Source organism: Thermoactinospora rubra (assembly GCF_002093975.1).
In the GTDB taxonomy this organism is placed as follows: domain Bacteria; phylum Actinomycetota; class Actinomycetes; order Streptosporangiales; family Streptosporangiaceae; genus Nonomuraea; species Nonomuraea rubra_A.
This window is the reverse complement of the sequence record NZ_MSZZ01000042.1, coordinates 54,620-111,519: the sequence shown is the minus strand read 5'-3', so window position 1 is coordinate 111,519 and position 56,900 is coordinate 54,620. Positions and strand designations below refer to the sequence as shown.

Below are 56,900 nucleotides of genomic sequence, written 5' to 3'. Positions count from 1 at the left end.
ACGGCCTGCCGCCCACGGCTCCCGTGGTGCCGCCGCACACGCTGGCCTTCGGCACCGTCAAGGCCGACCCCGTGCCCTGGACGCGGGCGCCGCACGCCATCCGCCGCACCTACCTGCCCGTGGGGCACGAGCCGTCGTGGCCTGCCCTCTGCCGTGATTGGAGGCACCAGTGGTCGCGCCCGTCACCGTGATCGTGCCCAGCCGTGACCGCTACCGGGACCTGCGGCGCACCCTGCTCGCGCTGGCCGAGTGCGACACCACGCTGCTGCACGAGGTGATCGTCGTCGACGACGGATCCTGGCCGAGGATCACCGACGCGGCGCGGGTGCCCGGGCTGCCGGTCCGGGTGCTCCGCAACCCCGTCTCGCTCGGCGCCATGCGCTCCCGCATGCTCGCCGCCGAACAGGCCCGCTCCCCGATCCTCGGCTTCCTCGACGACGACGCGCTGCCCAGGGCCGACTGGCTCACCACGATCGTCCGCGAGCTCACCCCCGAGCGCGGCGGGATCACCGGCCGGGTGCTGCCGTTCGACTCCGGCCTGGTCTCCCAGGCCCGCCAGGCCCGCTACGACCAGCGCTACCGGGGCCTGCGCCCCGGCGCCCGGGTCGCCTTCTTCGCCGGAGGCAACAGCGCCATCTGGTGCGACGCCTTCCTGGCCGCGGGCGGCATGTCCGTCACCGGCCCGGGCGGCGACAACTCGATCGTGGACAACCTGGCCCAGCTCGACCTCGCCGTCCACTTCGTGCCCTCCCTGGTCGTCGTCCACCGCCACAGCAAGGGGTTCGGCCGCGCGGTGCGCGACGCCTTCGGCGCCGGCCGCTGCTCCCGCCCGTTGCCGCTGCCCGAGCTGCTGCGGGAGGCCGCGCGGCCCGCCCCCGGCGTACGGCCCGCCGTACGGGCCACCAACCGCTTCCTCCACCTCGTCCACCTGACCGGTCGATGCCTGCCACGTCCCGGAAAGTGAGCTGACATGAGCGACACCAGCACCCCAGCGATCATGGCCGACCGGCTGCGGCACGCCTGGCGCGAGGCGCTGGGCCGCGAGCCCGAGCCCGGCAGCGACTTCTTCGGCTCCGGCGGCGACTCCCTGCTGATCGCGCGGATGGTCTCCCGGCTGCGCCGCGAAGGCGTGGCCGTCGGGCCCAAGGACGTGCTGCTCGGCCGGACCTTCGACGGCATCCTCCAGCGGTTGCGGCCCGCGCCCGACGCGCGGGCCGGGCTGCCGCTCGCCGACGCCGGGACGGCGCCGCTGCTGCCGACGCAGGCCCGGTGGGTGGCCAACCGGTTCGCCGAGCCCGACCACTTCAACCTCGGCTGGATCTTCCAGCTCGACGAGCGGCCGGAGCCCGGCGGGATCGCCGAGGCGCTGCGCCGGCTGGCCGACCGGCACGAGGCGCTGCGCACCGCCTACGACCTGGCCTCCGCGACGGCGCGCGTGCTGCCCGAGGTGCCGGGCGAGCCGCTCACCGTGCTGGAGGTCGAAGAGGCCGAGGCGGGTTCCGCGCTTGCCGCCCAGCAGCGCGGCCACGACCTGGCCAAGGGCGTCGTCCTGTCCGCCGCCTGGGTTCCGGGGCCGCGCCTGCTGCAGGTGATCGTGCACCACCTCACCCTGGACGGCTACTCGCTGGCCGTGCTGGCCGACGACCTGGAGGAACTGCTGCTCGACGGCCGTGCAGGGGAGCCGCCCGCCGTCCAGCCCAGGCAGCACGCGGCGGCCGTCCAGCGGTGGCTGGACGGGCCGCAGGCGGCGGAGGCGGAGGCGGCGTGGGCGCGGCTGCCCTGGGATCGGGTGAGCCCGGTGCCGGTCGAGAAGACGGGCCCCGCCACGCTCCCGACCATGACCACCGTGTCCGGCACGCTGGAGGAGGCCCCGGCGGGGGCGGACGCGCTGCTCACCGCGGCCGCCGCGACCGCCGTGATGGAGCGCTTCGACCTGCCCGCGCTCAGCGTGGACGCCTACCACCACGCACGCGACGAGTTCGGCGCGGACCTCACCAGGACCATCGGCTACCTCCAGGCCACCTATCCGATCGTCTTCCGCGCCGGGGACGCGGCGACCTGGTGGGAGCGGGCGCAGGAAGACCTGCGGCGGCTGCCCGCGCAGCGGTTCTCCTTCGACGCGCTGCGCTTCACCGGCGGCCGGAAGGCGCTGGGCGACCTGCCCTCCAGCCTCGTGCGCATGAACTTCCGCGGCCAGTTCGCCAGGCTCAACGAGCGCCGCTCCAGCCGGCTGCGTCCCGCCGCCCAGCCGCCGCGGGGGATGAGGTCGCCGGCGCAGACCGAGCCCTACCGGCTCATGCTCGAAGGCGACGTCATCGACGACGCGCTGACCTTCACGATCAAGTTCAGCACCGACCACTACGCGGTCTCGACCATCGAGGGCCTGGTCCAGCGCACGCTCGAGCTGCTGTCCGGGCGGGCGCGATGATCGGGCTGGCCGCACGGCTGCTCGGCCGTCCAGAAGAGGAGCTGGCGCGCGAGGCGGCCGTCCACTCCTTCACCGCGCTCGGCGGGACCTCGCTGCTGGCCATGACGCTGGTCGCGGAGGCGGGCAGGCAGGCCGGCCGGGTTCCTGAGCTGGCCGCCCTGCTCGGCCGCAGGCCCCTGGCCGAGGTGCTGGCCGAGGCCGCCCCCCTGGTGTCCGCGGCCGGGCAGGAGCCGCCGCCCGGCGGCCGCCCGTTGCTGCCCGCGCAGGAGGGCATCCTGTTCGGCGAGTCGCTCGGCTGGTCCTCGGCCTACCACCTGCTGTTCTCCCTGCGGAGCTCCGCCCTGCTGGATGAGGGGCGGCTCGGAGGCGCCCTGCAACGGCTGGTCGACCGGCACGAGTCCTTGCGGACCGTCTTCGAGCCGTCCGACGGCGAGGCCGGGCCGCGCCGCAGGGTCCTGCCGCGCGGCCGGCCGTACGTCCTGCGCCAGGTGCTCCGGCCCGCGCCCGGCGTCGATCCGGTCGAGCAGGTGCACCGGCAGCTCGGCGCGGCCGGCGCGCGGCTGCTGCACCCCTTCGCCCGCCCGCCGGTGGTCTTCGCGCTCACCGAGGTGCGCCCGGACGGCGGCGAGCCCTGGCACCTGGTGTCCCTGCTGGTCCACCACGCGCTGGTGGACGGCTGGGCCATCGGCCTGCTGCTGCGCGAGCTCGGCCGGCAGTACCGGGAGCCGGACGACTCGCCCGGCCCCTCCCCCGAGCTCGCCGCCCGCCGCCACCAAGCACTGAGCGAGAGCGGACGGCTGGAGGAGCTCACCCGGCGCCGCGTCGAGCAGCTGGCGGGCGCGCCCACCAGCCTGAACCTGCCCACCGACCTCGGCCCGTCGCCACGGCACGACGGCACCGGCGTGCGGATCGCCGCCACCCTCTCGCCCGAGGCCGTGACCGCGTGGCGGGAGGCCGCCCGCCGCCACGGCGTCACCGGCACGGTGGTGCTCCTGGCCGCCTACGCGCTGGTTCTGGCGCGGCGCACCGGCGGGCGGGAGGTGCTGATCGGCCTGGCCGGCGCGGCCCGGCCGACGCCGGAGCTGGCCGAGGTGGTCGCCGCCTGCTCCCGGGTCGCGCCCGTGCGCTGCGTGATCGACGACAAGGGCGGCACGGGCGAGTACATCGCCTCGGTGGCCGAAGCCCTCGCCGACGCGGTGGCCGCCCAGGAGGTGCCCTTCGAGCGGTTGGTGGACCACCTGAACGCCCACGGCGGCCCGCGCTCGCCGCTCGTGCAGGCCGTCCTCGGCGTGCACGACGAGCTGCTGCCCGAACGGGTCTCCTTCGGCGAGACCGACGCCGTCGTGCACGAGGGACACTGCGGCGGCGCGCCGTTCGAGCTGTCGCTGTTTCTCCAGCGCGGCGGCGGGCGTCCCCGGCTGGTCCTGGAGTACGGCAGCGCCGTCCTCACCCCCGCCGAGGCGGCCGACCTGCTGGACTCGCTGGACGCCGCACTCGTGGAGCTGGCGGCCGGCGGGCCGCTGGGCGAGGCCCGCACCGTGTCGGCCGCCCAGCACCGACGGCTGCTGGCGGCCCGCTCCACGCCCGGTGACGTGGACGCCGACGTGTGGAGCCTGGTGGCCGGTACGGCACGCCGCCACCCGGGCGCCCCGGCCGTGCGCGACGCCGACGGGCGGACGCTCGATTACGCCCGGCTCGTCGCGGCCGCCGAGGCGCAGGCGCACGCGCTGGCCACGCGCGGCGTGCGGGCCGGGCAGCTCGTGGCCATCGCCCAGCCGCGCAGCGCCGCCGAGATCGTGGCGGTGCTGGCCGTGCTGCGGCTGGGAGCCGGCTACGTCGGCGTCGACCCCGGCCTGCCCGAGACGCGGCTGCGGGCCATGCTCGAGACCGCCCGGCCGGCCGCGGTCGTGGGGCCGGAGCCGGTCGCGGCCCGCCTCGCCGCGCTGGCGCCGGAAGGCTGTGCCGCCGTGCCGCCGCTCGACCCCTTCACCTGCGCCCCGGCGCCTTCGCCTGAGGCGGGGGCCGAGCCGTCCGACGTGGCGTACGTGGCCTTCACCTCCGGCTCCACGGGCGTGCCCAAGGGGGTGCGGGTGCCGCACCGGGCGATCGCCCGGCTGGTGGCCGGGCCGGACCCGGTGGCGCCCTGCGGGCCCGGCGAGCGCATGCTGCGGCTGGCGCCGCTCGCCTTCGACGCCTCCACGCTGGAGATCTTCGGACCGCTGGCGGGCGGCGGCTGCGTCGAGGTCTACCCGCCCGGCGTGCCCAGCCCGCCCGACCTGGCCGCCTTCCTCGCCGAGCGGGACGTCACAGTGCTCTGGCTGACCGCCGGGCTCTTCCGCATCATGGCCGACCTCGCGCCGGAGGCCTTCGGCCGCGTGCGCCAGGTCCTGACCGGCGGGGACGTCGTCCCGCCCGCCCAGGTCCGCGCGCTGCTGCGGCGCCGGCCGGGGCTGCGCGTCACCAACGGGTACGGCCCGACCGAGAACACCACCTTCACCACCGTCTACCACGCCGACAGCGAGAGCGACGTGGACGATCCGCTGCCCATCGGCACGGCCATCCCCGGCACCGGGACGATCGCGCTGGACGCGGACGGCCGGATCGTGCCGCCCGGCGGCGTCGGCGAGCTGTACGCCACGGGCAGCGGTCTCGCGCTGGGCTACCTCGGCGGCCCGGACGAGGCGTTCTCCTTGGCGGCTCCCGGCGACGGCGCGCGCACGTACCGCACCGGCGACCTGGTTCGGCTGGACGGCCAGGGACGCTGGCGCTACCTGGGCCGGCGCGACCAGCAGGTGAAGATCCGGGGCTTCCGCATCGAGCTGGAGGAGGTGGTGCGGCCGCTGCTGGAACACCCCGGGGTGCGCGACGCCGTCGTGGTGACCGTCGGCGCGGACGCCGACTCGCGGCGGTTGCTGGCCGCCGTCGTCCCCGCCGGGCCCGCCGACGCATCGGACCTCGTCCGGCAGGTGCACGCGGAGGCGGCCAGGACGCTCCCGGGGTACGCGGTGCCCAGCCTGTGGGCGGTCGTGCCGGAAATCCCGATCACCGCCAACGGGAAGGTGGACCGGGCCGGGCTGGAACGGGTGGCGCGGCCGGCCGCCTCGGCCGAGGCGCCATCCGACGCCGGGACACCGGCGACGGAATCCCAGGGGCATCCCGCCCCCGCGGAACCGGCGCAGGAGACCACCGCGGAAGGGCCGCCTGCCGGCACCCCGGAAGCGAACGCCGCGGAAGGGCCGCCTGCCGGCACTCCGGAACGGATCGCCTTCGACGGCTGGCGGGCCGCGCTGGGCCGGCCGCCCCGCCACCTCGACGCCGACTTCTTCGCCTCCGGCGGCGACTCGCTGGCCATGGCCCGCCTCGTCGGCTGGCTGAAGAAGGAGCACGGCGTGCGCATCTCCCTGGCCGAGCTGTACCGCAAGCCCACCGCCGGCCGTCTCACCGACCTCGTCCGCTCCGCCGTACAGGAGACCTCACGATGATCGTGCTGCCGGAAGACCCGCCGGCCGACCCGGACCTGCGGCTGCTCGTGGTGCCGCACGCCGGGGGAGGGGCCGCCGTCGCCAACCCCTTCCGCGACGCCGCGCCGCACACCTGGTGCGTCGGCGCCGTCCTCTTCGGCGGGCGGGAGAGCCGCTTCGTCGACGACCCGCCCGCCGGCATGGAGGAGATGATCGGCGACGTCGTGGCCGCCGCTCGCGCGATGCCGGAGGACGTGCCGCTGGTGCTCGTCGGCCAGTGCTCGGGGGCGTTCGTCGCCTTCGAGGCGGCCCGCCGCCTGGACCGGCCGCTGGCCCTGGTGGCGCTGTCGAGCCCGGCCCCGGACACCGCGGTCGCCACGCCGGATGTGAGCCTGCCCGACGAGCGGTTCACCGCCGAGGTCCTCAGGATGGGCGGCGTGCCCGCCGAGGTGGCCGACCTGCCGGACCTGGTGGAGCTGCTGCTGCCCGCGATCCGCGCCGACTTCGCCGCGGTGGCGGGCTACCGGGCGGAGAAGGATCCCCCGCTGGACCGGCGGATGCTGGTGATCTCCTCACGGGACGATCCCGGCTGCCCGCCGGAGTCGGTCAGCGGCTGGGCCCACTACGCCGCGTCGGTGGACTTCGCCGAGGTGAGCGGCGGGCACTTCCTGCTGGGGGAGCGGCCGCGGGAGGTCGTCCGGATCCTGGAGGAGTGGCTGCGCTGACCGCCCGCCCGCTCACTTGCAGGGCCGGTTGCGCAGCTCCTTGACGTAGTCGTCGGGCGCGCCGGCCTGCTCGGCCGCGTCGGCCAGGATGCCCAGGTAGCGGGCCGAGGGCAGGCCGCCCTCGTAGCCGTCGAGCACGTAGAACCAGGCCACCACGTCGCCGTCGAGGGTGTGCACGCGCAGGCGGATCTTGTGATAGAGCCCGCGCGTGGCACCCTCCCACTGGTCGAGCTCGGCCTCGTCCCACTCCGGCACGTCGTAGAGCACCACGAACACCTGCTCGCCGGGATCCTCCACGATCGTGGCCAGCGCGCCCTCCCAGCCGAGGTCCTCCCCGCCGAAGGTCAGCCGCCAGCCCGCCAGCCAGCCGGTGCCCCTGACCGGCGAGTGCGGGGCGCGCAGGGCCATCTGGGTGGGATCCATGTTGGAGCCGTAGGCGGCGTAGACCGGCATAGCCACCTAGGGTACCGCTTGGCCTGCCGCTCGGCCGATGCGGGAGAATAGGACACGTGACAAGGATCGTGATCATTGGCGGCGGACCCGGCGGCTACGAGGCGGCCCTGGTCGCCGCCCAACTGGGCGCTCAGGTCACCATGGTCGAACAGGACGGGCCGGGCGGCGCCTGCGTCCTGACCGACTGCGTGCCGTCCAAGACGCTGATCGCGACCTCGGTCCGCAAGCAGGCCCTGCTCGACGCTTCCTCGCTCGGCATCCACTACTCGGGCGGCCCCGACGGCGACGTCGGCACGGCCGAGGTCGACCTGCCGCTGGTCAACCAGCGCGTCAAGGAGCTGGCCCAGGCGCAGTCGAGCGACATCGCCACGCGCGTCGCCGCCGAGGGCGTGGAGATCGTCAAGGCTCCCGGCCGGCTCGTCGACCCGCAGGTGGTGCGGGCCGGAGACCGCACGATCCGCGCCGACGTGGTCCTGGTCGCCACCGGCGCCACGCCGCGCATCCTCAAGGGGTCCGAGCCCGACGGCGAGCGCATCCTCACCTGGCGGCAGCTGTACGACCTCAAGGAGCTGCCCGAGCACCTCATCGTGATCGGCTCGGGCGTGACCGGCGCGGAGTTCGCGGGCGCCTACCGCTCGCTCGGCTCGGAGGTCACGCTGGTGTCCAGCCGCGACCGCATGATGCCCAACGAGGACGCCGACGCGGCCGAGGTGCTCGAAGAGGTCTACCGCCGCCGCGGCATGAACTTGCTGGCCCGCTCGCGTGCCAAGTCCGTGCGGCGCACCACCGACGGCGTCGTCGTGACGCTGGAGGACGGCCGCACCGCCGAGGGGTCGCACGCGCTGATGACCGTGGGCATGGTGCCCAACACCGCCGGGCTCGGCCTGGAGGAGGCGGGCGTGCAGCTCGACGCCAACGGGTTCGTCAAGGTCGACAAGGTCTCGCGCACCTCCGCGCCCGGCGTCTACGCCGCGGGCGACTGCACGGGCGTGATGATGCTGGCCTCCGTGGCCGCCATGCAGGGCCGCATCGCGGTCTGGCACGCGCTCGGCGAGGCCGTCCAGCCGCTGCGGCTCGCCACGGTGGCGGCGAACATCTTCACCGATCCCGAGATCGCGAGCGTCGGCGTGTCGCAGCGGCAGATCGAGTCTGGCGAGATCGAGGCGAACGTGGTCAAGCTGCCGCTGGCCACGAACGCGCGGGCCAAGATGCAGGGCTTCCACGACGGCTTCGTCAAGCTGTTCTGCCGCCCGCACACGGGGATCGTGCTCGGCGGCGTCATCGTGGCGCCCCGGGCGTCGGAGCTGATCCTGGCCGTGTCGGTGGCGGTGCAGCAGCGGCTGACCGTCGACCAGCTGGCGCACACGTTCGCGGTGTACCCCTCGCTGTCGGGCTCGATCACCGAGGCCGCGCGCCGCCTCATGCAGCCGACGGCCGCCGCCATCTGACCCGCCGGCCCGCTGCCCGGCCTTCCGCCCGTGACGGGGCGGCCGCGGCCGGGAAGGATCCCGGCCGCGGCCGTGCGAACCCGGGGCCGAGGCGGCCGGAGCCGCCCGGCCGTACGGGTCAGGGTTGGGGCAGGGTGAGGCGTTCGGCTTCGTGGCCGCCGCCGCGGTTGTCGAGCGCGACGATCAGCCAGCCCAGAGCCGGGACGGCGGCGCCGCGGTCGATCGCGAGCGACGCGGTCTGCTCCGAGCCGGGCGCGAGGTCGATCGTCTGGCCCGTGGCGACCGGCGGCCGGAAGGCGTCGAACACCGCCGTGCCGGTCGTGTCCACCAGGTTGCCCGGCACCTCCGACGAGCTCGTCACCGTGTAGGAGAAGCTCGGCTTGCTCTCGGAGATCCCCAGGGTCGAGGCCAGGGCGGGCAGCAGGGCGGTGCCGCCGTTGGCCGGGGCGGTGGCCGCGTAGGCGTCCACCAGCGTGCCCGAGGCGTTGAAGACGAACGACGCGAACCGCCCGTCGAAGCTGCCCGCAGTCGTGGCGCCGTAGTCGCGGCCGACCACGTAGCCGTCGACCGTGCCGTCGCGTCCCGCGTCGACCGCGATCTCGAAGGACCCGGTGGAGGCCGACGACCAGCGCCCGGCCGTGTTGACCGCGAACACCAGCGACCGGTCCGCCTCCGAGCCGCCGAGCACGCTGCCCGGCAGCGTCTGGACGCCCGCCGCCACGATGTCGGAGGCGCCCTCGGCGCCCGGCGTGTCCTCCTCGTCGGTCAGGCCGAGCGCGTAGACGTCGGCCTTGCCGGCGTGCACGCCGCGGTTGCCCAGCCGTACCGTGGCCGCGTCGGCGGCGACCGACCGCAGCGAGGCGCGAACCTTGGCCAGCGCGTCCGGCACCAGCAGGAAGCCGACCCGCAGCGGGCCCGCGCCCGGCACGGAGGACTTCGGCGTGGCGGTGACCGCGCCCTGGATGTGGGTGAGGGCGCCGAAGTTGGACGCCTCGGCCCCGGGCAGCGCCGCCGCGGCGGCGGGGGAGATGCTCAGCGTGACCTGGACGGTCCTGCTGGAGTCGCGCGGCACGGTGACGGTCCTGGGGGAGACGCTGACCGTCGCGCCGTACGCCTCGCCGTTGAAGGCGGCGGCCAGGTTGTAGGTGACGGACCTCGTCCCCTTGTTGACGATCTCGACGGGCTGGGTGGCGCGGTAGCCGTCGGCGCCGATCGTCTGGTACTTGAACGACAGGTTGCCGCCGTCGCCGCGGGTGCCCGCGAAGACGTTGGTCTCGACGGCCGCGCGGGCGTTCACGACGCCCGAGCCGCCCACCCGGGCGTTGTACGGCGTGAGCTTGGCGACGTCGGCCGTGCTGACGATGGCGGCCTTGATGTGCCCGGGCTTCCACCGCGGGTGCGCCTCGGCGACCAGGGCCGCCACGCCCGAGGTGGTCGGCGCGGCCATGGAGGTGCCGGAGATCGTGGCCCCGCCGGTGCCCCTGCCGACGCCGACGGACAGCACGCTCACGCCGGGCGCGGACACGTCGGGCTTGAAGGCGCTGTCGACGTTGCCGGGGCCGCCGGAGCTGAAGGACGCCTGGGCGCGGTAGGCCGGGTTGGGCAGCGTGGTCGCGGCCAGCGTGCCGGTCTGGCCGTCGAGCGCGGTGGCTGCGGCGCGGTCGGCCATCTGGAAGCCGAGGAACGGGATGGTGACCGTGTACGGCTGGCCGGTGTCGGGGTCGGAGGTGATCTCGCCCTCGAACGGCGGGTAGCCGGCCGAGGTGTTGATCATGGCGACCGCGGCGGCTCCCGCCTGCTGTCCGAGGATGGCGCGCTTGACGCGGGCGCAGACGCCGCGCAGCGTCACCACGAGCTTGTCGGCGACCCCGCCCGGGTAGGCGGCGTACTCCTCGGGAGTGCAGCCCAGCGCCACGGGACCGTCGGGGTAGCTGGTGCGCAGCACCGCGATCGGCAGCGGCCCGGCGGGCAGCTTCGCGCCGTTGGCGTTGATCAGCGACAGGGCGCCCGACGGGGTCGTGAGGGTCGCGGCGGGGAAGCTCGCCTGCGCGTCGACCGCGGCGACCGAGATCGCGCTCGTCGCGACCGCCGGCGCGCCGGTGATGTAGGCATTGGGTCCGCTGTTGCCGGCCGAGGCGACCACGGTGACACCGGCCCTGGTCAGGGTCCGTACGGCCTGCGCCGACGGCTCGTCCTCCCGGCCGAACGGCGAGCCGAGCGACATGTTGACGATCTTCGCGCCGTCCTTGAGCGCCTGCTCCATGGCCGCCACGATGACGTCCTCGCTGGCCGAGCCCGAGCAGCCGAAGACGCGGTAGGCCAGGATCGAGGCGTTGGGCGCCATGCCCGGCGGGACGAGGAAGCTCTTGGTGTAGGTGGTCGTGTCGTAGGGGCCGGTGTAGGTGGCGCCCTCGGCCGTGACGCCGAACCCGGCGGCCGTGCCGGCGACGTGGCTGCCGTGCCCGTCGCAGTCGAGCGGGTCGGGGTCGGGCTTGGGCGTGTTGACGTTCGGGTCGTCGGAGCCGGCGTCGTAGGCGTCGCCCACGAGGTCGTAGCCGCCGATCACCTTGGCCGTGGGGAAGGTGCCGGGCTCGATGACCGTGCCGTTGTTGTTCTTGAAGTCCTCCGGCTTGCCGGAGCCGCCGAAGCCGGCGTGGGTGTAGTCGACGCCGCTGTCGATGATCGCGATCTTGACGCCCTTGCCGGTCTTGCCGAGGTACTGCCAGACCTGATCGGCCCCGACGTAGACGCCCGCGTTGGCGTTGTCGCGGGTGAAGACGCGCGCCGGGTGGACGGCGACGACGCCCGCCGCCTTCGCGAGCTCCGGCACCTTGGCGGCCGGCATGACGGCCGCGAAGCCGTTGAAGGCCTAACTCGGCCGTGACCTTGCCGCCGAGCGCCTGGGCCGCCTTCTTGCCGCTTTCGTGGCTCTGGCGGAGCTTCGCGCGGTGGTCCGGCCGGTCGAGGCTCGCCCCCTGCTCGGCGGCGGTGGCCGCGGCCTCGCCGGTCGGCGCGCCCTCGGTCTGCACGAGGACCTTGACGGCGGCGTCGGCCCGTAACGCCCCGGGGACGAACCCCGTGTAGGCGTGGGCGTCGGCGAGCTTCTCGAACTGCTTGACCGGGTCGGCGGCCGCGGCGGGGAGGTTCGCCCCCAGCACCGCCATCGCCGTGATCGTTCCAGCCACTGCGCTGTGGAGCAGCCGTTTACTCACAATCACCTCACTAGTGAAATCGAGACGATCGCGATGCTCCACGACCTCTGTAGTGGCTCAGAGTCTCTTTCATAACGGTATGGACAACCTCTCCCGCCGGCCCCGGGAAACGAACGGGCGCGCCCCCGCCAGGGAGCGCGCCCGCCTCGTGCCGGTCAGGCTCTACCAGTCGCCGCCGCCGAAGTCACCGCCGCCGAAGTCGCCTCCGCCGAAGCCGCCGAAGTCGCCTCCGCCACCGAAGTCACCTCCGCCGAAGTCGCCGCCGCCCGCGTCGGAGTAGCCCTCCGCGTACCCGGCGCCATAGCCGCCCATGCCCCAGCCGCCGAGCATGCTGCCCATCATCGTGCCGATGAACATGCCGGTCATGATGTCGCCGAAGCCGCCGTAGTAGCCGTAGGCGTAGGGCTGGTAGGCCGGTCCCGCGTTGTAGTACGGCACACGCTGCCCGTGGACCATGACCTCGCGCGCCTGCGGGTCGAAGCCGCGCTCGACGGCCTCGGCGTCCGCGGCGCAGGCGGGCACGTCGCGCACCACGCCGCCGGGCGGTGCCCAGCGCACGTCACGCGCCGACGGGCCGTGCTGCGGGTTGAAGAAGCAGGGCGCGCGCCGCTCGGGGATCGGCTGGTTGCCGACCTTGGCCTTCACCACGGCCAGCGCGTAGCGGCCGTCCTCCAGCGTCTGGGTGACCTCGCGGATCTGGTCGGCCTTGGTCACCGCGGCCAGCTGGGCCTTGGCCTTCTCGTAGGCGTCGAGGGCCTGCTGCCACTCCTCGATGTGCTGGCCGCCCGCGCCCGCGAGCGAGACGTCGGCGTCGAGGGCGGTGATCTCCTCGCCGAACTTGGTGACGTCCTCCTCGACCGTGGCCTTGACCGCGGCCAGGTCGCGGGCTTCCTGCTCCAGGCGCTTCTTCTTCTTGTTCCTGGCGTAGAGGAAGTAACCGCCGCCGCCGGCCAGGGCGAGCACGCCCAGGGCGATCAGGGCGCCGGCGCCGCCGCCGTCACCGCCGACGGGGCCGGAGTCGAGGGCGGAGCGCTTGCCGTCGGCCGCGAGGTTCACCCGCTCGACGAAGTCGCTCATGCCCGTGACGACGTCGTCGTTGTTGCGGGTGGACAGGTCGGCCAGCTGGCCGCCCATGCCGGAGCGGCCGAAGCTCATCCCGGCGAACAGCGACGTGCCGTCGAGCACCGCGACGGCGTACTTGCCGCCCTTGCCGCTGGCCTTCATGGCGCGGCCCAGCGAAATCATGTACTCGCTCGGGTTGGTCACCGAGGCGTTGGGCAGCGCCGCCACGTAGACCGGCGTCTTGGAGTCGTTCAGCTCCTCGCGGAGCTTGCTCTGCTGCTCGGAGGTCAGCGGGGAACCGGACTCCACGTACAGCGGGTCGCCGCCCCTCCAGTGCGAGACGATCACGTTGGGATCGGGTGGCGCGGCAGCCTGGGCCGCGGACGACAAAGCGAACACAGCGAAAAGCCCGGCGAGCAGCGCGACGAGCGCGGCCCCTGCCCGGCGCAGCGAGTGGGTCATTGGCAGCAAGCCTCCTTCGTCCTCCAGGACGAATGAGCGGTCGGCAAAGTTCCTCTGTCTACGAACCTACCCGCCTGCCGGTCAGGCGTCCTTGATCTCGCAGAGAGTCGCTCCGGCGGTGACGGTCTGCCCGACGGCGGCGGTCAGGCCGGTGATCACGCCCGACTTGTGGGCCGTCAGCGGCTGCTCCATCTTCATGGCCTCCAGCACCACCACCGTGTCGCCCTCGGCAACCGTGTCGCCGTCGGCCGCCACGATCTTGACGATGGTGCCCTGCATGGGGCTGATCAGGGCGTCGCCGCCCGCGGTGGGCTTCTTCGCGGAGCCGCCGCCGCGCTTGGGCGCCTTGTTCGCTCTGGGCGTAGCGGCGGTGGCGGTGCCCAGCCCGGCCGGGAGGACGACCTCCAGCCGCTTGCCGCCGACCTCCACGGTGATCCGCTCCCGCTCGACCGGCTCGGCGGTCTCCACCGGCCCGGCGTAGGGCTCGATGGTGTTGTCGAACTCGGTCTCGATCCACCGGGTGTGCACGGTGAACGGCTCGCCGGTGAACGCCGGGTCGGTCACGACCCGGCGGTGGAAGGGCAGCACGGTCGGCATGCCCTCGACGCGGAACTCGGCGAGGGCCCGGCGGGAGCGCTCGAGCGCCTGCCTGCGGTCGCGGCCGGTGACGATGAGCTTGGCCACCAGCGAGTCGAAGGCGCCGGGCACGGTCATCCCGGCGTCGTAGCCGGAGTCGAGCCGCACGCCGGGGCCGCCGGGGGCGTGCATGGCGGTCAGCGTGCCGGGGGCGGGCAGGAAGTTGCGTCCGGCGTCCTCGGCGTTGATGCGGAACTCGATGGAGTGGCCGCGCAGCGGCGGGTCGTCGTAGCCCAGCGGCTCGCCCTGGGCGATGCGGAACATCTCCCGCACCAGGTCGATGCCGGAGACCTCCTCGGTGACGGGGTGCTCGACCTGCAGGCGGGTGTTGACCTCCAGGAAGGAGACGGTGCCGTCCTGGCCCACGAGGAACTCGCAGGTGCCGGCGCCGACGTAGCCCGCCTCCCTCAGGATGGCCTTGGAGCTGCGGTAGAGCAGGTCGATCTGCTCGTCGGTCAGGAAGGGGGCGGGCGCCTCCTCCACCAGCTTCTGGTGGCGGCGCTGCAACGAGCAGTCGCGGGTGCTGACCACCACGACGTTGCCGTGCATGTCGGCCAGGCACTGGGTCTCGACGTGCCGGGGCTTGTCCAGGTAGCGCTCGACGAAGCACTCGCCGCGGCCGAAGGCGGCCACCGCCTCGCGCACCGCGCTGTCGTACAGGTCGGGGATCTCGGCCAGGGTGCGGGCCACCTTCAGCCCGCGGCCGCCGCCGCCGTAGGCGGCCTTGATGGCGATCGGCAGCCCGTGCCGCTCGGCGAAGGCGACGACCTCCTCCACCCCGCTCACCGGGTCGGGGGTGCCGGCCACCAGCGGCGCGCCGACCTTCTGGGCGATGTGGCGGGCCTGCACCTTGTCGCCCAGGGCGGCGATCGCCGCCGGGGGCGGGCCGATCCAGATCAGCCCGGCGTCGATGACGGCCTGGGCGAAGTCGGCGTTCTCGGCCAGGAAGCCGTAGCCGGGGTGGACCGCGTCGGCGCCGGAGCGGGCGGCGACGTCGAGGATCTTGCCGATGTGGAGGTAGGTGTCGGCGGGCGTCTGCCCGCCCAGCGCGTAGGCCTCGTCGGCGACCTTGACGTGCAGGGCGCCGAGGTCCTGGTCGGCGTAGACGGCCACGCTGCCGATCCCGGCGTCCTTGCAGGCACGCGCGACGCGGACGGCGATCTCGCCACGGTTGGCGATCAGAACCTTCTGCACGGTCTTCCCTTCCTGCTGACCCGCATCGAGTTTAAGGAGTCGGGACGGCTACCGGCCGAGGTAGGCCCCGCCGTTGACGTGGATCACCTGCCCGGTCAGGTGCCCGGCGCCGGGGGAGGCGAGGAACACCACGGTCTCGGCCACGTCGGCCGGCGTGCCGGCGCGGCCGTTGCGGGTGCCCTCCACGCGGCGGCGGACGCCCTCCTCGGTGAGCCGGCCGCGGAAGAACTCCGTCTCGACCACCAGGCCGGGGGAGACCACGTTCGCGGTGATGCCGCGCGGCCCCAGCTCGGCCGCCAGGTCCGCGGTCCACGACTCCAGCGCCGCCTTGGCCGCGCCGTACGAGCCGGACCCGGTGCCGCGGGCGGCGATCGAGCCGGTGGAAACGATACGCGCGCCGTCGGCCAGCCGGGGCGTCAGCGCCGTCGTGACGAGCACGGCGGACAGGAGGTTGGCGTTGAGGTTGGCCCACCAGGCCTCGGCCACCTCCATCAGGTCCGCGGGCTGGGCGCGGTCCAGGTTGGTGTTGCCGCCGGCGTTGTTGACCAGCACGTCCACCCGTTGGGGCAGCTTGTCCAGCGCCTCGTTCACGGCCACCGGGCTGGCGGCGTTGAAGGGCACGCAGTCCGCCTTGATCCGGTCGGCGGCCTCCCGCAGGACGTGCTCGCGCCGGCCCGTGATCGTGACGTGATCGCCCAGGGCGGCGAAGGCCGCCGCGATCGCGTAGCCGATGCCGGTGCCGCCGCCGGTCACCACAACCTCGCGCACGGAAGCTCCCCATTAGATCCGAATGATCCTCTGCAAGACCATAGCCGCTCGGTATATCGCCGGGCGACGGCCGTGGCGGCTGCCTATGGTGAGGGCGCTTTGCAGACGTCGATCCTCGGAGGTACGGCATGAGCCAGGGCCTGCTCGGTGGCAATCCCGCGGAGATGCAGCAGATGGCCACGCAGTTCACCCAGCAGTCGGAGGCCGTGCGCGCGACCATGGCCGTGCTCGACCGTGAGGCCGCCAAGGTCGGCACCGCCTGGACGGGCTCGGGGGCGGAGCGGTTCGGCAGCGCCTGGCAGAACTACCGCGCGGCCTTCCAGCGCATGTCCGAGGAGCTGGCCGAGGCCGCACGGGTCATCAACACCTATCGCGGCAACATCGAGTCGGCCACCCGCTGACGACCTGCCCGAGCCCCGGCGACCCCTTGACTTCACCGAGCGGTCGCCGGGGCTTTGTGATGCATGAGGTTCTTGGGGAAAAACTGCATCATGTGGTGATTCATGACTATTGTGTTGACCGCTGTACCCGAGACAGACCTTGAAGGGGAGAGCTATGGGCGAGAAGGTCGGCGGCATTCTGCCGGACATGGAGAAGATGTCCAACACGTTCAAGACCCAGGCGGGCGCGGTTCTGGACGCCAAGAAGGCGCTCGACGCCGAGGCTGCCAAGATCCCGGCCTCCTGGTCCGGTCCGAACGCCGACAAGTTCAAGTCCGCGTGGGAGGCCTACAAGTCCTCCTTCGACAAGGTGGCGCAGGCCCTGGAGGAGGCCCAGGACGGCATCCGCAAGAACAAGGAGGCCATCGCCGCCGCCACGGGCGCGGGCTGATCGTTCGTCAAGACCCGTGGGGAGTCCTCCGCCGGAGGGCTCCCCTTTCTGTGCGCCAAGCGTGGGGGAGGCGGCGGGGGGATAACGTCTGACAGATGACGTAAACGAAGTCTTGCGCGGAGCGTCAGCTCTGTTCATATTGCGGGGTGAGAGATGACCCGCTCTCACATCCGCCCCGTGGCCAGCCATCGATCGGGGCTGGCCGGCACCCCCCAGGAGGGTCGCACATGACCGTCTTACTCCGGCGCGTTGGACTGATCGTCGCCTCCGGACTCCTGACCGGCGCCTTCATCGCCGTCCCCGCCCACGCGTCCCCCACCCCCGCCGACCCGGCGCAGACCGCCACGACGCTCGACGAACAGCTCGGCACCCGTGACGCGGGCTCCTACTTCGACGCGGCGCAGGGCAAGCTGGTCGTCGCCATCACCGACGACGCCGACGCCCAGGCCGTCCTCGACGCGGGAGCCGTACCCAAGAAGGTCGCCCGCAGCGGCGCCGACCTCGACCGGATCATGCAGCGCCTCGACCACGCGGCCCGGATCCCCGGCACCGCGTGGGCCGTCGACCCGGCCGCCAACCAGGTGGTGGTCTGGGCCGACGCGACCGTCGCCCACGGCGCGCTGCAGCGGATCCAGTCGGTCGCCAAGCAGCTCAACGACGAGGAATCCGCCATGCGCGGCGCGCAGGCGGGCCCGGCCGTACGGGTGGAGAACGACCCCGGCGTGCTCCAGCCCTTCATCCAGGGCGGCGACGCCATCTACACCGGCTCCTCGCGCTGCTCCCTCGGCTTCAACGTGCGAAGCGGCAGCACGTACTACTTCCTGACCGCCGGCCACTGCACCAACATCGGCTCGACCTGGTACGCCAACTCGGCCCGTACGGTGGTGCTCGGCACCAGGGCCGGCAGCAGCTTCCCCGGCAACGACTACGGCATCGTGCGCTACACCAACACGAGCATCGCCAAGCCGGGCAGCGTGAACCTCTACAACGGCAGCTCCCGTGACATCACCGGCGCGGGCAACGCCTACGTCGGCCAGTCGGTGCAGCGCAGCGGCAGCACCACCGGCCTGCACGGCGGCACCGTCACCGCGCTCAACGCCACGGTCAACTACCCGCAGGGCACCGTCTACGGGATGATCAGGACCACCGTCTGCGCCGAGCCCGGCGACAGCGGCGGCCCGCTGTTCTCCGGCACCACCGCCCTCGGCCTGACCTCGGGCGGCAGCGGCAACTGCCGCTCGGGTGGCACGACCTACTTCCAGCCGGTCGTCAAGGCGCTCAACGCCTACGGCGTGTCCGTCTACTGAGAGCCACGCCCTGAGTCCCTGAATCTGAGTCCCTGAATCTGAGTCCCTGAATCTGAGTCCCTGAATCTGAGTCCCTGAGCCGCCATCGCCCCCCATGGCGACTCAGGGACTCGCCACCTGGATCAGCTCCCACGTGCCGCCGACCACCATGAGCCCGCGCCCGACCGGGCCGGCGCCGGTCGCCAGGCTCCGCGGCAGCCGTACGCCCAGCAGGTCGCCCTGGCTGGTGGAGGTGGGGCGCAGCAGGATCCCGTTGCGCGCCTTCTTCATCGCCACGATCGGCCCCCGGTACATCGAGTCGAGGTCCTCGGCGCTGCCGGCGGCGATGACGATGTTGCCGGTGTCGCGCAGCTCCCCGACGAAGTCGGTGAGCCACTCGGCCAGCTCGCTGTCGTTGCCCAGCAGCTCAAGGTCGTCCACGAGCAGGGCGAAGCGCCCGGCGCACGCCTCCTTCACCTCCTGCGGTGAGGAGTCGCCGGTGAAGGCCGCGCCGAGCTCGCGCAGCGGGCCGCGCCGCGGGGAGATCGTGACCAGGGAGTAGCCCCGCCGGGCCAGCCACTGGCCCATGGTGACCAGGGCGGTGGACCGGCCGCTCTTCGGCGGCCCGGCGACCACCAGCGCGGGGCCGTGCTCCTCGACCCGGAAGAAGCGCGCGCCGAGCGTGTCGCCGCCCACGCCGAACAGCACGGCGTCGGCCGGAAGCGGCTCCTCCGCCAGCTGGAGCGCCTCCTCCAGCCGCACGGCGGTGGGCAGCGCGTCGACGCGGAAGGGCCGCAGGTGGCGCGGCACGTCGCCGGCCCGCAGCTTGGCCTCCCTGCCGAGCTGGTGGAGGGCCGCGACCTGGGCCGTGCCGGCGGCGTCGGCGGTCAGCAGGCCCACCTGGACCTCGCGGAGCGTGCCCGCGGCGCGGAAGGCCCGGCCGGGCGGGAAGTGGTCGGGCACGTCCTTGGCCCGGATGCCCACGTAGCTGTAGTCGGTCGGGTCCGTCAGCTTGAGCACCAGCCGGTCGTCGAACAGCGTGGAGATCCGCCCGACGAGCGTGCTGCGGTCGCCGGACATGACGACCTTGACGCCCGCGCCCGCGCCCTCCTGGAGGATCTGCAGCCACTGGTCGACGAGCCTGCCGCCGTCGTGCGACTCGAACGCCGCGTAGAAGCCCTCCCACCGGTCGAAGAGCACCACCAGGTACGGCAGGCGCTCGTCGGGCGGCGCGGCGGCGCGCTGCTCGGTCACGTCGGCGAAGCCCTGGGCGGCCAGGTACTGCTGCCGCCTGCCGATCTCGCCGAGGAGCCGGTCGGTGAGCCGGGTCAGCCGGTCGGGCGAGTCGCGGCCGACCACCGCGCCGGTGTGGGGCATGCCGACGAGCGGGAGCAGCGCGTTGTTGCCGCAGTCGACGGCGTACAGGTGCAGGTCGCGCGGCGAGGCCTGGCGGGCGGCCGACGCCGCCAGGGCGCGCAGCGCCGTGGAGCGTCCCGTGCGGGCGGCCCCGGCGATGAGCAGGTGCCCGGAGGAGGCGACGTCGTAGACCTCCGTGGCCCGCATCTGTAGCGAGGGGATGTCGGCCAGGCCCAGCGGCAGCTTGGTCCAGGAGTCCACCGGCTCCAGCTCGCCGAGGGTGAGCTGGTCGGGCAGCGGCTCCAGCCAGGGGCTGCGCTGCCGGTCGACGCCCAGGGCGCGGGCCGTGCGGGCGATGACGTCGACCAGCACGGACAGGTCCGTGAGCATCGTGCCGTCGTCCTCGTCCTCCTGCCGCCCGGGCAGCGGGACGCCCAGCCGTCCCCAGCTGATCGGCCTGATGTCGATGTACTCGGTCTTGGCCGAGCCCTGGCCCGGCCGCCGCCCGCCGATGCGGGCGGACTGGACCGCGTGCAGCGAGGCGGCGCCCGAGCGCACGTAGCAGCGGCCGGGGGTGGTCTTGGAGATCTGCGCGGCGACCGGGGAGTTGATGACGTCGGTCGACTCCTCGCCGCTGGTCACCCGCAGGGCGATGCGCAGGTTGGTGTTGGCGGCGATGTCGGGGGTGACCACGCCGCCGGGCCGCTGGGTGGCCAGGATGAGGTGGACGCCCAGCGAGCGGCCCCGCCGGGCGATGTCGACCAGGCCGACGATGAAGTCGGGCAGCTCCTGGACCATGGCCGCGAACTCGTCGATGATCAGCAGCAGCCTGGGCATGGGCTCCAGCGGCTTGCCCTGGTCGCGGTAGTCGTTGTAGTCCTCGATGTCCTTGGCGTCGGCGGCCAGCAGCATGTGCTCGCGCCGCTTGAGCTCGGCGGCCAGCGACTCCAGCGCCCGCTCGGTGAGGTGGCCGTCCAGGTCGCTGACCATGCCGACGGTGTGCGGGAGCTTGGCGCAGTCCTTGAAGGCCGAGCCGCCCTTGTAGTCGATGAGCACGAAGTTCAGCTCGTCGGGCCGGTTGTGGACGGCCAGCGAGGCGATGAACGACTGCAGCAGCTCCGACTTTCCGGCGCCGGTGGTGCCGGCGACCAGGCCGTGCGGGCCGTCCAGGCGCAGGTCGATCGTGAAGACGCCCTCGGCGCCGATGCCGATGGGGACCCGGGTGGTACGGCCGCGCGACCAGTAGCCCTGGATCTGCTCCGGCGTCGGATCGGGCATGCCGAGCAGGTCCAGCAGCCGGGCCGAGCCGGGGATGGCCGAGTCGGCGTCCTCGCGGCTGACGTCGCGCAGGGGCGCCATGGCCCGGCCGAGCCGGTCGCACCAGCTCGGGTTGACCTGGTCGGCGATGACGTCGCCGGTCTGGATGGCCCCGCGCAGCCGGACGAACGCCGGCCGGTCCAGGTCGCACACGGCGACCGTGGTGCACTCCTCCGGCAGCAGGCGCTCGTCGTCGTCGATGCAGACGGCGTAGACGCCGACCGTGGGGCCGTGCTGGAGGACCTGCGGCATGCCGGGCAGGCCGCGCAGGGCGCGGGCGCCGTCCAGGACGACGAGGACGTTGTAGGGGCGCTCGGTGGCGTAGCCGGCGAAGGCCTGCTGCTTGTCCTGGCCCAGGCCGCCGAAGCCGCCGAAGTCGAGCGACGACTTCTTGGCCGCCCGCCGTGACTGGATCTTGTTGACCAGCTCGACGGCCCGCCGCGCGGCCGACTCGGGGTCGGAGCCGACCATGGACAGGCATTCCTCGCCCTCGCGCGGTGCGGCGTGCGGCAGCCACCGCACCCAGTTCCAGCCGGCCTCGCCCTCATGGTCCGCCGAGAGCACGACGATGGCCAGGTCGCGGGGGCTGTGCAGGGCGGCGGCCTGGGCCACCAGCCAGCGGCCCAGCGCGCGGGACGTGGCGCGCGCCCCGGTCAGGCCCAGCACGCCGACCTCCGGCATGGGCACCGACACGGGGACGGCGTGCGACAGCGGTACGGCGGGCAGCTCCCGCTCCGAGCGGCGGCTGCCGTGCTCGACGAGCAGCTCGATGAGCGAGGGCTGGTCGGCGACGCCGACGCGCAGGTGCAGCGTGTCGGCGTCGTGGATGCGCCGCTCCCACAGCCTGCGCCGCGGCCCGGTGGCGGTCAGCAGCACCTCGGCGGGGTCGGGCAGCTCGTGGCGGCGGTCGGCCTGGTCGTCCAGCCGCAGCCGCTCCAGGGCCCCGGCGAAGGCGTCGCGCTTCTGCTTGAACTCCTGCATCGCCTTCTTGTAGGACTTGCGCCCGTGCCGGCGGTCGCTGAGGCTCTGGGCGACCATGGTGAGCGGTGTCAGCAGCGCCATGAGCAGGAACAGCGGCTGCTTGAAGACGATGGCCATGACCACGCCGCCCACGCCGAACAGCATGCTCGACAGCAGCTGGATGCGCTGGTGCTGGGGCCGCTCGGGCTCCATCGGCACCTCGATGGGCTTCATCCGCGGCGGGCCGCCCAGCCGCGGCGGCCGGTTGTAGGCCAGGCCCGCGTTGTCGGGCAGCGGCGTCAGGTGCGCGTCGGGGTTCTCCGGCACGCGCAGCGTCATCACGGACGCGCCGGTGATGAGCACCTGGCCCGGCTCCCACCGCACCGGGCCGGTCAGCTGCCGGCCCTCCAGCAGCACGTACGCCCCTGGCGCGGGCTCCACCATGCACTCGGCGGCCGTGACGTGGATCGACGCGGCGTGCGGCACGGTGTTGGGGTCGCCCAGCGGGATCGAGCAGCCCTGGGAGGTGCCCAGGGTGTAGGTGCCGAAGCCGAGCCGGTGCACGGCGCCGGCCGCCGGGCCGCTGGACAGGCGGATCTCCACCACGCCCGACGGTTCGCCGCGGCGGGTCGCGGCGGCGGCCGCGGCGTCGAAGGCCACGATGTCGCCGTCGCGCAGCACCGAGCCCGCGGGGGCGGCCGGGTCGACGACGCGGCCGTTCACCCACAGTCCGCCGAGCCGGCCGGCTTGCTGGTGCAGCGGCCCGCTCTGCCAGGCGGGATGGGCCACCACCTGGGCGCGCGGCTCGCCGAGCGCCTCGCCGAGCACCTCGGCGAGGCGGCCCGCCGTGACGTCGTCGTCGGCCTGCGCGACCACGTCCCGCGGCCCGTGGCGGGTGAGGGCCGTGAGGGAGATGCGCATCATGGGACCAAAGCTTAGAACCCGCCTAAAAGCGCTACTTGGGTTTCTTCTCCTCCGCGTCCAGCTGACCGGCCTTGGTCTCCAGCTTCTTGGCGTACTCCTGGAGGTCCGTGGCCAGCGCGGCGAGGTCCTTGATGCCGGTCTCCAGCGCGGTGTTGAACGTGTCGGCGGCCGGCCCCTTCCAGTGCGTCTGGTAGGGGTAGTCCCGCTTGATCGCGGCCGGCTGGTCGTCGAGCTTGTCCGCCAGGTCGCGCAGCCGCCCGGCGGCGAGCCGGAGCCTCTCGCTGTCCTTCATTCGCCACTCCTGTGTCATCTGCCACTCAAATAGTGGCAAACTGTCAGGATCTTTGTCCGCCAGGGAGGAGATGTGAGCGAGCGCGTCATCGACCCGGCCAAGGTCTTGGAGATGGGCAAGGCGATGGCCAAGGCGGCCGTCGACGTCGACGCCAAGGGCCGCCAGGCGCAACACCTCATCGACGGGGTGTCGGGCCTCGTCGGGGGCGCTCCCGACGCGCTCGGCCGGGCCAAGAAGGTCGCCGGTTCGCTGGCCGAACAGGGCGGCGAGGCCGTACGCAAGGCGGTCAAGTACGTCGACGACGTCAAGGCCCTCGAGGAGCTCACCACCTGGCAGTGGTGGATGCCCAACATGGCCAACTTCACCGACCCCGACTGGCAGAAGGTGGTCACCTCAGACGAGTTCGGCTCGGTGCCCATCGGCGTGGCCGCCTACCTGCTGGAGAAGTTCGACAAGGGCAGCCCGGTCCTGCGGCCCGGCAGCAACGCGCCGATCCCGATCATCCCCCGCATGGACAACCTGCCCACGGCGCCCGGCCAGATCACCACCCACCAGGGCCAGCAGTGGGTGCGGCGGCCGAGCGGGCTGATCGTCCCCTCCGGCAGCGCCGCGGACCCGCGCATCCCGCCGGCTCCCACCAACCCGCCGCCCGGCTGGCGCGGCGTGCGGCCCGGCGTCCGCGTGGACGTCCCCGAGTACCGCGTGCCGAAGTGGGCCTCGGTCACCTCCAAGACCCTGGGCTGGGCCGGCGCCGGGCTGACCGTGTACGGCGCGGGCTACAACCAGTGGCTGCAGGACAAGCAGTACCACCCGGAGATGGGCGGCGCCGAGCGCTTCGCCAGGGCCGCCGGCAACGCGGTGATCGAGGGCGGCCCGGCCGCCGCCGGGGCGTGGGCCCTCGGCGTCAAGGGCGCCGCCTGGGGCGCCACCGCCGGCACGATGATCGGCGGGCCCGTCGGCGGCGTCATCGGCGGCGTGGTGGGCGGCGCGGTGGGCGCGTTCGTCGGCAGCAAGGCCGGCGCCGCGGTGGGGCGCGGGCTCAAGGCGCTGGGGAAGAAACTGTTCGGATGAGCATCGCGCTGTTGATGGCCGCTCTCGCCGTGGGATTCGTGCTGCCGGGCTGGCTGGCCCACACGGGCCGGTGGCGCGACTGGAGCCGCGCCGGCTACGCCCTCTACGCGCCGCTGGCGCTGCTGTGGATGGGAGCGGGCGGCGAGCTGCTGTGCGTGGGCACGTTGATCGCCGACGCGGGCGCCGTGGGCCTCGGCCGGGTGATCGGCGCGATCGGCCTGGCGGGGATCGCGCTCGGCACCGTCTTCCTGTTCTGGACCCCGCCGCCGCTGCGCCCGCGCTGGCTCAGGGAACGCAAAGGATGAACGAGATGTACGCGACCGTGGAGCAGTGGCAGGCCGACTGCCCCTGGGAGATCGTCACCGACGAGGTCACCGGCGTGTCGGTGCCCAAGCCGCCAGAGTGGGAGACCCTCGCCCTGCCCGGGGTGCCGCTGGCGGTGCGCCAGCCGCTGCGGCCCGACGGGTTCGCCGCCAACGTCACGGTGAACGTTGAGGAGGCCCTGGCGCCGCACGACTCGCTGGCCGCCTACAGCGAGGCGGTGCTCGGCAACATGATGGTCACGCTCACCGACCTCAGGGTGATCGCGATCGACGACTACGAGCTGTGGGGGCTGCCGGGCCGCCGGATCCTCAGCGCCCACCGCAACGGGCCGTACTCCCTGGCGCTGGAGCAGTACTGGTTCGTCGGCCCGGACGGCGTGGCGACCGCCTTCTCCGGCACCTGCGACATCGCCGACCACCTGACGCACTCCCAGACGTTCGCCTACATGGTCTCCGGGCTGCGCCCGGCCGCGAGGGTGCCCCATGACTGAGCAGCTGCTCCTCAGCCACGACGGGCTCCAGCTGCTGCTGGAGTCGGAGATCGAGCCCTTCCGCCCCCAGGAGCTGTCCCCGGCCCTGGCCGAGCAGCACGCGCGGCTGCGCGAGGCGGGCCTCCTCGACGATCGCGGACGGGTCCCCGAGCAGGCCCGGCCCGCGCTCGACACGCTGCGCAAGCCCGTGGTGCGGCTGGAGATCGAGGCGGCGGTGGGCCGCGTGGGCCGCCGCTGGTACGCGGCGATGGGGGACACCCACGCCGTCATCGTGGAGAGCCCCAGCCCCGCGCTCGGCCCCGGCGTGTCCGCCGAGCAGGTCGCGGGCTTCGCCGAGCCGCCGCCCGGGGAGTTCGCCGTCCGGATCGTCGAGCGGGCGTGGACTCCGGTGGCGGCGTGCGCGTGGCTCGGCGTGGGGCCGCGGCTGCAGCGCGCCGGCGAGCTCGACCTGCCGGGCGCCAGCCTCCAGCGCCGGCTCGTCGACCCGCGCGAACCCGTCCCCGACGGCGTCGACCCGGAGCTGTGGGCGCAGCCGATGCTGCTGTGGGGGCTGACCACCGATCCCGGCGGGCCCAGCCTGCTCGTCCTCGACGCGGGCGCCACGGGGCTGTGGGCCTTCACCGAGACCGGCGAGCGGGCGCGGCTGACGGCGCTGCCCTCCTACGAGGCATGGAGGCTCATCCTGCACGCCATCACCGTGGCGTACGAGGGCTGAGGGGGCGGGCGGCCCGCGCCCCCCGGCCGTCACTGGAACCTCATGGTCCGGTTGTAGGCGTTCAGCTCCCGGTACCACTTGTCGGCCTCCTCCTGCGAGCACTTCCTCGGCGTGCTCGCCAGCACCGCCGACAGCTCGTCGTCCAGGGCGCCCAGCGCGGTGTTGTAGGCCCTGACGTTCTCGTCGAGCCGGCCCTTCCACGCGGTGGCCGTCTTGCTGGTCCACACCTTGCCGCTGTCCATGGCGGCGGCCGGCTTGTTGAGCTTCTTCTCCATCTCGCCCTGGATCTTGTGGACCCGCTCCTGGAGGTTCTTCAGGTACTCGTACTTGGGGTTGTCAACGTCGCCCATCGTCGTCCCCTCGTAGGAAGGTCATCAGGACGGCCACGTCCGCCTCGCTGAGCGGCGGATCCGGCGGCAGCGGCGTCAGCTCCTGGAGCTCGGCGGGCTCGCCGCCCGGATCGGGGGAGGCCTCGACGAGCAGCCACAGCACACCCTGGTAGCGGTCGGTGTCCCGGCGGTTCCAGACGGCGTCGGCGTTGTCCTCGTCGCCGCTCTCGTCCCACCCGTCCAGGCCGAGCCGGCCGGTCAGCTCCCGCACGGTCTCGCGGGCGTCGCCGTCCGGCAGCCTCACCAGCACGCTGGTGACCATCCAGGTGCCGGGGAACTTCTCGTACGGCACCGCCTCCCACCGCTCGGCCACGGGCACGCCCAGGTCCTCCAGCAGCGGCGTCACCGCTTCCGGAGCCTCGACATTGGCGGTGATCACAACACGCATCACTTGGCCTTTCCGTGGGTGATCCGGCCCGTCTCCCACTCCACGTTGAGGTGGTTGCCGTCACCGGTCAGCTTGCCCAGGGGAGTGTTCGGAGTCTGCACGTCCCACTCGTAGTTGGTCTGGCCGACGCCCCTGCCCTTGTGCCAGACGTTGCCGTAAGCGTCGACGAAGCCCTCGCGCCCGTTGACGGTGGCCTTCTGCGGGTTGTTGGGCTGCCAGTTCTTGGGCGGAACGAAGGGGATCGGTCCGTCGGTGGGCAGGTGCAGGCTCTTGGCCTTGGCCAGGAACTTGGGTTTCTTGGCGTAGATGGCGGCGGCGTCCACGTGCATCCGGTTGGCGATGGTCAGCGCGTCGAGGGCGTGCTGCGGCCCCCGCTGAATGGCGATCTTGGTGATGTTCTCGATGTCGCCCTTGGCCTTCTCCAGGCCCTTCTTGAGCGCCTCGATCTCGTCCTTGCTCAGGTCGAGCGGGTTTTCCTCGATCTTCTTCAGCAGCGCGGGATCCAGTCCCAGCAGGGTCTTGAAGCCCGGGTAGGAGTCCACCAGCCGCTTGAAGATCTTGACTGGCTTGGCCGCGGCGTCGCCGATCCAGGGGATGAATGCGACCGCCGACAGCAGCGCGCCCTTCCAGTCGCCGCGGCCCAGCGAGATCAGCGCGTCGATGCCGTCGGAGATGGGCGTCGGGTCGAAGATGCCCACCACGCCCGCAGTGATCTGGACGGCGTCTGTCCAGGTCAGGCCGCCTTCGCCGGTGAGCTCCTCGATGTAGGTGCCCTCGAAGAACTTCTCGATGATCGAGATGTAGTTGTCCTCGACACCCTGGAAGGGGAACTTGGCGTAGTGGTTCTTGGCGACGTGGTCAAACAGCCGCATGGCCAGCTCGTCGGCGGGGTTCTTCCACTTGTCGTCGCCGGGCGGGCGCATGCGCTCGAAGGCGTCGGCGGCGTCGACCGTGGCGGCCTTGAGGAAGCGGCCGAGCGGGTCGCCCAGCTTGGGGTCGCTGGTGCTCATCCACCCCATGTGCTTGCCGTACGCCATGGCGTTGATCTGGTCGAAGTTGGCCTTGTACAGCTCATGGGCGGCGAGCGGGTTGCGGGCGATCGCGTCGAGGATCTTGGCGGTGGTGTAGTTGCCGCCGCCCAGCTGGCCGATCTTGAGCGCCCGGTTGCCGATCTTGACCAGGGTGTCCTTGTTCCACGTGCCGTGCATCATCAGCGCGGCCAGGGTGTTGTAGTCGGTGCCGCGGCCGTCGGGGTGGAAGCCGTCGAGCCACTTGTCGTCGATGACGCCGCGGTGGCTGGCCACCGCCAGGATGTTGGCGATGGCCTGGAAGCGGGCCTCCCCGGCCTCCTTGTCGTCGCCCCAGCTCTCGGCGCTCTTGGCCCGGCCGGCCAGCCAGCCGAGCTTGTCAGGGCCGAGCTCCCTGGCGAAGGCCTCGGCGAAGTCCGGGTCGAACTGGTACTTGCGGATCTGCTCCCAGACGTCGGCGGGGAACTCGCCGGGGTGCTGGTACTTGGCGGCCAGTTCCTTGGCCTTGGCCCGCGCCTCCTCGGGGCTCTTGAAGTGGCCCTCCCATTCGGACTCCACCATGGATCCGGTGAAGCCGAACTGGCCGTGCTCCTTGGCGATCTGCTCGGTCATCGACTGGCGGCGCCGCAGCATCGGCAGCTCGCCGGCGATCCACCGGGCGACCCCTTCCAGGGTGCCGATGTGCTTGGTGTCCAGGCCGGCGCGGGCGAAGTCGTGCCGCAGGCCGGGGATCTTGGCCGTGATCATCGACCGGACGTCGTCGAGGTCGCCGATCATTCCCTTCAGCTGGACAGGGTCAATGCCGGCGAATTCCGCGTTGTCTCTGTCGGGAGGCACACGGACACCCTAAAGGGAAGATCAGGGCTTGGCCGCCTCTTCCCGCCTCTGCCGGGCCTCCTGCCGCAGGTTCTCGGCCGTCGTACGGCAGGCGCCGGCCAGGTCGCCGAGCTGGTTGCGCTGCGTCCTCAGCGTGCCCTTGAAGCGGTCGGCGGCCGGTCCGGTCCAGATCTCCCACCCGCCCTCCGGCGTGGTGGTCACGTCCTTCAGCAGCCCGTCGAGCTGCCCGGCCCAGCCGTCGAACTTCCTGGCCAGCGCCTCCTTCTCCTCGGCCTCCGCGATGAGCTTGGCCTTGTCGGTCACGGTCAGCCTCCGCGCTTCTTGAGGGCCTTGACGACGGTCTCCAGGTAGAAGCCCTGGATGGCGTTCTCGAGCAGCACGCGGTCGTCGGGGCTGAGCGGCGGCCTGCCCGCGGCCTTGAGCCGGTCCTCGTAGGACTTCATGTGCTGCTCGGTCAGCTCCTTGACCAGGTCACTCGCCTCGCCGTTGGCGCCGCCGCCGAACAGGCCGCCGATGACGGGGAGCTTGGAGAACCAGTTGTCCTCCTTGTCCAGCTCCTTGGCGAGCTTGCCGGCGACCGGCCACTTGGCGGCGTTCTCCAGGAAGTTCTTCCACACCGTGCTCGACACCTCGCCGGGCACCAGCTTGCCCGCGCGGCCGATGGCCAGGTCGATGGGCAGGACGAGCATCTCGACGGTCAGCTTGCGGCGCTCCTCCTCGCTCAGGTCGATGTCGTGCACCGCGCCGACCATCAGGCCGCCCAGCGCGCCGATCTGGGCCATGGAGTGCGTGAACTTCCTGCGGTCCTCGGGGTTGTCGAGGTCGCCGCCGCCCATGTCGAGCGAGTTCTGGAACCGGCGCATGCCGTCGCTGAGGGGCTGGCGGCCCTCGGCGCGCTGGAAGATCCCGGCGAACAGGTTGGTCAGGTCCTGCTCGCTGAGCCGGTCCCAGCCCTTGCCGGGGTCGAGCGCCTTGAGCTCCGGATCGTTGCGCGAGGCGGTGAGCCCGGCGATCTCGGGCAGCCAGCGGGCCGCGTGCCCGGCGACGACGGCGTTGATGTCGGCGTCCTTGAGCGCCTCCGGTTTCAGGCCGCGTGCGGCCAGCGCCTTGGCCAGGGCCTGGAAGGCCTCCCGGCCTGTGGCGGGGTCGCCCAGCTCCCGCTTCAGCGCGTCGACCAGGGCCTGCTTGAGCACCGGGTCGTCGGCGAAGGCCTTGGTGTAGGCGCCGGCGACGTGCGCGACCGCCTTGCGCCGGTCGGCGCCGGGCACGCCGCCCGCCAGCGCCTTGGCGATGGCGCCGGTGACCAGCGCTTCCAGGCCGGGCGGGCGGCCCTCGTGCAGCACCTCGCCGCGCAGGATCAGGTCGGCGGTCCGCTGGTCGGTGGCGAGGATCGCCTGGAAGGCTTCGGGGTTGCCGTCGAGCGCCTTGAAGAACCAGTACAGCTGCCAGTTGTCGTTGGGCCCGGTGTGCCCGGTCACGGCCGCCGCGAGGTACCGGCCGGCCTCGACGACGAACTGCTTGGACTGCGGCGCGGCCCCCAGCAGGGCGGTCATGACGTCGGGGCCCGAGGTCTCGACCAGGTACTTGCGCAGGTCAGGGACCAGGCCGGCGGTGTCGGCCGAGGCGAGCGCCTGGGCGAGGCCGCCGAGGTCCTCCCTGAAGCGCTCCATCTCCTTGGGCGTGAGGCCCTTGCCGTACTTGTCCTTGTTGAACTCCATCCACTTCTCGACGATGTCGAGGTACGTCCCGGGCGTGAGCTTGCCGAGGAACCCGGCGGCGTAGGCCGGGTCGCCCATGCGGTCCTTGCCGGCCTTGAGCGCTTCGACGAGGTCGGCGAAGGTGTGGTAACTCTGGTCCTTCTCGTAGGCGGCCCAGGCGTCCTTGATCTTCTGGCCCTCGGCCTCGCCGGCCCGCCGGGCGGCGTCCTGGCTGTCGTAGGGGAACTCGGCGACCCTGAAGTCGTCGCTCACACGGCGGGCGCCGGGGACCGACTGGATGGTCTGGACGCGCCACTTCAGGTCGCGCTCGGAGTCGGTGAGGAAGGACCCGCACTGGCCGACCACCTCGGCGCCCTTGGCACCGGACGGAAAGGCCGCGCCCGCCGCGGCGATCCCGCCGGACAGCGCCTGCCGCAACCGGCTCGCGGTGTCGGCGGCCGACTTCATCGTCGCGCACAACCGGGTGGCGGCGGCGGTGTTCAACCCGACGAACTCACTCATCGAATGTCACTTCCATAACATTCGGCGACATTATCGGTGGAGTTGGCGGTCAGTGCCGGCCTTCCCGAACTGTTCACGCGCCGGTCGCCGCTGGTAAACCAGGCGCCATGTGGGGTTTCTGCGGTCTATGTGACTTCGGAAGCTTCGGCTCGGTATTGTCGGTTTTCGTCACCGGCGTCCCCCACCACTGGAGCACCTGTCGATGAAGGTCACCGAGCAGTCGTCCTTCCGCAGGTCCGAGGCGCAACGTTTGGCTGACCAAGGGCCCGTGCCGCCCGCCGCCTCGGGCCGCAGGCTGCCCTCGGCTCCCCGCGAGCGCAAGCCCGCCCTCGCGGCGCTGGCCGTCCTGCTCATCGTCGGCGGCGCGCTGCTGACCGCCTTCCTGGTCATCCAGATGGGCAACCGGGTCCCGGCCCTCATGGTCGTCAGGACCGTCCCGGCCGGGCAGAAGATCGTCCGCGCCGACCTGCAGGAGGTCCAGGTCCCCGCGGAGACCGAGTTCGACTACATCCCGGCCCAGCAGCTCGACATCGCCCTGTCCAAGTACGCCAAGGTCGAGCTCGTGCCCGGCGCGCTGCTGACCGCCGACATGACCGCCGACGCGCCGGAGGCACTGGTCGCGGGCAAGGCCGTGGTGGGCCTGTCGCTCAAGGCCGGCCAGGTGCCCGGCATGCTGGCGGCCGGGCAGCGGGTCCAGGTGATCTACGTCTCCGGCGAGGAGGGCACGGTCGGCACCGGCAAGGTGCTCGCCGACCGGGCGACCGTCCAGTCCGTCAGGGAGTCCGAGGGCGGCACGACGCTGGTCGACATCGTCATCGACAAGGCCGCGGCGGCCAACGTCTCGGCCGCTGCCTCCGGTGGCCGCGTGGCCCTGGCGTACCTGCCGGGCGCCAAGGGCGGCGAGGCGTCCGCTCCGGCGATCACCCCCACCCCGCAGCCCACCCCGACGGACGGCACGCCCGTCAAGCCCACCAAGAAGCCCACCGCGAAGCCGACGAACCAGCCGACGAACCAGCCCACGGGCACCGCGAGCCCGACGGAGGGCGGCTGAGGCATGGCGCTCATCGCTCTGGCGGCCGACAAGGGCGCACCCGGCGTGACCACCGCGGCCACCGCGCTGGCCGCGGTCTGGCCGCGCAACGCCATGCTCGCCGAGTGCGACCCCTCGGGCGGCGACCTGGCCTACCGCCTTCCCGGCGAGCACGGCCGCCCGCTCAACCCCACGCAGGGCCTGCTCAGCCTGGGCGCCGCGGCCCGCAAGGGCCTGGGCCCGCAGCAGGTGCTCGAACACACCCAGCGGCTCATCGGCGGCCTGGACGTCCTGCTCGGCATCACCGCCGCCGAGCAGTCGGCGGGCCTGACCTGGCTGTGGGACCCGCTCGCCCAGGCCCTGCGCGCGCTGCCCGACACCGACGTGGTGCTGGACTGCGGCCGGCTGGGCGCCTACCCGCCGCTCCACGGCCTGCTCGCCGCTTGCGACCTGGTCGTCCTGCTGGTCCGCCCGCAGCTGGACCAGGTGGCGCACCTGCGCGACCGCGTCGCCTCCCTCGGCGCCGCGCTGGCCGAGCGCACCCGCACCCCGCCGCCGCTCGGCGTGGCCGTCATCGCCGAGCCCAAGGAGTACGGCAGGGCCATCGGCGAGGTGCGGCGGGTGCTGAGCGGGGCGGGGCTGCCGGACCTGGTGCTGGGCGGCATCGCCTACGACGTCAAGGGCGCCGAGCTGCTGCGCGGCGAGTGGGGCGGCCGCCTGGACCGCACGCTGCTCATCCGCTCGGCCCGCGAGCTGGCCACGACGCTCACCGGTCACCTGGCGAGGGTTGCGGTGCCATGATCGATCACTCTCTGGTCAAGCGTTTCCGCCAGGAGGTCGGCGACCGCCTGGCCACCCAGCGCAGGCTGGACGCGGCCAACGGCCTGCCGCCGATGACGGGCGAGGACGAGCGGCAGTTCGCCCGGGCGCTCATCGCGCAGGTGCTGGAGGAGCACGCGCGCAACGAGATCGCCGTCGGCCGCACGCCGCCGAACGCCGAGGAGGAGGAAGCCCTCGCGGCCGGGATCCACGCCGCGCTGTTCGGCGTGGGCCGCCTCCAGCCGCTGCTGGACAACCCCGAGATCGAGAACATCGACATCAACGGCTGCGACAAGGTCTTCATCAGCTACGCCGACGGCCGCGAGGAGATGGGCGAGCCCGTCGCCGACTCCGACGAGGAGCTGATCGAGCTGATCCAGATCCTCGCCGCCTACTCGGGACTGTCCTCCCGGCCCTTCGACACCGCCAACCCGCAGCTCGACCTGCGCCTGCCCGACGGCTCCCGGCTGTCGGCGGTGATGGACGTGGCGGTACGGCCCGCGCTGTCCATCCGCCGGGCGCGCCTGGGCAAGGTGTTCCTGTCCGACCTGATCGGCAACGGCACGCTCAGCCCCGAGCTGGGCCGCTTCCTCCAGGCGGCGGTCGCCGCGCGCAAGAACATCATGATCGCCGGGTCCACCAACGCCGGGAAGACGACGCTGCTGCGCGCGCTGGCCAACGAGATCCCGCCCAACGAGCGCCTCATCACCGTCGAGCGGGCCCTGGAGCTGGGCCTGGACCAGTTCCCCGAGCTGCACCCGAACGTCGTCGCCTTCGAGTACCGCCTGCCCAACGCCGAGGGCCAGGGCGAGATCACCATGGCCGAGCTGGTGCGGCGGTCGCTGCGCATGAACCCCTCCCGCGTGATCGTCGGCGAGGTGCTGGGCGACGAGATCGTCACCATGCTCAACGCGATGACCCAGGGCAACGACGGCTCCCTGTCGACCATCCACGCCAACTCCAGCATGGAGGTCTTCAACCGCATCGCCACCTACGCCCTCCAGGCCCAGGAACGGCTGCCGATCGAGGCCACCCACATGCTCATCGCCGGCGCGATCGACTTCGTGGTCTTCATCACCAAGCGCAACGACTACGGCAGGGGCGGGCGCCTGCGCCGCTACGTCTCCAGCGTGCGCGAGGTCACCGGCGTGGACGGGCGCGTGCTGTCGAGCGAGGTGTTCGCGCCGGGACCGGACGGCTCCGCCGTACCGCACGCTCCCATCCAGTGCATCGAGGACCTGGCCCAGCACGGCTACTACCCCGGATACGGCGGGGGGTGGCGGTGAACACCCTCATGCTGTCGGTCGTGGGCGGCGCCGCCATCGCGGGCGGGCTGTTCCTGCTCGGGCTGTTCATCCGCGGCACCCGGCCGCGCCCGCAGGCCAAGACCGGCGGGCTGCGCAAGGAGCAGCTGCGCAAGCTGTCGGCCAAGCTCGGTGTCGCCGTGGTCGTCGCCGTCGCCGTGCTCGCGCTGACGCGCTGGCCGGTCATCGCGATCGGGTCGGGCCTGCTGGTCGTCGGCTGGAACAGCCTGGCCGGCGGCGCCCGCGAGGAACGCATGGCCATGCGGAACCTGGAGGCCCTGGCCGCCTGGACCGAGTCGCTGCGCGACACCATCGCCGGCGCCGCCGGTCTGGAGCAGGCCATCCCCGCCTCCATCCGCGCCGCCGCGCCCACCCTCCAGCCGCACATCAGGGCCCTGGTCGACCGGCTCCACACGCGCATGTCGCTGCCGGACGCGCTGCACCGCTTCGCCGACGAGCTCAACGACCCCTCCGCCGACCTGGTCGTCGCCGCCCTCATCCTCAACGCCAAGCTGCGCGGCCCCGGCCTGCGTGAGGTGCTCACGGCGCTGGCCGCCTCGGCTCGCGAGGAGCTGGACGTGCGGCGCAAGGTCGAGGCCGAGCGGCGCTCGACGCGGCGGTCGGTGCAGATCGTCGTGGGCGCCTCGGTCGGGTTCGCCGCCCTGCTGGTGATCTTCAACCCGTCGTACGTCCAGGAGTACCAGGGCTGGCTGGGGCAGATCGTGCTGCTGGTCGTGGCGGGGCTGTTCGGCCTGGGCTTCGCGTGGATGCGCCGCCTGGCCCGCTACCACAAGCCGGAACGGCTGCTCGCCCGCGTCGCTCAGGGGGCGGAGGCCCCATGATGACGCTCGCGCTCCTCGCCGGAGCCCTCATCGGCCTGGGCCTGTTCACCCTGTCCCGGGCCCTGTTCCCGGCGCGCCCCGGCCTGGCCGCCCGCCTGTCGGCCACCGACGGCCTGCGCCGCGAGTCGGCGGTGTCCGTCAGCGTCATCACCCGCGAGGAGGTCAGCCCGTTCAAGCAGCGGCTCGGCGAGAGCCTGGGCCGCTTCTACGCCGCCCGGGGCTGGGAGATGCGCTCCCAGCGGGCCGACCTGGCGCTCCTCGGCCGCTCCTGGGACGGCTTCCTGGCCACCAAGTGCCTGCTGGCCGCCGCCGGGCTGCTGGCCGCCCCGCTCGTCGCCGGGTGGATCTCGCTCATGGGCTGGGGCGTCAACCTCGTGGTGCCCGTCTGGACGGCCCTGCTCGTCGCGCTGGTCTTCTTCCTGCTTCCCGACCTGCAGCTCAAGCGCGACGCCGCCGCCAGGCGCCGGGACTTCCGCCACGCGGTGGGCGCCTTCCTCGACCTGGTGTCGATGAACCTCGCCGGCGGCCGGGGCGTCCCCGAGGCGCTCATGATGGCCTCCTCCGTCGGCGAGGGCTGGGCCATGGCCCGCGTCCGCGACGCCCTGGCCAGCGCCCGCATCGTCGGCATCACCCCCTGGCAGGCGCTCGGCCAGCTCGGCGAGGAGGTCGACCTGGACGAGCTGCGCGACCTGTCCTCCGCGCTCGGCCTGGTCGCCGAGGACGGCGCGAAGGTGCGCCAGTCGCTCGCCGCCCGCGCCGAGACCATGCGCCGCCGCGAGCTGGCCGAGATCGAGGGCCAGGCCGGCGAGCGCTCCCAGTCCATGCTCGTCGCCCAGCTGCTGCTGTGCGCGGGCTTCCTGATCTTCCTCAGCTTCCCAGCCGCCATGAAGATGTTGGGATCATGAAAGGGGACGTGTCCCGATGAATCCGCTCAACTGGCCTGAAGTCATCTACTTCCGCGCCATGCTCGGCGTGCGCATCGAACGCGCGCGCAATGCCCCGAGCCGCGGCGCGTCCGCCGTGGAGTGGGTGATCATCACGGCGATCATCGCCGGTGTCGCCATGGGGCTGGCCCTGGCCATCCAGAACCTCGTCAAGAACAAGCAGGCCGAGATCGAGAAGGGCTTCGGCGGCGGGGGCAACGGCGGCAACGGCGGCAACCCGTAGACCCGTGGTGACCTCCGGCGCCCGCCCGCGCGGCCGTCTCGCGTTACCCGTGCGCGAGGCGGCGGCCCGGCGTGCCCGGGAACGCGGCGCCTCGGTGGTCGAGCTGGCCATCCTCATGCCGGTCGTGCTCATCGTCATCCTCCTGATCGTGCAGTTCGCGCTGATCTTCCACGCCCGCCAGGTCGCCGACGCCGCGGCCCGCGAGGGCGCCCGGGTGGCCAGGGCCGCCGGGGTGGGCGAGGGCGCGGGGGACTGGCAGGGCGCGGCCACGCAGCGGGCCCGCACGATCATCGGCGCCATGGGACCGCAGATCCTCACCAAGGCCAGCGTCCAGCCCTGGCAGCGCGGCAGCCATCGCGGCGTGACCGTCCGGGGCGACGCCGTGGCCGCCGTGCCGCTGCTGCCGGGCATGAGCTTCCGCATCACCTCGACCTTCGGCGGGCCCATCGAGTGCTTCCGCCCCGACGACGGCTCGGGAGGCTGCGGATGAGGCCGCTGTGCCGTACGGCAGGCTTTCGCAGTGAGCCGGGCGTGCGCCGTGAGCCGTCGGCGGAGATCGCCGAGCGCGGGTCGATGGCCGTCGAGACCGTGCTGCTCGCCCCGGTCATCCTGCTGTTCATCCTCTTCCTGGTCGGCGCGGCGGTGATCGTCGAGTCGCAGGGCGAGGTGAACGGCGCGGCCCGCGACGCCGCCAGAGCCGCGTCCGTCCAGCGCAACCTCGGCTCGGCCGAACGGGCGGCCACGGACGCGGCCCGGGCGTCGCTGGGCAACTCGTGCTCCTCGCCCGTCGTCAGCCTCGCCGGCTCCAACTGGACCGAGGGCGGCGAGGTCCACGTCCGCGTCAGATGCAAACTCGACCTGGGCGCCGTGGCCGGGTTCGGCTTCTCGGCCAGCAAGGAGATGACCGCCACCGCGGTGGCGCCGCTGGAGCAGTTCCGGAGGGTCGACTGATGCGCGCCGCGCCGAGACCCGACCGGGGCAGCACCTCGGTGTTCGTCGTGGTCTTCTCCCTGGCGATCTTCCTGCTGGCCGGGCTGCTCGTGGACGGCGGAGCCGCCATGAACGCCCGGCTGCGCGCCGGAGACATCGCCGAGCAGGGCGCCAGGGCCGCGGCCGACACCATCGACGAGGACCACCTGCGGGAGACCGGCACCATCAGGATCCGCGACGAGGGCCGGGCCTGCGCGCGGGCGAGACGGGTGGTGACCGCGCACGCCGAGGCCAAGGCCACGATGAAGAGCTGCGCCGTGCGCAACGGCAACCGGGTCGACGTCACCGTCGAGATCAGGTGGACCGCGTTCTTCCTGTCCGTGATCGGGATCGACCAGGGCACGATGGCCGCCGAGGTGACGGCCGGGCCGGAAACAGGCGTGGGATAGACGGTGGGACAGACGATGGCAAGGCAACCGTACTCGCGATCCGCGACCGACGTCCTCCTGGGCGTGCTCGCCGTGCTCGCGCTGCTGGGGCTCGTCGGCGGCGTGCCGTACGCGCTGGTCAAGTTCTTCGGCAACCCGCTGCCGGAACGGCTCAGCCTGGAGGCGCTCACCAGGCAGGTCGACTTCCAGACCGTCCTGGACATGCTGGTGGTCCTGGTCTGGCTGGCCTGGCTGCAGCTGGTGGTCTGCATCGCGGTCGAGCTGTGGTCCGGCATCCGGCGGGTGGGCGTGCCCGCGCAGGTGCCGTTCGCGCGCGGCCCGCAGGCGCTCGCGCACCGCCTGGTGACCGCCGCGCTGCTGCTGTTCACGGCCGCGGCCGTGGTCGCCCCGGTGGCGACGGCCGTCTCCAGCGCGGCGGGACCGGCGATCTCGCAGGACGCCGGCCCGCCCACCGCGCAGCCGCAGCAGCTCCAGGAGGCCGAGACCCTCACGCCGGTGAAGAAGGTCAAGAAGGTCTACACCGTCCAGCCGCCGGAGGGACGCCACCACGAGAGCCTGTGGGAGATCGCCGAGAAGTGCCTGGGCGAGGGGCGCAGGTACCGCGAGATCTACGAGCTGAACAAGCACCGGGTGCAGCCCGACGGGACCAAGCTGCACATCGCCAGCCTGATCAGGCCCGGCTGGGTGCTGGAGATGCCCGACGACGCGCGCAACGTCCACATCGTCGACGAGGACGAGGACCGCGAGAGCGTGCTGGAGCGGCATCCCGGCAAGCCGGCCGAGCTCGACGGCAAGAGCAAGGACGTCCAGGTCAAGCAGGACCGCGCGGGCGACCCGTCCCGGTCGGTCGACGCCAGCCCCGAGACCGGCGCGTACGACCCCGAGCAGACCCAGAACGTGCGCCCCGACCAGCTCCCGCAGCCCAGCCGGCAGGACCGGGTCCAGCAGCCGGCGGCCGACCAGGGAGTGGACCTGTCCGCGCTGTCCGAGGCGCTGCCCGAGGCCGTGGCCGCCGCCTCGCTGGCCGCCGCCGGGCTGCTGGCCGCGCTCGGCAGGCGGCGGCGCGAGCAGCTGTGGAGCAGGGCGTTCGGGCGGCGCGTGCCGCTGCCCACCGGTCCCGGCGTGCTGGCCGAGAAGGCCATGCTGCTCGGCGCGGACGTCCAGGGCACGCGGCTGCTCGACCTGGGGCTGCGGCACCTGGCCAAGCAGCTCGGCGCGGCCGGCCGTACCCCTCCCACGGTCTTCGGCGCCTTCCTCGCGCCGACGCACCTGGACCTGTGGATCCACCCGGCCGACAAGGACGCCCCCGCGCCGTGGGTCGCCGTCGACGGCGGGCAGGTGTGGCGCCTGGACGCCACCGCCGGCCTGCGGCTGCCGGAACGGTCGCTGGCCGACGTGCTCGCGCCGTACCCGGGACTCGTCTCGCTCGGCGCCAACGAGGGCGGCCGGGTGCTCGTCGACCTCGAGGCGGCGCACGGCATCATCAACCTGCGCGGGCCGTACACGGAGGCGGCGCTGGCGGCCGTCGCCGTCGAGCTGGCCACCAACCGCTGGTCCGACCACATGAACCTGGTCCTCGTCGGCTTCGGCGCCGAGCTCACGCTCATCGCGCCCGAGCGCATCACGGCCGCCGCCAGCCTCGCCGAGGCGCTGCCCGCGCTGGAGGCCGCCACCGCGCAGGTGCGCGACGCGCTGGCCGCCGTCGGCGCCGACTCCGTGCTCACCGGCCGCGCCCGCGGCGAGTACGGCGAAGCCTGGATGCCCACCTACCTGCTCTCGGCGGTCCCGCCCACCCCCGAGGAGGCGCAACGGCTGGCCGAGCTGGCGCGGACCGGATCCCGCCTGGCCTCCGGCTACATCGTCGCCGGCGAGTCCACGCCGGGCGCGGTCTGGCAGTGGGAGGTCACCGCCGAGGGGCGGGCGCGGCTGCCGGCGCTCGGCTTCGACGTCAAGGCCCAGCTGCTGCCCGCCGACCAGTACCAGCAGGTCATCGACCTGTTCAGGACCGCGGCGCGGCGCGAGGGCCAGCCGATGCCCGACCCCTCGCCCGCCGGACCCGCCGCGCACCAGCTCCAGGCCGGCTTCCAGCTGCTGGCCGACGTCCGCGTGCTGGGGCCGATCGAGGTGCAGGCCATGCACCCGATGGAGACCGAACGGCTCGCGCTGTGCCAGGAGCTCGTGGCGTACCTGGCCACCCACCCCGGCGGCGTCCACCCCCGGGTGCTCGCGGGGGCGCTGTGGCCGCGCGGGGTCGAGGAGTCCGTCCGCGACGCGGTCATCGACCGGGCCATCGACTGGCTCGGCGACGACCCGACCGGGCGGCCGAACCTCTACCTGGACATGGAGGGGCGGCTGCATCTCGGGCCGTACGTCAGGATCGACTGGGAGATCTTCAAGGAGCTGCTGCGGGTGGCGCGCCAGGATCCCACGCAGGAGGCGGCGATCCTCGACTACGCGCTGAACCTGGTGCGCGGGCCGCTGCTGGCCGACCGGCCGCAGGGGCGGTACCTGTGGCTGGCCGGGGACCCGGTCGAGTCCGAGGTCACCGCTCGCGTGTCGGACGCGGCGCACCGGCTGTGGCAGCTGCGCATGGCGGCCTCCGACCCGCAGGGGGCGATCACCGCGGTGCTGGCCGGGCTGCGGGTGTCGGAGGGCGACGAGGCACTGTGGCGCGACCTGCTGCGGGCGGCGCACGCCACCGGGGACGTCGCGACGCTGCGGTTCTGGGTGGACACGCTCCGGCAGCGGGCGGCCAACTCGCGCTACTGGGGCAGGCTCGTGCCGGAGACGGAGGCGCTCATCGAGGAACTGCTCCCGTCGGCGGCCGTTCCGGAACGGGCGGCGGGGTGAGGCCGGTGGGGTTCGACGCTACGCGGACGGGGCCGGGTTCGGCTTCCCGGGCGGAGGTTTTCCTGTGGGAACGCCGGAGGCTCGCCCTTCCGGCGGGGCGCCGTGGGCTCCTTGTGGCGTTGGCCGCGTCGGCGGCGGTCGCCTGCGGTCCCACGCCGGACCCCTCCGCGGGCTTCAACGGGGCGAGCCGGCAGCGCTCGCCCGAACCGGCCTCCCCCGCGGCCTCGGCCCCCGCGACGCCCACGCCATCGGCCACCTCGTCGCCCCCGGCCAAGCCGGTGGCGCGCTACCCCTTCCCGAAGGACTTCAAGGTCGTCTTCCCCTCCTACAGCGGTGAGGGCCAGGCGGCCGTGCAGACCTTCCGCGACTTCTGGGGCGCCTGGTGGTACGCGGTCACCACCCACGGACGCGACCGGCGCTACCAGGACTACCTGTCCACCCAGGACATCCTCGGCGGCGGGCTCACCGTCTTCCCCGAGGTCGTCGTGGACTGGCGCCAGCAGGGCGTGCGGCCCACCGGCGTCCTGCGCGTCCACAAGCTCGACATCACGCTCGCCGAGGACGCCAGGCTCGGCTTCACCGCCTGCGTCGACGCCTCCAGGCTCGGCACCCGGTCGGTGGCCACCGGCCAGGAGCGCTGGACCCTCGGCAAGCGCCCCACCTCTCGGTACCAGATGCGAATCCTCATGGAACGGTCGGCGGGCGCCTGGAAAGTCGGCGCGTTCCTGTCCGACTCCACGGTTAAGGAGTGCCGATGACGCGGCGACTGCTCACGCTGGCGTTGGCGATCGTTGCCCTGCTGTCCCTCGCCGCCGTCCCCGCCACGGCGGACCCCGGCGTCGGCGGCGGGGGCGACGGCCGGCAGTACTACATCGAGACCCAGGTGCGGGTCTCCGGCAGCGGCCACAAGAGCGGCGGCCAGGTGCACATGCCACCCGACTTCGACCCGCCCAAGTGCTGGTGGGAGCCCAAGTTCACCTACCAGGAGATGGTGGACTGGCTCACCGGCATCCAGAAGGTCTTCACCAACTTCCCGATCATCGGGGACCTGGTGGACTACATCGTCAACCAGCTGCTGGCCGAGTACAAGCAGTACGAGAACGAGCCTGGCAAGATCTTCTGGCTGCTGACGGACGACAAGACGCCCGAGGGCGCGGCCTGCTACCAGCGCACCGAGCCCAAGTGGCGGGTCATCCTGCAGGTGCCGGTCCAGGAGAACGACCAGGTCATCGACCCGTGGGACCTGGCCAAGATCGCGCGTGCGAACCTGACGCTTCCCGAGCCGGTCATCACGATCAACCCGCCGGACGGGCGTTCCTACGTCGGGCTGGAGACCTGGATCGGCGTGCAGCCCGTCGAGCCGCTGTCCGTCACGGCCGAGGTCGCCGGGTTCCCGCAGCTGAGGGCGACGATCACCGCCAGGCCGTCGCGCGTGGAGATCAAGACCAACGGTCCGGGACAGGTCAAGGACGGGCCGACGTGCCCGCCGTACCACAAGGGCGCCTCGCTGGCGTCGGGGTGCTGGATCAAGTACAGCAAGTCGTCGCTGGGCGGGCGGTACACGATCACCGTGACCCAGCACTGGACGGTCACCAGCGAACCGGCGTTCAACCTGCCGCCTGGCGAGGTGGCGACGACGGCTCGCATCCAGGTGGACGAGATCCAGGCGACGGTGCGGAAGTAGGGCGTCGCGGGGGCCCGGTCATGTGGCCGGGCCTGCGACCAGTCGGGCAGGGCGGATCTGGCGATCTTCCCTCTCCAATGCGGAAGCTCCTTGTCCGCAATGGCTCATAGCGTGCTTCTCGAATCCCTCACAGGCCCCTTCGGAGAGGCGAACGCATTCATGACCATCCTCGTGACCGGAGCAACGGGAACCGTCGGCCGCCACCTCGTCAACCAGCTGGTCCACGAGGGCCACCACGTCCGGGCCCTCACGCGCAATCCCGCGGCCGCCGGTCTCCCCGACGGCGTCGAGGTCGTCGAGGGCGACCTGACCGCGCCGCACACCGTCGAGGCCTGGCTGGACGGCGTCACCGGCCTCCACCTCATCACCTTCGACGGCGCGGACAGCACGCCGCTGCGGACCGGGTACGAGATCGTCGACCTCGCTGCGAAGGCCGGCGTGCAGCGCGTGACGGTCCTGGGCGGCTGGGATCCCAGCACGGTCGAGGAGGCGCTCGACAAGAGCGACCTGGGATGGACCCACCTGCGGCCGGTGGAGTTCATGGCCAACGCGCTCGACTACGCCGAGTCCATCAAGGCCGAGGGGCGGGTGCGACGGTACGACGGCGGGGCCCTGAGCGCCATGGTCCACGAAGCCGACATCGCCTCGGTGGCCGCCGTCGCCCTCACGCGGGACGGCCACGCCGGCAAGGCCTACGCCCTGACCGGCCCCGAGGCGCTCAGCCTGTCCGACAAGCTGGCAGTCATCGGTACGGCCATCGGCCGCCCCGTTGAGTTCGAGCCTTTGACCGAGGCGGAGGCCAGGGAGGAGATGCGGGCTTCGGGCTTTCCGGAGGAGTACATCGACTTCGCCATGGAGTTGGAGAACAACCCGCCGGCGGAAGGGTCGATCGTGCTGCCCACGGTCGAGGAGGTCACCGGCCGCCCGGCACGCACGTTCGCCCAGTGGGTGACCGAGCACGTGTCCGCCTTCCGGTGAAGTGCGTGGCCGTATCGCTCTGTGAGGGGCTCGGCGTTTGCTGAAGGCGCGACCGGCGCCGGGGCGGCGCGGCGACGAGGTTCCCGGCGCGGTTCTCGATGCCGCCCCCTCGCGGGCCTTTGTTCGGATGGCGTGTGCCGGCCGCGCGATGCGGTACGCGAGTGCGGTCGGCACACGCACCGGATCGGACTACCTGAGACGTGCCCTCACATCGCTAGTCGGGAAGCGCGGCTTGGATCGGCGTCAGGGTGCCCATGGTGACGAGCAGGCCACGGCCCGGCGGGCCGCCGACCGTGCCCCGCGGTAGCCGTACGGTGAAGAGGTCGCCGTCCGCCGGGCTCTGGACGGCGAGGAGCAGGCCCGTACGGGACTTGCGCGCCTCGGCGACGAACCCCCGGTAGGCGGTGGCCAGGTCGCCCGTAGCTCCGGCGATGATCAGGCCGTGCTCGCCGTCCCTGCCGGTGCGCAGGATCTCGCTGAGCAGCATCCCGACCGAGCCGTCGGGATCGACCAGCTCGGCGTCGTCCACGATCACCACGTAGCGTTCGAGCCGGGCCACGATGCCCTCGAACGTGAGGCCCGAGACAACCCCAGCGTCCCCGGCTCCTGTGCCGGCCTCGGATCCTGTGATGTATGGCCGGTCGGCCTCTTGGGCGGCGAAGGCATCCGCTTCGTGGCCGATGGCGGAGTCGCCGGTGGCATGGGAGGCGTGAGCCGCCGCGTCACCGTCCCGGTGCATGAGCGGGTGTTCGTTGCTTGTCGCGGCGTTGCCGGGGGCGCTCTCGTCTGCGACGACGCTCGCGGCGAGCCCAGCCGCCTTGCCGCTGGCCGTGCTGGGTGCCGATCCCATGGCGCGGATGCTGAGGACGGTGCCGTCTCCGTCCAGTACGGCATGCGCGCCCTCCAGAGCACGCAGGGGGCTGCGCCGGGGCGTGACGACGATGACCGGCGTGCCTTGGCCGATGAGCGAGAGGGCCGCGGTCATCAGGGCCGACGAGCGGCCGGAGCGTGGCGGTCCGGCGATGACGGCGCCGGGACCGTGGGCGAGGAGGTCCAGCCCCATGGGGGTCAACGCATCGCCGCCCGCTCCGATGAGCGCCCACAACGGGGACGGTGGCACGAAGGCCGGGTCGAGGTCCAGGGTCTGGCTCATCGTGATCCGCGAGGGCAGCGCGTCGACCCGCAAGGGCGGTTCGCCGTCCCACACCCAAGGAGATCGGCCGCTCTTGCGGTTCGCGGACGCGGTTCGCGAACGCCCGAAGAGCCGGGACGCTGGGGCATCGTGGCGGGGTTCGTCCGCTTGGGGGCGGTGCGCGGCGTCCATATCCTCCCGCCCGCGATGTCCGCCGATGCCGTACTGGCCGGGTGCCGCGCCCGAGGCTGGCTCGACGGAAGTGCGAGGGGGCAGGGCGGGTGTGTCCTGTCCGCCCTGGTCACCTGGGTGACCGGCGGTGGGGGGCCCGGAGCCGGCCATGTGGGATCTCGGCGACGTCCGAGACGCCGGTTCCGGCGATGGAGGAGACTCAGACGGCACCCGAAACGCTGACTCTGTCGATGGAGGAGACTCGGGCGACCCCTGAGACGCCGATTCTGGCCATGGAAGAGACTCTGGCGACCGGTGGAGCTTCAGCGATGGCGGGGACTCCGGTGAGCATGGAGGCGCGGTTTCGTAGGTTGAAGCGGTGGGTGCCGCGTCGGCTCGGGTATGGCGATCGCCATGCCTCTTCTCGCGCACGGTCTCCGCAGCGGCGTCAGGTCCTCTCGCGCCACGCCCATGGTTCCGCGCGAGCGTTGCATCCGGCGGTGCCGGCTCATGCGCTACCTGATGGGCGGGAGCCCAGGCGAGGCGGGCCAGCGCCTGGAGTGCGGCCACCTGAGCCGGACCGGACGGGTCAGGGTCCAGGAGCGCGACCTGGCTTTCGACGATCCCGTGTTCGCCCATCGACACGGCGCGGCCGGGCGGCATGGTCGAGGGAAGGTCCTTGATCGGCAGGCCCGCGAGGCCGTAGTCGCTGGGGTCGGCGAGGCGGAGGATGAGGCGTTCGTCGAACACGGTCGAGACCTGGCCGATCAGCGCCGATCTGTCACCGGTCACGACGGCGCGCAGGCCCACGGCCCCGCCTTCGCGCAGCAGGTGGAGGAGGCTCTCCGTGAGCCGGCCGTAGTCGTAGCCCTCGAAGGCCGCCACGTACCCCTCCCACCGGTCCACCATGAGCACCAGCCAGGGCAAGCGGTTGCCCGCCCGGCGGTACTCGGCCAGCGAGGCATGACCGGCTTCGGCGAGGAGCTGCTGGCGGCGTCCTACTTCCGCGCGCAGCCGGGTCAGCAGGCGTTCGACGCGGTCGAGTTGGTCCCGCGTGACGACCGCGCCGCAGTGGGGGAGAGCGACGAGGGGCAGCAGCGCTCCGGAACCGCAGTCGATCGCGTGAAGGTGGACGTCGGCCGGAGACGTGCGGGCGGCGATGGCGCCCGCGATCGTGCGCAGGGCCGTTGACCTGCCGGTGCGGGCGCTTCCCGCGATGAGCAGGTGACCGCCGTGCTCCAGGTCGAGCACGAGGGGGCGGCGAGCCTGCGCCCAGGGGAGGTCCGTGACGCCGAACGCGAGAGGCGCGATGGCCACAGACCCTTGTTCGTGATGACTCGGGGCTTCGGTGCCTTCCGGGTGATACGCCGGGTTTGGTGAGGATGAGCCGCCGGGACCGAGGAGGTTCGCGTCGGCTTGGTCGCGCGGGTGAAGGTCGTCAGGGGAGCGGTGGCCAGGGCGTGCGCCAGACGGCGTGCGTGCCGTAAGAGGGACGGGCGCGGGTGTCGGGCCGCCTGAGGTGCTGGTGCCAACCCTGGGGCTGTCGGTGGAGGTGGCACCGCTGGCGGAGGGGGAGCCACTGGCAGAGAGGGCGCCGTCGGTGACGGCAGCACCGGCCGTGGGTGTGGCACCGGCAGTGGACATGACGCCCGCAGGTGAGATGACTCGTGGGGCGACGAGGTCGTCAAGGACCACCTGCGAGGGAAGGGGATCGAGCCATGGGCTCGGCTGGGCAGGCACGCCGGTGAGTCGCGCCGCCTCGGCCACCGCGTCGACGAGGAGCGCCAGGTTGCTCGTGCCCGAGTCGTCGCTCTTGTCCTGCATGGGGGGAAGGGGCCTGCCGAGGCCGCGCCACGTCAGCTCGGACACCCGGACGGTGCCGCCGGACTGCGCGGTCACGCTTCGGCCACCGATTCTCGCGGCCTGTACGGCTGTCGCGGGAGCAGCCCCCGACCTGACGTAGCACCGGCCCGGGGTGGAGCGGGAGATGTGCGCCGCGTCGGCCACCCCGATGACGTCGGCCGACTCGGCAGGTTCGGTGACGCGGAGGGCGATGCGCAGGGAGGTGTTGGCCTGGATGTCGGCGGTGACCACACCGGCGGGTCGCTGGGTCGCCAGGATGAGGTGGATGCCCAGGGAACGGCCGCGCCTGGCGATGTCGACGAGCCCGGTGACGAAGTCGGGGAGTTCGGCGACGAGCGCCGCGAACTCGTCGATGATCAGCACGAGGCGGGGGAGAGGTCGCAGCCGTCCGGGCTGTGGGTCGGCCGAGTCGAGCTGCGGGTCGGTCTCTCCACGCCAAGAGCTGAAGGTTCCGAGCCCTGGGCCGGACGTCGCTAGGTGCGGGCTGAATGCCGAGCTCACGAAGGCGTCATCGCTCGCAAGCGCCCGCCTGGCCGATGTCACCTCGCTCTCAAGGAAAGCCCGCTCCCCTGGCACCGTCACACCGCTGGGGGAATCATCACCTCCCAGGGCGTCATCGCTCCGCCGGGAGCCGTCACCCCAGGAAGGAGGGCGCCTCCGGGGGACGGTGTCGCCTGCCGGGGAGGCATGGCTCCCCAAGGCGGCATCCCCAAACGCGACATTACCCTCAAGCGGGCCGATCCCTGCTTCCTCACCCGAACGGTGACCGGAGACCTGGCCCTTCGATGTGACGGCATGGCCGGACCCGTAAGCACGAGCGCGGCCCGAGCGGGGCGGCGAGGGGCGAACCGGTGCAGAAGGCCCGTAAGGCGAACCCGAGACAGAGGGTGGCGGGAAAGGGCCTGGCCCGGATGCTTGGTGAAGCTTGTCCCAATAGTCGTCGATATCCTTGGCCCCGGCGGCGAGCAGCAGGCGTTCGCGGCGGCGGATCTCGGCGGCCAGCGAGTCGAGCGCACGACGGGTGAGGTGGCCGTCCAGGTCGGTGACCATGCCCACGGTGTGCGGGAGCCGTACACAGTCGTTGAACGCCGCGCCGCCCTTGTAGTCCACCAGCACGAACGTCAGCTGGTCAGGGCGGTTGGCGACGGCCAGCGAGCAGATCAGCGTCTGGAGCAGCTCCGACTTGCCGGCGCCGGTGGTGCCCGCGATGAGCCCGTGGGGTCCGTCCAGGCCGAGGTCGACGGCGAAGGGGCCTTCGGGTCCCACGCCGATCAGGGCCGAGGTGGTGCCGCGCTCCTTCCAGCGGGACGCCACCTCCGCGCCGCCGGGTGCCGTCATGCCCAGCAGGTCGAGCAGGCGGACGGACTCGGGCAGGCCGGCCGCCTGGTCCTCCCTGCTGACGTCCCGGATCGCGGCGAGCGCACGGCCCACACGATCACACCAGGACGGCGCGACCTGGTCGGCGACGACCGGGCCGAGCGCGTCGAGGCCGCCGCCGCGGAGCCGTACCAGGCCGTCGTGACCGCAGGCCGCCACCGTGGCGCACTCTTCCGGAAGCAGACGCTGGTCGTCGTCGACCGCGAGCGTGTAGACCCCTGCGCGAGGACCCTGGCGGAGCACCTGCGGCATGCCGGGCAGGGACCGCAGCACCTGCGCGCCGTCCAGGACGACCAGCACGTCGAACGGGCGGGCGTCGTAGGGGGCGAAGGCCGGTTCGGTCGGGGTGGCGGGGCCGCCCAGGTCGTCCCAGCCTGTGGGGATCTTGCCGCGGTCGGGGATCGTGGTGTTCAGGCGTTCGTCGATGAGCGCGTTGAGCTCGGCGATCCTGCGGGCCGCCGTCTCGGGGTCGGCGCCGACGAGTGCCGCGCCGTCGGCCGACAGGGCGCTGTGGCGGGCCGCGCAGTGCGGCAGCCAGCGCACCCAGCCCCAGCGCGACTCGCCGTCCGCGTGCGCGGAGAGCACCACGATGGCGAGGTCGCGTGGGCTGTGCAGGATCGCGGCCTGGCCGATCAGCCAGTTCGCGAGCGCCGTGGACGTGTCGCGGGGTCCCGTCACGCCCGCCACGCCCAGGCGGCGCATGGCCAGCGTCACAGGGACGGCCCGGCACGTCGGCGGGTCCAGGCGGGCGCCCTGCTCTTCGACGAGCTCCAGGTTGGCGGGCAGGTCGGCCAGGCCCACCCGCAGCCGAAGGGCGTCGGCGTCGTGGATGCGGCGCTCCCACAGCCGCCTGCGGGGACCGGTGGCGGTCAGCAGGAGCTCGGCCGCGTCGGGGGCGTCCGCCCGGCGGGCCAGCTCGTCGAGCCTCCTCGCCTCCTCGACGCTTAGCTCGAACGTCTCGAGCCTGGACTGGTACTCCTTGAGCGCCTGCCGGTGCCGCCTGCGCCCGTGCCTGCGGTCGCTCCACCACTGGCCGATCATGATGAGCGGCGTCATCAGGGCGATCAGCAGGAAGTACCACTGCCGGAGAGCGAGCGCGAGACCCAGGCCCAGGAGGGCGGGCAGCACGGCCGCGAGCAGCTGCAGGCGGATGCCTTCCGTCCGGCCCGGCTCCTTGGGGCGTTCGAACCGGCGCGGCGTCTCGGGACGGCGCAGCCGCGGCGGGCGGTTGTAGGCGAGGCCGCCTTCGGGGGTGGGAGCCAGGTGAGCGTCCGGCGGCTCGATCGCGGCCAGCGTGAGCACGGACGCGCCGCAGGTCAGCAGGCTTCCTTCCGGCCAGTCGCGCCGGTCCTCCAAGGGGAGGAAGTCCAGCAGCAGGTCGATCGAGGAGGCGGGCCCCGCCCATGGGCTCTCGCGTCCGCGCCCCGGTGGGGTGGGCGCGGCGGAGCCGACCTCACGCGGGGTCGCGTGGTGGCGCGCCGGGCCGGGCTCGTCATGTGACGTGGGGGTCTCTGGGTGGGCTCGGGATCCGGGGACGCCCGGGCCGGATCGGCCTCGGTGCCCGGGCGGGAGCGGCGTCGGGTGACGGCTCACCGGGGGAGGTTCGTGGTCCTCTGGCGTACGGCGCGGCGTGGCGTTCGCGAGGGCGCCAGGTCGGGTGGAGCGGTCCAAGGAGCGTGATTCCGCGCGTTCGAGGAGCGCCGCGACATCCTCGGCGTATCTGCCCTTGAGCTTCGGCCTGAGGGCAGGCTCCGGCGGCGCCTGCCGTACGGGCTCGACGGTGATCGCCTCGGGCGTGACGCGCAGGACGGCGGCCTCCGGGGCCAGGGAGGCGTCTGGCACGGCGACCGCGCACGCCGGGTCGGACCCGATGACGTGGATGCCGATGCCGAGCCGGTGGACGGCGCCAGAACCCGGGCCGCCCACGACCCGGACCTCCACCACGCCGCCCGGCTCGTCGATCACGGTGGAACCGGCCAGGGCCTCGTGGAGCGTCACTCGGTCGCCGTCGCGCAGGACGGCGCGGGCGGGTGCACGCGGGTCCAGCTCGTGCCCGTTGCGCCACAGCGTGGGGCCTGCCGGCGCCAGGCCGTCAGGGCGAGCCGGGTCGGCGGCGGATGTCGTGACGGAGTGCCGGTCCGCAGCGCTTGGGGGAGCCGGGGGCTGGGTGGCTGACGTTGTGAAACCGGGCCGCGCCTGGAAGGGGCGTGCGGGGCCATGCGGTGCCTGGGCTGGGGAGGCGGGGTCCTGGTCCGGAGTCGCGTCGTCATGCGGTGACCGGTCTGGGCGGGCGATTCCGTAAGGAGCGCGGGCGCGGCTGAGCCGTACCACTTTGGCGAGCGGTTCGGATTCGCCCTGAAGGGCCTCGGCGACCTGCGCGACGGTGACGGTTTCCGCGCCTTCCACGACAACGTCACGATCGCCGCGCTCATCGAGCACGGTGAGCATGATCCGCATGTGCCGACTCCCTCGGTTGCGACGACGGTCAAGGTAACGCCCGCGACAAAGGTAGGCCCGCCGAATGACCGCACCGGCATGAAATCCGCTGCCTGTGGATAACCGCCGTGCCTGTGGAAAAGTGGCCGTGTTCCTGTGGACAGTTCTCGCCGGTCTGTGGACAACCTGTGGGCGACGCGTTAGGCCAAGCCGCTGTCCGAGGGGCCCCTCAGCACCTCGGCCTGCCTGGGCGAACGACTCCTACGCGGCCTCGTGAGGCGGCCGGCTCAGCCCGCGGCCTTCTTCCGCGCCCTCGTGCGGTCGTGCAGCTCGCCCGTCTTCTCCTCAAGCAGCTCCGCATAGGCGCTGACCTCGGACGTCACCTCGGCGAGGTTGGCCGCCGCGCGGTGGAGCCGCCCGACGACACGCTCGGTGGCGGGCGCGGCGACGATGCGCTCGACGCCGCGCCTCCGCAGGCGGTCGAAGAGGGGCCGGAGGGTACGGCGGAGGCGGCCCGGGATCCTGGCCATGGCCCAATGATCGCACACTTTGAACAAGTTCAACAGGCTGTGGCCGGACAAACCGTCCGATAAAGCAGAGAAAACCGAAATAAAGAGAGAATGATGTGACCCTCGTGTCGCCTATCACGAAAAATCGGGAAACATCAATCAACTCTGCGAAATAAGTATAAAGCTCTCGCAGTTTGACACGGGCCGCCTGCGAAACGAGCATGGTTCCCCGCATTCGACCCCCACCCCGTCAATCGGATGCACATAATGGCGTGAATTCCACAATTCAGTAATGGGAGCCCCCCACCCATGAGGACAAGCGAAAAGCCCGCCGCGAACGCGGCGGCGCCCGCCGGTGCGCTGTCCGGACCCACGTCGCGCAAGCTTCCGGTGCCGCCGCGCGAGCGGAAACCGGCGCTGGCCGCCCTGGCCGTCCTCCTCATCCTGGGCGGCGCGCTCGCGAGCACCCTGCTCGTCATGCGCAGCGGCGAGCGCGTCTCCGCGATCAGGGTCACCCAGCAGATCGGCGCGGGCCGGCCCCTCACCGACGCCGCGCTGGAAGAGGTCCAGATCGCCGACACGGGCATCGACTACGTGCCGTGGTCGCGCCGTGGGGAGGTCGTCCACTCCTTCGCGGCGACCACGATCCTCCCCGGGACGCTCCTCACCAGCCAGATGACGGTGACCGCGAGCCAGGAGCTGGGCCCAGGCAAGGCGAAGGTCGGCCTGGCACTCAAACCCGGCCAGTATCCTCCGGGCCTGCGCGAGGGGGCGCGGGTCCAGGTCGTCTACGTGCCGGGCCGGTCCGCCCAGACGCCCGGCAGGGTCCTCGCCCAGAGCGCGCTCGTCCACGACGTCGATCCGCCGAGCCGCACGGGCGCCGTCAGCCAGATGACGATCATCGTGGACTCGTCGGTGTCGCCCGAGGTCCTCGCCCACGCCTCCACCGGCGAGATCGCCGTGGCCGAGCTGCCGGGAGCGGGCTGAGGTGGCGCTGATCGTGCTGGCCGCCGACAAGGGCGCGCCCGGCGTCACGACCGCCGCGACCGCGCTGGCCGCCGTGTGGCCGCGTCCGGTGCTGCTCGCCGAGTGCGACCCGGCGGGCGGCGACCTGGCCTACCGGCTGCCCGCGCTCGACGGCGGCGTGCTCAACCCCGGCAAGGGCCTGCTCACGCTGGGCGCCGTCGCGCGGCGCGGCCTGCGGCCCGTGCAGATCCACGAGCACACGCAGAAGATCGTGGGAGGGCTGGACGTGCTGGTGGGGCTGACCCACGGCGAGCAGGCGACGGGGCTCGGCTGGCTGTGGGGGCCGCTGGGCAAGACCTTCGCGACCATGCCCGACGCGGACGTGCTCGCCGACTGCGGACGGCTGGGGGCGCATCCGCAGCTCGCCGACCTGATCGCCGAGGCGGGCATGCTGGTGCTCTTCACCAGGGCCAGCCTCGACCACGTGGCGCATCTGCGCGAGCGGATCACGCTGACGAAGGCGGAGACGACGGGCGTCGTGGTGATCGCCGACCCCCGCCAGTACCGGGCGTCCATCGACGAGGTGCGCAGGATCCTGGGCCCCGGCGTGGACTTCGTCCACGGACTGGCCTACGACCCCAAGGGCGCCGAGCTGCTGCGCGGCCAGTGGGGCGGCCGCCTGGACCGTTCTCTCCTGATCCGTACGGCACGCGAGCTGGCCGGGCGGCTCCACGGGAGGCTCGGATGATCGACCACGCCCTCGTCAAGCGCTTCCGCCAGGAGGTCGGCGACCGCCTGGCCCACCAGCGACGCCTCGACGCGGCCAACGGCCTGCCGCCGATGACGGGCGAGGACGAGCGCCAGTTCGCCCGGGCGCTGATCTCCCGCGTCCTGGAGGAGCACGCGCGCAGCGAGATCGGGCTGGGCCGTACCCCGCCGACGATGGAGGAGGAGGAAGCCCTCGCGGCCGGGATCCACGCCGCCCTGTTCGGCGTGGGCCGCCTCCAGCCGCTGCTCGACGACCCCGAGATCGAGAACATCGACATCAACGGCTGCGACCGGGTGTTCGTGAGCTACGCCGACGGCCGCGAGGAGATGGGCGAGCCCGTCGCCGACTCCGACGAGGAGCTGGTCGAGCTGATCCAGATCCTCGCCGCCTACTCGGGGCTGTCCTCCCGGCCCTTCGACACCGCCAACCCACAGCTGGACCTGCGCCTGCCCGACGGGTCCCGGCTGTCGGCGGTGATGGACGTGACGATCAGGCCGGCGGTGTCCATCCGCAAGGCCCGTCTGGGCAAGGTGTTCCTGTCGGACCTGGTCGGCAACGGCACCCTCAGCCCCGAATTGGGACATTTCCTGAAATGCGCGGTGGCCGCCCGCAAGAACATCATGATCGCCGGGTCCACCAACGCCGGGAAGACCACCCTGCTCAGGGCCCTGGCCAACGAGATCCCCCCGTCCGAGCGCCTCATCACCGTCGAGCGCGCACTCGAACTAGGGCTGGACCAGTTCCCCGAGCTGCACCCGAACGTCGTCGCCTTCGAGCAGCGCCTCCCCAACGCCGAGGGCCAGGGCGAGATCACCATGGCCGAGCTGGTCAGAAGATCCCTGCGCATGAACCCCAGCCGCGTCATCGTCGGCGAGGTGCTGGGCGACGAGATCGTCACCATGCTCAACGCGATGACCCAGGGCAACGACGGCTCGCTGTCGACCATCCACGCCAACTCCAGCATGGAGGTCTTCAACCGCATCGCCACCTACGCCCTCCAGGCCCAGGAACGCCTGCCGATCGAGGCCACCCACATGCTCATCGCCGGCGCGATCGACTTCGTGGTCTTCATCGAGAAGCGCAACGACTACGAACGCGGCGGCACCCTGCGCCGCTACGTCTCCAGCGTGCGCGAGGTCACCGGATGCGACGGCCGCGTGCTGTCGAGCGAGGTCTTCGCCCCCGGGCCGGACGGCTCCGCCGTACCGCACGCGCCCGTCTCGTGCCTGGAAGAGCTGGTCGCGCACGGCTACGTCCCGGGAGCGGTGGCATGGTGACCCTCGACCCCCTGGTCCTGCTCTCCGGCGCCGCCGCGGGCGCCGGGATCTTCCTGTTCTTCCTGGCCCTGTACGGCATGCGGCCCCGGCCCTCGCGCCCCAGGCGGGAACCGGCCCGGCTCCTGGGCACCCGCACGGCGATCGCGACGCTCGCCGCGGCGGGCGTGATGGTCACGACGGGCTGGTACGTCGCGGCGGTCGGCGCGGTGCTCCTCGTCTTCGCCTGGCGGGGGCTGGCGGGAGGCGCCGCCGAGGAGCGCGCCGCGATGCGCCGCCTGGAGGGCCTGGCCGCCTGGACCGAATCGCTGCGCGACACCATCGCCGGGGCGGCCGGTCTGGAGCAGGCCATCCCCGCCTCGATCAGGGCGGCCTCGCCCATGCTGCAGCCGCACCTGCGCGCCCTGGTCGACCGGCTCCACACGCGCATGGCGCTGCCCGACGCGCTGCGGCTGTTCGCCGATGAGCTCGACGACCCCTCAGCCGACCTGGTGATCGCCGCGTTGATCCTCAACGCCAAGCTGCGCGGCCCCGGCCTGCGCGACGTGCTGGGCGCCCTGGCGGTCTCGGCGCGCGAGGAGCTCGACATGCGGCGCCGCGTCGAGGCCGAACGCCGCTCGACCAGGCGCAGCGTGCAGATCGTGGTGATCACGGCGCTGGTCTTCGCCGGAGCCCTGGTCGTCTGGAACCCCGGATACGTCGCCGAATACCGCACCTCGCTCGGCCAGGCCGTGCTCGTGGTCGTCGCGGGCCTCTTCGGCGCCGGGTTCGCCTGGATGCGGCGGCTCGCCCGCTTCGACAAACCCACCCGTCTGCTCGTCGGAGGCGACCATGGTTGAGACGGCGATCTCCGGCGGCGTCCTCGGACTGGGGCTGTTCGTCCTGATCCGTGCCCTCTTCCCGCCGCGTCCCGGCCTGGTGGCCCGGCTGCTCGCCCTGGACGCGGTACGGCAGGACGACGGCCCGCGCCTGCGCCTGGTCCCGCCCGACGAGAAGGTGGGCGCGTTCCGCCGGAGTCTGGGGGTACGGCTGGCGCGGCTGTACGGCGCGCGGGGCTGGGAGGCGCGATCGGTCAAGGCCGACCTCGCCCTCGTCGGGCGGTCGTTCGAAGGCTTCCTGGCCACCAAGGCCCTGCTGGGAGTGTCCGGGTTGCTGGCGTTTCCCGTGCTGGCGGGATGGCTCGCGGTCATGGGCTGGGGGACGTCTCCGGCGCTTCCCTTCTGGACGGCCGTGGCGTGCGCCGTGGTGTTCTTCTTCCTGCCCGACCTGCAGGTTCGGCGCGACGCCGCGGCCAGGCGACGGGACTTCCGCCACGCGGTGGGGGCGTTCCTCGACCTGGTCTCGATGAACCTCGCGGGCGGGCGCGGCGTGCCGGAGGCGCTGCTGATGGCGGTGTCGGTGAGCGGCGAGCAGCCCAACTGGGCGATGCAGCGCATCAAGGAGGCGCTGGCCGGGGCGCGGATCGTCGGCATCACCCCGTGGCAGGCGCTCGGGCAGCTCGGCGAGGAGATCGACGTCGACGAGTTACGCGACCTGTCGGCGGCCCTCGCGCTGGTGGCCGACGACGGGGCCAAGGTCCGCGCCTCGCTCGCCGCGCGCGCGGCCACGTTGCGCCGCCGCGAGCTCGCCGAGATCGAGGGGCGGGCGGGGGAGCGTTCGCAGTCCATGCTCGTCGCGCAGCTGCTGCTGTGCGCCGGGTTTGTGATCTTTCTCAGTTTTCCAGCCGCGATGAAGATGTTGGGGTCGTGATGAACCATCCCTGGATCGAGTACGTCCGCGCATACCTCGGCGTGCGGGTGCACAGGGCGCGTACCGCGTCGTCGCTCGGCGCCTCGGCAGTCGAATGGGTGATCATCACGGCGGTCATCGCCGGGGTGGCCCTGGGGCTGGCGACGCTCATCAAGACGCTGGTCGAGCAGGAGCAGGCGAACATCCAGAAGAGCTTCGGCGGCGGCGGGGACGAGTGAGCCGGGAAAGGAGCCGTCCGGGCCGGTCGGGAGGGCGGGAGCGAGGGGTCACCGTGGTGGAGCTGGCTCTGCTCATGCCGGTGATCCTGGCCGTCTCGCTGCTCATCGTGCAGGCCGCCCTGTGGTTCCACGGTCGGCAGGTGGCCGAGGCGGCTGCCCGTGAAGGCGCACGCGTGGCGCGGGCCGCGCCCGTCGACTCGGGTTCCTGGGAGGCCGACGCCGAAGCCAAGGCCATGGACCTCGTCCATGCCGTGGGACCGCGGCTGCTGTCCGACGCGCGGGCGACCGCGACGACGCGCGGAGCCGACGAGCGATGGGTCACGGTGTCCGGGAGCGCGGTTCAGGTCATCCCTTTGCTGCCCGAGCTGGCCTTCACCGTCACGGCGCGATCGGGCGGCCCCGTCGAGTGCTTCAGGCCCGACGACGGGAGCGGGCGATGCGGGTGAGGAGAGCAAAGCTCGCCGCGGTACGGCGCCGCCGAAGCGAACCCGAAAGCCGCCATGGCGCATGCGAGAGCCGTACCGCGCCCGAAGGCCGGAGCGCGCGCGAGCGCGGGTCGATGGCGGTCGAGACCGTCATGCTGGCCCCCCTCTTCGTCTTGTTCCTGATGTTCCTCGTCGGGGCGGGGCGGCTCGTGGAGGCCCAGGGGGAGGTGAACGCCGCGGCGAGGGACGCCGCGAGGGCGGCGTCGGTGCAGCGGACGCTGGGCGACGCCGAGGCGGCCGCCCAGGAGACCGCCGCCTACGCCCTTCGCGGCCGGTGCGAATCCCCCCACGTCTCGCTCGCCGGCTCGGCATGGCAGGCGGGCGGCCAGGTCGACGCCGAAGTGAGCTGCGAGCTGGACCTGAGCTTCCTGGGGTTCGGCGCCACCAAGCGCGTGACGGGCGCCGCGGTGGTCCCCCTGGAGACGTTCCGGAGGGTCCAGTGAGCGAACGCGGGTCGATGTCGGTGTTCACGGTGCTCTTCTCGGTCGTGGTGTTCCTGCTCGCCGGGCTTCTCGTGGACGGCGGGGCGGCGATCAACGCCCGGCTGCGCGCCTCGGACGTCGCCGAGCAGGCCGCCAGGGCGGCGGCCGACCGCATCGACGTGGAGCACCTGCGCGCCACCGGGCAGGCCCGGCTGCTGGGCGAGGACGAGGCGTGCGCGAGGGCCTGGGAGGTGATGGATACGTACGGCCACGCCGAAGCGGGCCCGGCGGGGGAGGTCGAGGGCGGGACCTGCGAGGTGGGAGCGGGCGGAGCCGAGGTCACGGTGACGGTGCGGGTCCGGTGGACCGCGTTCTTCCTGGGCGCGGTCGGCTTTCCCGGCTCGTGGATGGAGGGCCGGGCCACCGCCGGACCGGACGCGAGGTGACCGGCGAGCCAGACCGAAACCCGCCACTCGGTGGCGGCCGAAGCGAACCGCGCAACACGCTGGACGAAGGAGGAAGGGCGATGCCGACTAGGGCTCCGGTGCGCATCCCGCAACGGCGCACGGCCGGTGACGTGTTCGCCGGGCTCGGCGCGCTCGCCGTGCTGCTCGCGCTCCTGGGCGGCGTGCCGTACGCCCTGCTGCGGCTCGCCGGGCCGCCGATCGCGCCCGAGCTGCTCGACCTGGACCTGCTGACCAGCCGCGTGGGGCCGAGCACGATCGTCGCGGTGCTCGTTCTGCTGGTCTGGGTGGCGTGGTTCCAGCTGCTGGTGTGCGTGGTCGTGGAGCTGTACGCGGGCGTGCGCCGGGTGGGGATGCCCGCGCGCGTGCCGCTGTCCGGCGGCACGCAGGCGCTGGCGAACCGGTTGGTGTCGGCCGTGCTGGTGCTGTTCGCGGCGGGTACGGTGGCCGCGCCGGTCGCCCATGCGAGCACCCCGGCGGCGCCCGAGGCCAAGCCCGCGGTGTACGCCGCGCCGGTCGCCGAGGTGATGCTGGAGACGGTCAAGCCCACCAAGAAGGTGTACGTGGTGCAGCCGCCGCACGGCCGCCACCACGAGAGCCTGTGGGAGATCGCCGAGAAGTGCCTGGGGGACGGGCGGCGCTATCCGGAGATCTATCGGCTGAACAAGCACAAGGAGCAGCCCGACGGATCGCGCCTGCAGATGGCGGACCTGATCCGGCCGGGCTGGGTGCTGGA

At 72.8% G+C, this 56,900-nt stretch carries 50 protein-coding genes (2 of these 50 running past the window's edge); 36 read left to right on the top strand and 14 right to left on the bottom strand.

The genetic code is table 11. From position 1 onward, the window contains the following. The 5 genes in view from BSB02_RS28755 to BSB02_RS28735 are tightly spaced (at most 6 nt apart) and all read left to right on the top strand, a layout consistent with a single transcriptional unit that may run on beyond the window. Nucleotides 1-191: the 3' portion of a polysaccharide deacetylase family protein gene (locus BSB02_RS28755; RefSeq protein ID WP_084963700.1), read on the top strand. 517 nt of this gene lie to the left of the window's left edge; the window shows 191 of its 708 coding nt (coding positions 518-708); the start codon falls outside the window, past its left edge; it ends in the stop codon at nt 189-191. Further along, nucleotides 170-964 carry a glycosyltransferase family 2 protein gene (locus BSB02_RS28750; RefSeq protein WP_158088746.1) on the top strand — a complete coding sequence of 265 codons (795 nt, stop codon included), beginning with the start codon at nt 170-172 and terminating at the stop codon, nt 962-964. The genes BSB02_RS28755 and BSB02_RS28750 overlap by 22 nt, the downstream gene beginning before the upstream one ends. Nucleotides 965-970: 6 nt before the next feature. After that, nucleotides 971-2,428 carry a condensation domain-containing protein gene (locus BSB02_RS28745; RefSeq protein WP_084963698.1) on the top strand — a complete coding sequence of 486 codons (1,458 nt, stop codon included), beginning with the start codon at nt 971-973 and terminating at the stop codon, nt 2,426-2,428. Continuing rightward, nucleotides 2,425-5,910: a non-ribosomal peptide synthetase gene (locus BSB02_RS28740; RefSeq protein WP_084963697.1), complete on the top strand. Its 3,486-nt coding sequence runs from the start codon at nt 2,425-2,427 to the stop codon at nt 5,908-5,910. Before BSB02_RS28745 ends, BSB02_RS28740 begins: the two co-directional genes overlap by 4 nt. After that, nucleotides 5,907-6,614: a thioesterase II family protein gene (locus BSB02_RS28735; protein WP_084963696.1), complete on the top strand. Its 708-nt coding sequence runs from the start codon at nt 5,907-5,909 to the stop codon at nt 6,612-6,614. The genes BSB02_RS28740 and BSB02_RS28735 overlap by 4 nt, the downstream gene beginning before the upstream one ends. Nucleotides 6,615-6,626: 12 nt before the next feature. On the opposite strand, the gene BSB02_RS28730 is transcribed toward BSB02_RS28735, so the two are convergent. Then, complete coding sequence (locus BSB02_RS28730) at nt 6,627-7,067, bottom strand: gamma-glutamylcyclotransferase family protein (protein WP_084963695.1); 441 nt, start codon at nt 7,065-7,067, stop codon at nt 6,627-6,629. 56 nt (nt 7,068-7,123) lie between these two features. Between BSB02_RS28730 and BSB02_RS28725 the strand changes: the two genes are divergently transcribed. Then, on the top strand, nt 7,124-8,515 hold the full coding sequence (locus tag BSB02_RS28725; RefSeq protein ID WP_084963694.1) for an NAD(P)H-quinone dehydrogenase: 1,392 nt from the start codon (nt 7,124-7,126) through the stop codon (nt 8,513-8,515). A 118-nt stretch (nt 8,516-8,633) separates the two neighbouring features. Here BSB02_RS28725 and BSB02_RS28720 read toward each other — a convergent pair whose 3' ends face one another. The 4 genes from BSB02_RS28720 to BSB02_RS28700 form a co-directional block, all read right to left on the bottom strand. Continuing rightward, nucleotides 8,634-11,360: a S8 family peptidase gene (locus BSB02_RS28720; RefSeq protein ID WP_084963693.1), complete on the bottom strand. Its 2,727-nt coding sequence runs from the start codon at nt 11,358-11,360 to the stop codon at nt 8,634-8,636. A gap of 529 nt (nt 11,361-11,889) precedes the next feature. Next, nucleotides 11,890-13,251, bottom strand: coding sequence for a hypothetical protein (locus BSB02_RS40750; RefSeq protein ID WP_084963691.1), 1,362 nt, complete (start codon nt 13,249-13,251; stop codon nt 11,890-11,892). 81 nt (nt 13,252-13,332) lie between these two features. After that, nucleotides 13,333-15,081, bottom strand: coding sequence for an acetyl/propionyl/methylcrotonyl-CoA carboxylase subunit alpha (locus tag BSB02_RS28705; protein ID WP_084963690.1), 1,749 nt, complete (start codon nt 15,079-15,081; stop codon nt 13,333-13,335). A gap of 48 nt (nt 15,082-15,129) precedes the next feature. Next, entirely contained in the window at nt 15,130-15,849 is a 720-nt protein-coding gene (locus BSB02_RS28700) for an SDR family NAD(P)-dependent oxidoreductase (RefSeq protein WP_084963689.1), read from the bottom strand. Nucleotides 15,850-15,977: 128 nt separating this feature from the next. Here BSB02_RS28700 and BSB02_RS28695 point away from each other — a divergent pair, with 128 nt between their 5' ends. From BSB02_RS28695 to BSB02_RS28685, 3 genes are all read left to right on the top strand, one after another. Next, on the top strand, nt 15,978-16,250 hold the full coding sequence (locus BSB02_RS28695; RefSeq protein ID WP_084963688.1) for a WXG100 family type VII secretion target: 273 nt from the start codon (nt 15,978-15,980) through the stop codon (nt 16,248-16,250). Between the two features lie 154 nt (nt 16,251-16,404). Continuing rightward, nucleotides 16,405-16,680 (top strand): WXG100 family type VII secretion target, encoded by a 276-nt coding sequence (locus BSB02_RS28690; RefSeq protein ID WP_084963687.1) that lies wholly within the window; start codon nt 16,405-16,407, stop codon nt 16,678-16,680. A 227-nt stretch (nt 16,681-16,907) separates the two neighbouring features. Beyond that, nucleotides 16,908-17,987 (top strand): S1 family peptidase, encoded by a 1,080-nt coding sequence (locus BSB02_RS28685; RefSeq protein ID WP_084963686.1) that lies wholly within the window; start codon nt 16,908-16,910, stop codon nt 17,985-17,987. A 102-nt stretch (nt 17,988-18,089) separates the two neighbouring features. Here the strand turns inward: BSB02_RS28685 and BSB02_RS28680 are convergent, their stop codons facing one another. Both BSB02_RS28680 and BSB02_RS28675 read right to left on the bottom strand, forming a co-directional pair. Then, nucleotides 18,090-22,523 carry an FtsK/SpoIIIE domain-containing protein gene (locus BSB02_RS28680; protein ID WP_240506709.1) on the bottom strand — a complete coding sequence of 1,478 codons (4,434 nt, stop codon included), beginning with the start codon at nt 22,521-22,523 and terminating at the stop codon, nt 18,090-18,092. Between the two features lie 31 nt (nt 22,524-22,554). Next, nucleotides 22,555-22,815 carry a WXG100 family type VII secretion target gene (locus tag BSB02_RS28675; protein ID WP_084963685.1) on the bottom strand — a complete coding sequence of 87 codons (261 nt, stop codon included), beginning with the start codon at nt 22,813-22,815 and terminating at the stop codon, nt 22,555-22,557. 72 nt (nt 22,816-22,887) lie between these two features. On the opposite strand from BSB02_RS28675, the gene BSB02_RS28670 reads away from it, so the two are divergent. Genes BSB02_RS28670 through BSB02_RS28655 form a run of 4 tightly spaced genes read left to right on the top strand, consistent with a single transcriptional unit; the run spans nt 22,888 to nt 25,415 of the window. Further along, on the top strand, nt 22,888-23,886 hold the full coding sequence (locus BSB02_RS28670; RefSeq protein WP_084963684.1) for a hypothetical protein: 999 nt from the start codon (nt 22,888-22,890) through the stop codon (nt 23,884-23,886). Next, complete coding sequence (locus tag BSB02_RS28665) at nt 23,883-24,191, top strand: hypothetical protein (RefSeq protein WP_084963683.1); 309 nt, start codon at nt 23,883-23,885, stop codon at nt 24,189-24,191. Before BSB02_RS28670 ends, BSB02_RS28665 begins: the two co-directional genes overlap by 4 nt. Beyond that, nucleotides 24,188-24,700 carry a hypothetical protein gene (locus BSB02_RS28660; RefSeq protein WP_084963682.1) on the top strand — a complete coding sequence of 171 codons (513 nt, stop codon included), beginning with the start codon at nt 24,188-24,190 and terminating at the stop codon, nt 24,698-24,700. Before BSB02_RS28665 ends, BSB02_RS28660 begins: the two co-directional genes overlap by 4 nt. Further along, nucleotides 24,693-25,415 carry a hypothetical protein gene (locus BSB02_RS28655; RefSeq protein WP_084963681.1) on the top strand — a complete coding sequence of 241 codons (723 nt, stop codon included), beginning with the start codon at nt 24,693-24,695 and terminating at the stop codon, nt 25,413-25,415. Before BSB02_RS28660 ends, BSB02_RS28655 begins: the two co-directional genes overlap by 8 nt. 29 nt (nt 25,416-25,444) lie before the next feature. On the opposite strand, the gene BSB02_RS28650 is transcribed toward BSB02_RS28655, so the two are convergent. The 5 genes from BSB02_RS28650 to BSB02_RS28630 are packed head-to-tail and all read right to left on the bottom strand — an operon-like array spanning nt 25,445 to nt 30,276. Then, on the bottom strand, nt 25,445-25,765 hold the full coding sequence (locus BSB02_RS28650) for a hypothetical protein (protein WP_084963680.1): 321 nt from the start codon (nt 25,763-25,765) through the stop codon (nt 25,445-25,447). Further along, on the bottom strand, nt 25,752-26,192 hold the full coding sequence (locus BSB02_RS28645; protein WP_143591268.1) for a hypothetical protein: 441 nt from the start codon (nt 26,190-26,192) through the stop codon (nt 25,752-25,754). Before BSB02_RS28645 ends, BSB02_RS28650 begins: the two co-directional genes overlap by 14 nt. Beyond that, nucleotides 26,192-28,057, bottom strand: a complete 1,866-nt coding sequence (locus tag BSB02_RS28640) for a polymorphic toxin type 17 domain-containing protein (protein ID WP_143591266.1) — start codon at nt 28,055-28,057, stop codon at nt 26,192-26,194. Before BSB02_RS28640 ends, BSB02_RS28645 begins: the two co-directional genes overlap by 1 nt. Nucleotides 28,058-28,078: 21 nt before the next feature. Further along, the gene (locus tag BSB02_RS28635; RefSeq protein WP_084963677.1) at nt 28,079-28,360 is read right to left on the bottom strand and encodes a hypothetical protein; all 282 of its coding nucleotides are present in this window, start codon (nt 28,358-28,360) and stop codon (nt 28,079-28,081) included. A gap of 2 nt (nt 28,361-28,362) precedes the next feature. Continuing rightward, a complete protein-coding gene (locus tag BSB02_RS28630; RefSeq protein WP_084963676.1) occupies nt 28,363-30,276 on the bottom strand; it encodes a hypothetical protein in 1,914 nt (637 codons plus the stop codon). Between the two features lie 202 nt (nt 30,277-30,478). Here BSB02_RS28630 and BSB02_RS28625 point away from each other — a divergent pair, with 202 nt between their 5' ends. From BSB02_RS28625 to BSB02_RS28565, 13 genes are all read left to right on the top strand, one after another. After that, nucleotides 30,479-31,327: an SAF domain-containing protein gene (locus tag BSB02_RS28625; RefSeq protein WP_084963675.1), complete on the top strand. Its 849-nt coding sequence runs from the start codon at nt 30,479-30,481 to the stop codon at nt 31,325-31,327. 3 nt (nt 31,328-31,330) lie between these two features. Next, the gene (locus BSB02_RS28620) at nt 31,331-32,107 is read left to right on the top strand and encodes a hypothetical protein (protein ID WP_084963674.1); all 777 of its coding nucleotides are present in this window, start codon (nt 31,331-31,333) and stop codon (nt 32,105-32,107) included. Further along, nucleotides 32,104-33,411: a TadA family conjugal transfer-associated ATPase gene (locus tag BSB02_RS28615; protein ID WP_084963673.1), complete on the top strand. Its 1,308-nt coding sequence runs from the start codon at nt 32,104-32,106 to the stop codon at nt 33,409-33,411. The genes BSB02_RS28620 and BSB02_RS28615 overlap by 4 nt, the downstream gene beginning before the upstream one ends. Further along, nucleotides 33,408-34,271 (top strand): type II secretion system F family protein, encoded by an 864-nt coding sequence (locus BSB02_RS28610; protein WP_240506708.1) that lies wholly within the window; start codon nt 33,408-33,410, stop codon nt 34,269-34,271. Before BSB02_RS28615 ends, BSB02_RS28610 begins: the two co-directional genes overlap by 4 nt. After that, nucleotides 34,268-35,176 (top strand): type II secretion system F family protein, encoded by a 909-nt coding sequence (locus tag BSB02_RS28605; RefSeq protein ID WP_240506707.1) that lies wholly within the window; start codon nt 34,268-34,270, stop codon nt 35,174-35,176. The genes BSB02_RS28610 and BSB02_RS28605 overlap by 4 nt, the downstream gene beginning before the upstream one ends. A gap of 16 nt (nt 35,177-35,192) precedes the next feature. Next, the gene (locus BSB02_RS28600) at nt 35,193-35,438 is read left to right on the top strand and encodes a hypothetical protein (protein WP_084963671.1); all 246 of its coding nucleotides are present in this window, start codon (nt 35,193-35,195) and stop codon (nt 35,436-35,438) included. A gap of 4 nt (nt 35,439-35,442) precedes the next feature. Then, entirely contained in the window at nt 35,443-35,928 is a 486-nt protein-coding gene (locus BSB02_RS28595; RefSeq protein WP_240506706.1) for a TadE family protein, read from the top strand. A 41-nt stretch (nt 35,929-35,969) separates the two neighbouring features. Next, nucleotides 35,970-36,389: a TadE/TadG family type IV pilus assembly protein gene (locus tag BSB02_RS28590; RefSeq protein WP_158088745.1), complete on the top strand. Its 420-nt coding sequence runs from the start codon at nt 35,970-35,972 to the stop codon at nt 36,387-36,389. Beyond that, nucleotides 36,389-36,817, top strand: a complete 429-nt coding sequence (locus BSB02_RS28585) for a pilus assembly protein TadG-related protein (RefSeq protein ID WP_084963669.1) — start codon at nt 36,389-36,391, stop codon at nt 36,815-36,817. The genes BSB02_RS28590 and BSB02_RS28585 overlap by 1 nt, the downstream gene beginning before the upstream one ends. 15 nt (nt 36,818-36,832) lie before the next feature. Continuing rightward, a complete protein-coding gene (locus BSB02_RS28580; RefSeq protein ID WP_084963668.1) occupies nt 36,833-39,667 on the top strand; it encodes a hypothetical protein in 2,835 nt (944 codons plus the stop codon). A 113-nt stretch (nt 39,668-39,780) separates the two neighbouring features. Continuing rightward, nucleotides 39,781-40,425 carry a hypothetical protein gene (locus tag BSB02_RS28575; protein ID WP_084963667.1) on the top strand — a complete coding sequence of 215 codons (645 nt, stop codon included), beginning with the start codon at nt 39,781-39,783 and terminating at the stop codon, nt 40,423-40,425. Next, complete coding sequence (locus tag BSB02_RS28570; protein ID WP_084963666.1) at nt 40,422-41,351, top strand: hypothetical protein; 930 nt, start codon at nt 40,422-40,424, stop codon at nt 41,349-41,351. Before BSB02_RS28575 ends, BSB02_RS28570 begins: the two co-directional genes overlap by 4 nt. Before the next feature lie 159 nt (nt 41,352-41,510). Continuing rightward, on the top strand, nt 41,511-42,329 hold the full coding sequence (locus tag BSB02_RS28565; protein ID WP_084963665.1) for an NAD(P)H-binding protein: 819 nt from the start codon (nt 41,511-41,513) through the stop codon (nt 42,327-42,329). A gap of 214 nt (nt 42,330-42,543) precedes the next feature. Here the strand turns inward: BSB02_RS28565 and BSB02_RS42545 are convergent, their stop codons facing one another. Both BSB02_RS42545 and BSB02_RS28555 read right to left on the bottom strand, forming a co-directional pair. Then, entirely contained in the window at nt 42,544-48,870 is a 6,327-nt protein-coding gene (locus BSB02_RS42545) for an FtsK/SpoIIIE domain-containing protein (RefSeq protein WP_240506705.1), read from the bottom strand. Nucleotides 48,871-49,595: 725 nt separating this feature from the next. Beyond that, nucleotides 49,596-49,838, bottom strand: coding sequence for a hypothetical protein (locus BSB02_RS28555; protein ID WP_084963664.1), 243 nt, complete (start codon nt 49,836-49,838; stop codon nt 49,596-49,598). Between the two features lie 288 nt (nt 49,839-50,126). Between BSB02_RS28555 and BSB02_RS28550 the strand changes: the two genes are divergently transcribed. The 10 genes from BSB02_RS28550 to BSB02_RS28505 all read left to right on the top strand — a co-directional run. Further along, nucleotides 50,127-50,804 carry a hypothetical protein gene (locus BSB02_RS28550; protein ID WP_084963663.1) on the top strand — a complete coding sequence of 226 codons (678 nt, stop codon included), beginning with the start codon at nt 50,127-50,129 and terminating at the stop codon, nt 50,802-50,804. A gap of 1 nt (nt 50,805) precedes the next feature. Then, nucleotides 50,806-51,531: a hypothetical protein gene (locus BSB02_RS28545; RefSeq protein WP_084963662.1), complete on the top strand. Its 726-nt coding sequence runs from the start codon at nt 50,806-50,808 to the stop codon at nt 51,529-51,531. Further along, the gene (locus BSB02_RS28540; RefSeq protein ID WP_084963661.1) at nt 51,528-52,829 is read left to right on the top strand and encodes a TadA family conjugal transfer-associated ATPase; all 1,302 of its coding nucleotides are present in this window, start codon (nt 51,528-51,530) and stop codon (nt 52,827-52,829) included. The genes BSB02_RS28545 and BSB02_RS28540 overlap by 4 nt, the downstream gene beginning before the upstream one ends. After that, complete coding sequence (locus BSB02_RS28535; RefSeq protein ID WP_084963660.1) at nt 52,823-53,665, top strand: type II secretion system F family protein; 843 nt, start codon at nt 52,823-52,825, stop codon at nt 53,663-53,665. Before BSB02_RS28540 ends, BSB02_RS28535 begins: the two co-directional genes overlap by 7 nt. Beyond that, on the top strand, nt 53,658-54,575 hold the full coding sequence (locus tag BSB02_RS28530; RefSeq protein ID WP_084963659.1) for a type II secretion system F family protein: 918 nt from the start codon (nt 53,658-53,660) through the stop codon (nt 54,573-54,575). Before BSB02_RS28535 ends, BSB02_RS28530 begins: the two co-directional genes overlap by 8 nt. Next, the gene (locus tag BSB02_RS28525; RefSeq protein ID WP_084963658.1) at nt 54,575-54,793 is read left to right on the top strand and encodes a hypothetical protein; all 219 of its coding nucleotides are present in this window, start codon (nt 54,575-54,577) and stop codon (nt 54,791-54,793) included. The genes BSB02_RS28530 and BSB02_RS28525 overlap by 1 nt, the downstream gene beginning before the upstream one ends. 53 nt (nt 54,794-54,846) lie before the next feature. Then, a complete protein-coding gene (locus tag BSB02_RS28520) occupies nt 54,847-55,239 on the top strand; it encodes a TadE family protein (protein ID WP_169729447.1) in 393 nt (130 codons plus the stop codon). Nucleotides 55,240-55,352: 113 nt separating this feature from the next. Continuing rightward, nucleotides 55,353-55,721 carry a TadE/TadG family type IV pilus assembly protein gene (locus BSB02_RS40745; RefSeq protein ID WP_158088744.1) on the top strand — a complete coding sequence of 123 codons (369 nt, stop codon included), beginning with the start codon at nt 55,353-55,355 and terminating at the stop codon, nt 55,719-55,721. After that, on the top strand, nt 55,718-56,146 hold the full coding sequence (locus BSB02_RS28510) for a pilus assembly protein TadG-related protein (protein ID WP_240506704.1): 429 nt from the start codon (nt 55,718-55,720) through the stop codon (nt 56,144-56,146). The genes BSB02_RS40745 and BSB02_RS28510 overlap by 4 nt, the downstream gene beginning before the upstream one ends. Nucleotides 56,147-56,226: 80 nt before the next feature. Next, a protein-coding gene (locus BSB02_RS28505) for a BTAD domain-containing putative transcriptional regulator (protein WP_084963655.1) crosses the window boundary here: on the top strand, nt 56,227-56,900 show its 5' end (the start). The gene runs 2,167 nt beyond the window's last position; only the first 674 of its 2,841 coding nucleotides appear in the window; it begins with the start codon at nt 56,227-56,229; the stop codon falls past the right edge of the window.

Coding starts and splice junctions, on each gene's coding strand:
- BSB02_RS28745 (WP_084963698.1), top strand. CDS start 971: ATGAGCGACACCAGCACCCCAGCGATCATGGCCGACCGGCTGCGGCAC.
- BSB02_RS28740 (WP_084963697.1), top strand. CDS start 2,425: ATGATCGGGCTGGCCGCACGGCTGCTCGGCCGTCCAGAAGAGGAGCTG.
- BSB02_RS28735 (WP_084963696.1), top strand. CDS start 5,907: ATGATCGTGCTGCCGGAAGACCCGCCGGCCGACCCGGACCTGCGGCTG.
- BSB02_RS28730 (WP_084963695.1), bottom strand. CDS start 7,067: ATGCCGGTCTACGCCGCCTACGGCTCCAACATGGATCCCACCCAGATG.
- BSB02_RS28720 (WP_084963693.1), bottom strand. CDS start 11,360: ATGCCGGCCGCCAAGGTGCCGGAGCTCGCGAAGGCGGCGGGCGTCGTC.
- BSB02_RS40750 (WP_084963691.1), bottom strand. CDS start 13,251: ATGACCCACTCGCTGCGCCGGGCAGGGGCCGCGCTCGTCGCGCTGCTC.
- BSB02_RS28695 (WP_084963688.1), top strand. CDS start 15,978: ATGAGCCAGGGCCTGCTCGGTGGCAATCCCGCGGAGATGCAGCAGATG.
- BSB02_RS28690 (WP_084963687.1), top strand. CDS start 16,405: ATGGGCGAGAAGGTCGGCGGCATTCTGCCGGACATGGAGAAGATGTCC.
- BSB02_RS28685 (WP_084963686.1), top strand. CDS start 16,908: ATGACCGTCTTACTCCGGCGCGTTGGACTGATCGTCGCCTCCGGACTC.
- BSB02_RS28680 (WP_240506709.1), bottom strand. CDS start 22,523: ATGATGCGCATCTCCCTCACGGCCCTCACCCGCCACGGGCCGCGGGAC.
- BSB02_RS28675 (WP_084963685.1), bottom strand. CDS start 22,815: ATGAAGGACAGCGAGAGGCTCCGGCTCGCCGCCGGGCGGCTGCGCGAC.
- BSB02_RS28665 (WP_084963683.1), top strand. CDS start 23,883: ATGAGCATCGCGCTGTTGATGGCCGCTCTCGCCGTGGGATTCGTGCTG.
- BSB02_RS28660 (WP_084963682.1), top strand. CDS start 24,188: ATGAACGAGATGTACGCGACCGTGGAGCAGTGGCAGGCCGACTGCCCC.
- BSB02_RS28655 (WP_084963681.1), top strand. CDS start 24,693: ATGACTGAGCAGCTGCTCCTCAGCCACGACGGGCTCCAGCTGCTGCTG.
- BSB02_RS28650 (WP_084963680.1), bottom strand. CDS start 25,765: ATGGGCGACGTTGACAACCCCAAGTACGAGTACCTGAAGAACCTCCAG.
- BSB02_RS28645 (WP_143591268.1), bottom strand. CDS start 26,192: ATGCGTGTTGTGATCACCGCCAATGTCGAGGCTCCGGAAGCGGTGACG.
- BSB02_RS28630 (WP_084963676.1), bottom strand. CDS start 30,276: ATGAGTGAGTTCGTCGGGTTGAACACCGCCGCCGCCACCCGGTTGTGC.
- BSB02_RS28625 (WP_084963675.1), top strand. CDS start 30,479: ATGAAGGTCACCGAGCAGTCGTCCTTCCGCAGGTCCGAGGCGCAACGT.
- BSB02_RS28620 (WP_084963674.1), top strand. CDS start 31,331: ATGGCGCTCATCGCTCTGGCGGCCGACAAGGGCGCACCCGGCGTGACC.
- BSB02_RS28615 (WP_084963673.1), top strand. CDS start 32,104: ATGATCGATCACTCTCTGGTCAAGCGTTTCCGCCAGGAGGTCGGCGAC.
- BSB02_RS28605 (WP_240506707.1), top strand. CDS start 34,268: ATGATGACGCTCGCGCTCCTCGCCGGAGCCCTCATCGGCCTGGGCCTG.
- BSB02_RS28600 (WP_084963671.1), top strand. CDS start 35,193: ATGAATCCGCTCAACTGGCCTGAAGTCATCTACTTCCGCGCCATGCTC.
- BSB02_RS28585 (WP_084963669.1), top strand. CDS start 36,389: ATGCGCGCCGCGCCGAGACCCGACCGGGGCAGCACCTCGGTGTTCGTC.
- BSB02_RS28580 (WP_084963668.1), top strand. CDS start 36,833: ATGGCAAGGCAACCGTACTCGCGATCCGCGACCGACGTCCTCCTGGGC.
- BSB02_RS28570 (WP_084963666.1), top strand. CDS start 40,422: ATGACGCGGCGACTGCTCACGCTGGCGTTGGCGATCGTTGCCCTGCTG.
- BSB02_RS28565 (WP_084963665.1), top strand. CDS start 41,511: ATGACCATCCTCGTGACCGGAGCAACGGGAACCGTCGGCCGCCACCTC.
- BSB02_RS28555 (WP_084963664.1), bottom strand. CDS start 49,838: ATGGCCAGGATCCCGGGCCGCCTCCGCCGTACCCTCCGGCCCCTCTTC.
- BSB02_RS28550 (WP_084963663.1), top strand. CDS start 50,127: ATGAGGACAAGCGAAAAGCCCGCCGCGAACGCGGCGGCGCCCGCCGGT.
- BSB02_RS28540 (WP_084963661.1), top strand. CDS start 51,528: ATGATCGACCACGCCCTCGTCAAGCGCTTCCGCCAGGAGGTCGGCGAC.
- BSB02_RS28535 (WP_084963660.1), top strand. CDS start 52,823: ATGGTGACCCTCGACCCCCTGGTCCTGCTCTCCGGCGCCGCCGCGGGC.
- BSB02_RS28530 (WP_084963659.1), top strand. CDS start 53,658: ATGGTTGAGACGGCGATCTCCGGCGGCGTCCTCGGACTGGGGCTGTTC.
- BSB02_RS28525 (WP_084963658.1), top strand. CDS start 54,575: ATGAACCATCCCTGGATCGAGTACGTCCGCGCATACCTCGGCGTGCGG.
- BSB02_RS40745 (WP_158088744.1), top strand. CDS start 55,353: ATGGCGGTCGAGACCGTCATGCTGGCCCCCCTCTTCGTCTTGTTCCTG.